The organism is Streptomyces sp. NPDC048338, from assembly GCF_043201055.1.
Taxonomy (GTDB): Bacteria; Actinomycetota; Actinomycetes; order Streptomycetales; family Streptomycetaceae; genus Streptomyces.
Map to the genome: position 1 here is coordinate 1 of NZ_JBICYQ010000004.1, position 55680 is coordinate 55680.

The window sequence follows — 55680 nt, forward strand, 5'->3', positions numbered from 1 at the left end:
TCGGCATGGCTCCGCCATGCCTCTCTCCTCCGCCTTGGATCCGAAGCCCCAGGACACCGCTCACTCGTCCGGCCTGATCGACAAGACACCCCCTACGCCCCGGAGGCCAGGTCGCCCGCCGGGCCGTTGACCGGTTGCGGTGCGCCGGTGAGGTCGAGGACGAAGAGCGGGATCCCGAGCTCGTCGGCGCGGGAGCGTGCCTCCGGGGTGTAGCCGGCGAGCGAGAAGAAGACGCTCACGGCCGAGGCGCTGAGACCGTTCAGCCACAGGCACTCCACGGCGCGGAGCGCGGCCGGCCGGGTGCTCGGATCGACCTGGGCCACCAGGCCGGGTGCCCGCAGGTCGACGCCGTCGGCGACCCGTTCCTCGGGCTGGACGACGTCGCGGAAGCCGAGCCAGCGCAGGTACCCGGCGGACGCGGCGACCGCGTCCCGGGCCGTGCGGATGGTCATGGGCCGGAACGGCGACCGGGGCGGCGGCGAAACCGGTGCGGTCGGAGGCGACGGGATGTGCGCCGGGTAGCGCTCGGCGAAGGGGCGCTGACCGCCGCCGGCCGCGCGGGCCGCGGCACGGTGTCCCGCCCCGTGAGCGGTGTGCGCCTCGGCGTCGCCCCGCGTCCCGTCGTCGTCAGGACCGGTCGGCGGCTCCGGAGCCGGTGCGTCGGCCCGCTCCGGGCCCCGCTCCGGATCGGGGCCCCCGGGCGGGTCCGCGGCACGGGGTGGTGAGGCGTACGGGTCCGGGGCGGTGCCGGCGACCGGCTCGGCGGACGTCGGCAGGGCGTCCGCATCCGTCCCGGGCGCCTCCTCCCGGCCGGCGGCGGCCACGACCGGCCCCGGCTCCACCCACGGGTGGCTCCCCGGGCCCTCGTCGCCGTCCCCGGCGGTGTGCGCGTCCTGGCCGGTGTGGGCGCCCCCGTCCGTGTCGGTGACGCCGGGACGGACCACGTGTCCGCCGGAGCCGGGGCCCGCCTCCGTGCCGAGTCCGGCGGGCCGTCCCGCGGTGCCTGCCGCCCCCGTGGCCCGCACCGGCACCCGCAGGACCGTGCCGCAGACGCATCCCAGTTCCGGGTGCGGCCACTCGTCCTGGCGGCCGCAGGCGGCGCAGGGCACCACGACCCACTCGTCCGACCAGTTGCGGTGCGTGATCGCCACACCGGTCTCGCCCGCGACCAGCGAGGGCGTGACCGGGGCGCCGCAGGCGCACGGGAAGGCGGGCGCGGCGAACGCGTGCGTCCGCAGACACCGCGGGCAGCGCACCGGTACCGACTCACCCACTTCGAACCCCCTGTCGTTCGACTCCATCGTCCACCAATCCGCCACCGGCGGGGACGGAGTTCGGCCAACGTCCCTCCTCACTCCCTTGACGGTCCTTGTCGCCCCGACTTACATTGCTTCCACATAGCAGAACATTACTTCCGCAATACGGAATCGAAGCCACGAGACGGTGGCCCACCCGACTCCGCCTGGCTGAAGCAGGAGCCCTCCCATGCCCCGTATGACCGCCGCCGCAGCGGCCGTTGAGATCCTCAAGCGCGAAGGCGTCACCAACGCGTTCGGCGTGCCCGGCGCGGCCATCAACCCCTTCTACCGAGAGCTCAAGAACGTCGGCGGCATCAGCCACACGCTCGCCCGACACGTCGAGGGCGCCTCGCACATGGCCGAGGGGTACACCCGTGCCAAGGCGGGCAACATCGGTGTCTGCATCGGCACCTCCGGGCCGGCCGGCACCGACATGATCACCGGCCTGTACTCGGCGATCGCGGACTCGATCCCGATCCTGTGCATCACCGGCCAGGCCCCGGTCTCGAAGCTCCACAAGGAGGACTTCCAGGCCGTCGACATCGCCACCATCGCCAAGCCGGTCACCAAGGCCGCCACGACGGTCCTGGAGGCCGCCCAGGTCCCGGGCGTCTTCCAGCAGGCCTTCCACCTGATGCGCTCCGGCCGTCCCGGCCCGGTCCTCATCGACCTCCCGATCGACGTCCAGCTGACCGAGATCGAGTTCGACCCGGAGACCTACGAGCCGCTGCCGGTCTACAAGCCGCGGGCCACCCGGGCCCAGGCCGAGAAGGCGATCCGCTTCCTGCTGGAGTCCGAGCGCCCGCTGATCGTCGCCGGCGGCGGCATCATCAACGCCGACGCCTCCGACCTGCTGGTCGAGTTCGCCGAGCTGACCGGAATCCCGGTCATCTCCACCCTCATGGGCTGGGGCGTCATCCCGGACGACCACGAGCTGGCCGCCGGCATGGTCGGCGTCCAGACCGCGCACCGCTACGGCAACGCGACCTTCCTGGAGTCGGACTTCGTCCTCGGCATCGGCAACCGCTGGGCCAACCGCCACACCGGTTACAACATGGACGCGTACACCAAGGGCCGGAAGTTCGTCCACGTCGACGTCGAGCCCACGCAGATCGGCAAGATCTTCGCCCCGGACTTCGGCATCGCCTCCGACGCCAAGGCCGCCCTCGAGCTCTTCGTCGAGATCGCCGAGGAGCTCAAGGCCGCGGGCACGCTGCCGGACTTCTCCGCCTGGGCCGCCTCCGCGCAGGAGCGCAAGGCCACCCTCCAGCGCCGGACGCACTTCGACGCCATCCCGATGAAGCCGCAGCGCGTCTACGAGGAGATGAACCGGGCCTTCGGTCCCGAGACCCGCTACGTCACCACCATCGGCCTGTCCCAGATCGCCGCGGCGCAGTTCCTGCACGTCTACAAGCCGCGCCACTGGATCAACTGCGGCCAGGCCGGCCCGCTCGGCTGGACCATCCCGGCCGCGATCGGCGCCGCCACGGCCGACCCGGAGACCCCGGTCGTCGCACTCTCCGGCGACTACGACTTCCAGTTCATGATCGAGGAGCTGGCCGTCGCCGCCCAGCACAAGGTCCCCTACGTCCACGTCCTCGTGAACAACGCCTACCTGGGCCTGATCCGTCAGGCGCAGGGCGGCCTGGGCATCAACTTCGAGGTCAACCTCGAGTTCGAGAACATCAACACCCCGGAGATCGGCGTCTACGGCGTCGACCACGTCAAGGTCGCCGAGGGCCTGGGCGTCAAGGCCATCCGCGTCACCGACCCGGACCGGCTGGGCGAGGCGCTGGAGCAGGCCAAGAAGCTGGCCCAGGAGTTCCGGGTCCCGGTCGTCGTCGAGGCGATCCTGGAGCGCATCACCAACATCGCGATGAGCAAGACGGTCGACATGAGCGACGTCACCGAGTTCGAGGAGCTCGCCACGGAGCCCGGCCACGCGCCGACGGCGATCAGGCCCCTCAAGGTCTGACCCGCCGACCCGTGACACCCGGCCCGCGCGGTCCGGACGTCACGGCGAAGGACCGGCCCCCGCCCGCAGAGCACCCGGGCGGGGGCCGTCCTGCGCCCGCACCAGGGCGCGCCCCGCCTCGGTCCAGTCGTAGAGGACGGATCGGCCCGCCCGCCGCCGTCGCACCAGCCGTGCGTCGAGCAGCACCTTCAGATGCCGTCCCACCGAACCCAGCCCCTGACCCGTCAGCGCCACCAACTGGCTGGTGGAGGTGGGGGTTCCGAGCCGTACGAGCACGCCGGCGCGTGCCGTCCCGAGCAGCGCGCCGAGCGCCTGCGGGACGACCGGTCCCTCGGTGTCCGCGAGAGCGCCCGTGCACGGGTACACGATCGCGTAGCGCTCGGTGCCCTCCCAGGAGACCCATCCGTGCCCCGGCGTCACCGGAACGAGCAGCAGCCGCGCCCCGTCGATCGACCGCGGCGGATAGTCACGGGCGTTGACCTGGAGGCGTCCGTCACCGAGCCAGCGCGTCCGGCCGGGGGCGAGCTCGTCGAGCGCCGCCGCCCAGCCGCCCCGGCTCAGGCGCGCCGTGCGCGCCACCACGTCCGCCTCCATGACCTGCCGGCGCCGCCGCCAGGTCGGCCGCACCGTCTCCTGCCACACCCAGCGGAGCACCGCGGCCAGCCGCTCCGGCAGGTCGGGCGCCGAGCGCAGCGGCTCGGGCACCGGCCTGCCCAGGGAGACCGCGAGCTGCTCGACGGCGGCGGCCGGCGGCGTCGAACGGACCGCCTCCAGCTCCTGCTCGAAGGACGGCGCATCGCCCTCGCCGCGCGGCGTGGGGGTGAGGAAGTCGGCGTTCCAGGTCGGTCCGAGCGCGGCCCGGACGAGCCGGGCGTCGACCGGGTCGGCCGCCAACCGCGCACGGTACGGGCCGAGGTGCGCGGCCAGCCATTCCCGCTCGCCCGGGTGCGCCGCCGACGCGTGCTCCAGCGTCTTGAGCGCGGCGACGGTCTCGGCCAGCGGCGAGATCACGAACCTGCCGCCCGCGAGCGAGTCCGCGTCGATCCGCCACCAGCCCATGTCTCTTTCGCCTCCCCGCGAAACGATATCCACCCGGGCGGGCCTCTCGGAGACTCCGGCGCATGCGCAGTTACCGCGAGCTGTTCCGCACGCCCGAGTTCACCCCGCTCTTCCTCACCGCCTCCGTCCAGGTGGCCGCCCAGACGGTCGGCGGGCTGGGGCTCGCCACCCTCGTCTTCCGGTCGACGGGGTCCCCTTTCCTGTCCTCACTGGCCCTGTTCGGCCCCGCGCTCGCCCAGCTGGCCGGCGCCGCGACCCTGCTGTCGGCGGCCGACCGGCTACCGCCCCGCACCGCCCTCGCCGGTTCGGCGCTCCTCTTCGCGCTCGCCACCCTGCTCCAGGCCGTGCCCGGCCTGCCACTGGGGGCGGCCTTCGGGATCCTGCTCCTGCAGGGCCTGGTCGGCTCGGTGGCCGGCGGCGTCCGCTACGGCCTGCTCGACGAGATCCTCGACCGCGAGGGGTACGTGCTCGGCCGTTCCGTCCTCAACATGGCGGTCGGACTCTGCCAGATCGGCGGCTTCGCCTGCGGCGGCCTGCTGATCGCGCTGCTCTCCCCGCGCGGCACCCTCCTGGTGAGCGCGGCGCTCCACCTCGCCGCGGTCCTCACCGCCCGGCTGGGACTCGCCCGGCGGGCCCCGCGCGCGGCCGGCCGCGCCTCGGTCGCCGAGACGTGGCGGACCAACGCGCGCCTGTGGTCCCCGCGTCCACGCCGGCACGTGTACCTCGCCCTGTGGATCCCCAACGGGCTGATCGTCGGCTGCGAGTCGCTCTTCGTCCCGTACGCCCCCGAGCGGGCCGGCCTGCTCTTCGCCTGCGGCGCGCTCGGGATGCTCGCCGGGGACACCGCCGTCGGCCGTCTCGCGCCGGCGGCCCGGCGCGGCCGGCTGGCCCATCCGCTGCAGCTGCTGCTGGCGGCTCCGTTCCTGCTCTTCGCCGCCGACCCCGGCCTGCCGGTTGCCGTCGCGGCGGTGACGGTCTCCGCCGTCGGATACAGCGCCTCCCTGCTCTTCCAGGAGCGGCTGATGGCCCTGGCCCCGGACGAACCGGCCGGTCACACGCTGGGGTTGCACGCCTCGGGCATGCTCGCCTTCCAGGGACTGAGCGCGGCGCTGGCCGGCGCCGTCGCCGAGTTCACCGGGCCGGGACCGGCGATGGCGGTGCTCGCCGCGGGTTCGCTCACGGCCAGTGCCGCACTCGCCCTCACCGGGCGGCCGACGAGCGGACCGCGACCGGCTTCCCGGACGGCCCCGCGGCGCACCGCCCGAGCGTCTCGGCGCAGCACGAGAAGAGCGCGGAACCAGGGACCGTAAACCTGGTTCCGCGCTCTCGTCTGAGGTCCGCCCGACGGTGCGAGGCTGGCGCGACAGGACGTTCGCGCCGCCGGGCGGAGTTTCGAGGGTTTTCCCCTGAGGGGGCGTTGGGACCGCGGCGGTGGGCGACGGACGGGCCGGGCGTGTCCCCTTCCTTCAGGTCAGGAAGGGGAGCCGGTCGTCCTTACCACCGCACTGGCTCGCTCGCCGCCGCGGTCCTCACGCTTGTCCGTACCGCCTGCCACCCCTCATCCGGGCCGGCGGTCCGGACGGCGCACGGCACCTGACCTCCCGTCATGTGCCGTACGCGGTCTGGTTGCCGATGAGATCAGTCCTCGCGCAGGGCGCGGACCGCCTCCTCGACGCGCTTGCCGTAGTCCGCGTCCGCGGCGGCGAAGTGCGCGATGTTCCGCTCGATCACGTCCTCGCGGGAGACCTGGGACAGGCCGCCGGCGATGTTGGCGATCAGACGGCCCTTCTCGTCCTCCGACATCAGGCGGTAGAGCTCACCGGCCTGGAAGAAGTGGTCGTCCTTGACGTGCTCGGGCGCGGCGTGGGTGCCGGTCCAGCCGTGGACGGCGAGCGGCGCGGAGAGCGCCTCGTCCGTCTGGGCCGGGCCCCGGTACGAGTTGGGCTCGTAGTTCTTGTCGTGGCGCGAGCCCTGGCGGGTGGCCATGAGGCCGTCGCGGCCGTAGTTCTCGGCGACGGTCGCCTTCGGGGCGTTCACCGGCAGCTGGGTGTGGTTGACGCCGAGGCGGTAGCGGTGGGCGTCCGCGTAGGCGAAGAGGCGGCCCTGGAGCATCTTGTCCGGCGAGGGGCCGATGCCCGGGACGAAGTTGTTCGGGGAGAACGCGGCCTGCTCGACCTCGGCGAAGACGTTGTCCGGGTTCCGGTCGAGGACCAGGCGGCCGACCCGCTGGAGCGGGTAGTCGGCGTGCGGCCACACCTTGGTGAGGTCGAACGGGTTGAAGCGGTAGTCCGCGGCCTCGGCGGCCGGCATGACCTGGACGTACAGGGTCCACGACGGGTTCACACCGCGCTCGATGGCCTGGAGCAGGTCGGTCTGGTGCGAGTTGGCGTCCTGGCCGACGAGCTCGGCGGCCTGGTCGGCGGACAGGGAGCGGATGCCCTGGTTCGTCTTGAAGTGGTACTTGACGAAGAAGGCCTCGCCCGCCTCGTTGGTCCACTGGTAGGTGTGCGAGCCGTAGCCGTTCATGTGACGGTACGAGGCGGGGATGCCGCGGTCGCCCATCAGCCAGGTGATCTGGTGCGTCGCCTCGGGGGCGTGCGCCCAGAAGTCCCAGACGTTGTCCGGCTCCTGCTTGCCCGTGAAGGGGTCGCGCTTCTGCGAGTGGATGAAGTCGGGGAACTTGATCGGGTCCTTGATGAAGAACACCGGGGTGTTGTTGCCGACGAGGTCGTAGTTGCCCTCCTCGGTGTAGAACTTCAGCGCGAAACCGCGCGGGTCGCGGACGGCGTCCGCGCCGCCGAGCGAGTCGGCCACGGTCGAGAAGCGGATGAACGTCTCGGTCCGCTTGCCGACCGCGGAGAGGAAGTCGGCCTTCGTGAAGCCGGTGACGTCGTCGGTCACCTCGAAGTAGCCGTACGCGCCGGAGCCGCGGGCGTGGACCACGCGCTCCGGGATGCGCTCACGGTTGAAGCGCGCCAGCTTCTCCAGCAGGTGCTGGTCCTGAAGCAGGAGGGGGCCACCGACGCCGGCGGTGGCGGAGTTCTGGTTGTCGGCGACAGGGGCGCCGGACTCGGTCGTGAGCACGCGCTTCGACATCGTGACCTTCCGTACGGGAGCTGCACTGCTGGGGGTGCTCTGGAGCGTAGGTACGCCCCCGAGCAACGTCAACAGTTTGTTGAAATTGAGGTGTGGTGTTCCGGACGGCGGCGACGCCTGGGCGCGACAGGACAGGTGTCAGCGCCGCCGCCGTCCGGAGATCTGGGTCAGACCTGCCGGCCGGAGAGGCGCTCGACGGCGCGCAGCAGGGCCGAGTGGTCCAGGCCGCCGTCGCCCTGCGCACGCAGGGAGGAGACGAGCTGGGCGACGACGGCACCGACCGGGAGGGCCGCGCCGACGTTGCGGGCGGCGTCGGTGACGATGCCCATGTCCTTGTGGTGGAGGTCGATCCGGAAGCCGGGCTTGAAGTCCCGGTTCAGGAAGTTGTCCTTCTTGCGGGTCAGCACCGTGGAGCCGGCCAGGCCGCCGTTGAGGACGTCCAGGGCGGCCCGGAGGTTCACGCCGGACTTCTCGAGGAAGACGACGGCCTCGGCGCACGCCTGGATGTTGACCGCCACGATCAGCTGGTTGGCGGCCTTCACCGTCTGGCCGGAGCCGTGCGGACCGCACAGGACGATGGTCTTGCCCAGCGCCTCGAGGATCGGCAGGGCCGCGTCGAAGTCGGCCTGCTCGCCGCCCACCATGATCGACAGGACGGCCTCGATGGCGCCGGCCTCGCCGCCGGACACCGGGGCGTCCAGGACGCGCAGGCCCTTCTCGGCGGCGCGCTTCGCCAGGTCCACCGAGGTCTGCGGGGTGATCGACGACATGTCGACGATCAGCGCGCCGGACTTCGCGTTCTCCAGGATGCCCTCGGGGCCGTAGGAGATCGCCTCGACCTGCGGAGAGGCGGGCACCATCGTGACGATGACGTCGGCGTCGGCGACGGCCTCGGCGATCGACGCGGCGGCCGTGCCGCCCGCCGCCGTGAGGCGGTCCAGCTTGTCCTGCTCCAGCGTGAAGCCGGTGACGGAGTAGCCCGCCTTGATCAGGTTCTCGGACATGGGGGAGCCCATGATGCCGAGGCCGATCCACGCGATCGCAGGGCGGGTGGGGAGGGAGGAATCGGCAAGGTTGCTCATGAGGTGCCTCTCGAAAACAGGTGGTACGGGGAGGGTCAGCGGGCCGCGCGGGCCTCGGCGGGGAGCCAGGCGAAGGAGGCGGCGGCGTCGGCGGCCTTGTACTCCAGGCCGACCCAGCCGTCGTAGCCGGCCTTCCTCAGCTCGTCGAGGAGCTGCTCCAGCGGCAGGTCGCCGGTGCCCGGCGCGCCGCGGCCCGGGTTGTCCGCGATCTGGACGTGGCCGGTCCGGTCGGCGTACCGCGCGATGACCTCGCCGACGTCCTCGCCGTTCATCGACAGGTGGTAGATGTCGAGGAGGAACTTGGCGTTGCCCAGCCCCGTGGCCGCGTTGACCTTGTCGACGACCTCGATCGCGGAGGGGGCGCTCACCAGCGGGTAGAGCGGCGACTCCGGCTTGTTGAGGGTCTCGATCAGCAGGATCGCGCCGATCCGGTCCGCCGCGCGGGCGGCCAGGACCAGGTTCTCCAGGGCGAGGGTGTCCTGGATCTGCGGGTCGACGCCCTCCACGCGGTTGCCGTAGAGCGCGTTGAGCGCCCTGCAGCCGACCGAGGCGGCGAAGTCGGCCGCCACCTCGATGTTGGCGCGGAAGCGGTCGGACTCCTCGCCGGGCACGGAGAGCGCGCCGCGGTCCGGTCCGGGCAGCTGCCCGGCGTAGAAGTTCAGGCCCACCAGCTGGGTGCCGGCGTCGTCCAGAGCCTTCTTGAGAGCGTCGAGCTCACTCTGGTCGGGGGTGGCGGTGTCGATCCAGGGCCACCACAGCTCGACCGCGGTGAAGCCCGCCGCGGCGGCGGCCGCGGGGCGCTCCAGGAGCGGGAGTTCCGTGAAGAGGATCGACAGGTTCACATCGAAGCGCTGGTCCGTGTATCCCATGAGGGGCGGCGCTCCTTCCGTATTGCGGAAGTAAGTTTCTGTCTGACGGAATGCTGCAAGTCGAGCCGCCCACTTGTCAAGGGGGCCCGGCAGGTCAGGGGCTGCCGTCGGCCGGTTCCCGGCCAGTAGCGTGGGGGCATGGTGCGTTTGAGAGTGGAGTTCACGACCGAGCCGTTCGACCTGGACGAGGCGCCGGCGCACGCGGTCGTGGCTCGTGAGGTCATCCAGGCGGCCGAGCTGGACGCCGTGGACGTCGGCCCGTTCGGCAACACGGCGGAGGGCGGTGCGGACGAGGTGCTGACCGCCGTCGACGCGCTGCTGCGCAGATCCCTGGCGGCGGGTGCCACCCGTGTCTCGCTCCAGGTCAACGTGATCGGAGAGGGTGGGAAGTGACCGAGCTCCCCCTGGACCACCCCCTGGTCGCCGCGGTGAAGCCGCTGGTCGACGCGATGGGTGCGGAGATACTGGGACCCGAGCAGGCCGGGACCGACGACGTGGTCCTCGCCTGGGAGGGCGAGGACGTCATCGCCGTACGGCTGCCCCAGCTGTCCGAATCCCTGGACCACATCCTGGCCGCGATGGAGCGGCGGCACGGGATGCCGTTGTCGGAGCTGGACCGCAAGACCAAGCAGGAGGCGGTGCGGATGCTGGAGGCACGCGGTGCCTTCTCGGTGCGGCACGGAGTGGAGACGGTGGCCGGGGCGCTGGGTGTCAGCCGCTTCACCGTGTACAACTACCTGAACAGGGAGACCGCCCTGAACAGGGAAAAGGCTGCCGGGAACGGCTAGTTGATCATGATGGGCCACAAGCCGTCGTCCGGATGTCGGGACGACGGCTTTTGTGTGGCCGACTTTTCAACAAAGTGTTGACGTTGTGTTGCGGAGGGCGTTAGCTATCCGCAGCCCGTCCGACGCACAGCGAAAAACAGCCACGGAGGCTTCCCGTGACTTCAGGTACGACACCGGGCCTCACCCGGTTCAACACCTCGGCGGACGGCGACGCCGTCGCCGCACTCCACGAGGTGTGCTCCAGTTCGGCGTGGGGGAGCAAGCTGCTCGCCCAGCGCCCGTACGCCACCGCCGACGACCTCTTCCTCGCCAGTGACGCCGCCACGGCCGAGCTGACCGCCGAGGACCTGGCCGAGGCGATGGCGGGCCACCCGCCGATCGGTCGTCCGAAGGCAGGGGACCCGACCTCCTCCCGCGAGCAGAGCGGGATGGCCGGCGCCTCCGAGGCACTCAAGGCCGAGATGCTCGAACTGAACCTGGCCTACCAGGAGAAGTTCGGGCACGTCTTCCTGATCTGCGCCACCGGCAGGACCGGGGAGCAGATGCGCGACGCGGTCCGGGAACGGATCGGGAACTCGCCCGAACGGGAGCGGGAGATCGTCCGCACCGAACTGGGCAGGATCAACCGCATCCGCCTGACCCGACTCGTAGAGGAAGAGAGCCCCGCATGAGCACCGACACCACCGCATCGGTGTCCACCCACATCCTGGACACCAGCGTCGGCCGCCCGGCCGAGGGCGTGGCCGTCACGCTCGCGGCCCGCGGCGGATCCGACGCCGCCTGGGTCGCGCTCGGCGGCTCGGCCACCGACGCGGACGGGCGTTGCAAGGACCTGCCGGCGCTGCCGGAGGGAACGACCCACGTACGTCTCGACTTCGAGACCGAGACGTACTTCTCCAAGAAGCAAGCCGAGGCGCAGCAGGACGCCCCCCGCGTAAGGGACAGCGGTGCGTTCTTCCCGGAGGTGGCGATCACGTTCGCCGTCACGCCGGGCGAGCACTACCACGTACCGCTGCTGCTCAACCCGTTCGGCTACTCCGTTTACCGAGGGAGCTAGCAGACATGCCCACGATTCTCGGCCAGAACCAGTACGGCAAAGCAGAGAACCGCGTCGTCAAGATCACGCGGGACGGCGACACCCACCACATCAAGGACCTGAACGTCTCCGTCGCCCTCTCCGGCGACCTCGACGACGTCCACCTCTCGGGCTCCAACGCCCACTGCCTTCCCACCGACACCACCAAGAACACCGTATTCGCCTTCGCCAAGGAGTACGGGATCGAGTCGGCCGAGCAGTTCGGCATCCACCTGGCCCGGCACTTCGTGTCCAGCCAGGAGCCCATCCACCGGGCCCGGATCCGGATCGAGGAGTACTCCTGGGAGCGCATCGCCTCCTCGGACTCCAACTCCCGGTTCATCGGCTCGGACGAGGTCAACCACTCCTTCGCCCGCAAGGGCCAGGAGACCCGCGTCACCCAGATCACCTATGACGGCGAGAAGTGGGAGGTCATCTCCGGCCTCAAGGACCTCGTCGTGATGAACTCCACCAACTCGGAGTTCTGGGGCTACATCAAGGACAAGTACACGACGCTGCAGGAGGCGTACGACCGCATCCTGGCCACCCAGGTCTCCGGCCGGTGGCGGTTCAACTGGACCGACGACGAGCAGCGGATGCCCAACTGGGAGAAGTCCTACGCCGAGACGAAGAAGCACATGCTGCAGGCCTTCGCCGAGACGTACTCCCTCTCGCTGCAGCAGACGCTCTACCAGATGGCCTCGCGGATCATCAACCACCGTTCGGAGATCGACGAGGTCCGCTTCTCGCTCCCGAACAAGCACCACTTCCTCGTCGACCTGGAGCCCTTCGGGCTCAAGAACGACAACGAGGTGTACTACGCCGCCGACCGCATGTACGGCCTCATCGAGGCCACGGTGCTGCGTGACGGAGCCACGGCGCACATCCCGGTCGACATGACCAACCTCTAAGCGGCCCTGTGTGGCCGCCCCCGCCCGCCCGCAGTCGGGCGGGGGCCGCCACCAGACCGGAGGGAACCTCCATGGCACAGCCTGCATCGGGGCCGGCATCAGCCGAAGGCCCGTGTTCCACCCCGCAGGGGTCCTCGGTCCACCCCGTGGACGAGAAGCTCCCCGCCGCGCGGCTCGTACCCGCCGCGCTCCAGCACATCGCCGCCATGTACGCGGGAGTCGTCACCCCTCCGCTCATCATCGGCCAGGCGGTGGGCCTCGACGCCGCCGGAATGACCCGGCTCATCGCCGCGAGCCTGCTCATCGCCGGCTGCGCCACCATCCTGCAGACCATCGGCGCGGGTCGCTTCGCCGGCAACCGGCTGCCCTTCGTCAACGCCGCCTCCTCCGCCGGCATCGCCCCCATGCTGGCGATCGCCGAGACCAGCGCCCCCGGGCACCGACTCCCCGCCATCTACGGCGCGGTGATGGTCGCCGGTGTCTTCTGCCTCGCCGTCGGCCCCTTCTTCGGCCGACTGCTCCGGTTCTTCCCCCCGCTCGTCACCGGCGTCGTGATCACCCTCATCGGGGTCACCCTGATGCCCGTGCCGGTGAGCTGGGCCCAGGGCGGCGACAGCGGCGCCGCCGACTTCGGCGCCATGCGGCACCTGGCTCTCGCGGCCTTCACGCTCGTGGTCATCCTGCTCTTCCAGCGCTTCGGCAAGGGCTTCGTCAAACAGATCGCCCTGCTGCTCGGCCTGTTCCTCGGCACCCTCGCCGCCGTCCCCTTCGGCATGGCCGACTTCGGCACGCTCAGCGAGGCACCGGTGGCCGCGCTGCCCACGCCGTTCGCCTTCGGCGCGCCGGAGTTCCAGCCCGCCGCCATCCTGTCCCTGTGCATCGTGATGCTGGTCCTGATGACCGAGTCCAGCGCCGGCATGCTCGCCCTCGGCGAGATCTGCGACCGCCGCAGCGACGGACGGACCATCACCCGCGGCCTGCGCACCGACGGCATCGCCACCCTCCTCGGCCCCGTCTTCGGCGGCTTCCCGACCTCGGCCTTCGCCCAGAACGTCGGCGTCGTCTCGCTGACCCGGGTCCGCTCCCGCTACGTCGTCGCCGCCGCCGGCGGCGCGCTCCTCGTCCTCGGCGCCTTCCCCGTCCTCGGAGCGGTCGTCTCGACCGTCCCCATGCCGGTCCTCGGCGGCGCCGGCATCGTCCTCTTCGGCTCGATCGCGGTCAGCGGCATCCGCACGCTGTCCGAGGCGGGCCTCGACGACAGCTCCAACATCATCCTGGTGGCCGTCGCGCTCGGCGCGGGCATCATCCCGCTCGCCGCACCCACCTTCTACGCCGACTTCCCGGCCTGGGCGCAGACCGTGCTCGGCTCAGGAATCAGCGCGGGCGCGCTCGTCGCCGTCCTGCTCAACCTGTTCTTCCACCACCTCGGCACCCGGAGCCGCCACACGGCCCCGGCACTCAAATCCTCCTAGGGTCCTGCCGTGCCCACACCACTTAAGAGGAATGAAGGAACCACCGCCATGGCAGCACCTTCGGCACCCCAGCGCATCGTCATCGAGAACTGTGCGATCGCCACCGTGGACGCCGACGACACCGAGTACGCCTCCGGGCACCTCGTCGTCGCAGGCAACCGGATCGAGTCCATCGGCGCCGGCAAGGCGCCGGCGGGTCTGGAGAACGTGGTCCGCCGGATCGACGCCACCGGTCACCTGGTGACGCCCGGTCTGGTCAACACCCACCACCACTTCTACCAGTGGATCACCCGGGGCCTGGCCACCGACCACAACCTCTTCAACTGGCTGGTCGCCCTCTACCCGACCTGGGCCCGCATCGACGAGGCCATGGTCCGCGTCGCCGCCCAGGGCTCGCTGGCGATGATGGCCCGCGGCGGCGTCACCACCGCCATGGACCACCACTACGTCTACCCGAAGGGCTCCGGTGACCTGTCCGGCGCCATCATCGGGGCCGCCTCCGACATGGGCGTGCGCTTCACCCTCGCCCGCGGCTCGATGGACCGCAGCGAGAAGGACGGCGGCCTGCCGCCGGACTTCGCCGTCGAGACCACCGAGGGCGCGCTCGCCGCGACCGAGGAGACGGTGCGGAAGTACCACGACGCCTCGTTCGACGCGATGACCCAGGTCGCCGTCGCCCCCTGCTCCCCCTTCTCCATCTCCACCGAGCTCCTGCGGGAGGGCGCGGCGCTCGGCCGTCGCCTCGGCGTACGGATGCACACGCACGGCTCGGAGACCGTGGAGGAGGAGAAGTTCTGCCACGAGCTCTTCGGCATGGGACCCACCGACTACTTCGAGTCGACCGGCTTCCTCGGTGAGGACGTGTGGATGGCGCACTGCGTCCACATGAACGACTCCGACATCGCCGCCTTCGCCCGGACGAAGACCGGTGTGGCGCACTGCCCCTCCTCCAACGCGCGCCTCGCCGCCGGCATCGCCCGGGTCCCCGACATGCTGAAGGCGGGCGTCCCGGTCGGCCTCGGTGTCGACGGCACGGCCTCCAACGAGTCGGGCGAACTGCACACCGAACTGCGCAACGCGCTCCTCATCAACCGCCTCGGCGCGCACCGTGAGGCCGCGCTGAACGCCCGTCAGGCCCTGCGCCTCGGAACGTACGGCGGCGCCCAGGTCCTCGGCCGGGCCGACTCGATCGGCTCGCTGGAGGCCGGCAAGCTCGCCGACCTCGTCCTCTGGAAGATCGACGGTCTCGGCCACTCCTCGATCGCCGACCCGGTCACCGCGATCGTGTTCGGAGCGGCGGCCCCGGTGACGGCCTCGTTCGTCAACGGCAGGCAGATCGTCGAGAACAACCGTCTCCTCTTCGCGGACGAAGAGGCGATCGCGCGCGACGCGCGCGCGGAGGCGCAGCGCCTGGCCCGTATCGCGGCCCAGGGCTGACCCTCCCCATGGAGTCCGACCGAGGGGGACGGCCCTCGGTCGGGTCGCCGCGGACCCGAGCGGGGTTCGCGGCAGCCGGACGGGGGGTGCCGTGCACGACGTACGGCACCCCCCGGAAGGTGAGAAGAGGTTCCTCCTCCCGGAACACCCGGCCCGGCGCCCCCACGCCGAGCCACCGCACCCCCCTCCGCACATCCTCATGAGCCGCACACCGTGAGCCGCACGAACTGCACCCCTTTGCACCACCTCCCTGACATCCGCGTCACCGCCGACGCGTAACCGACCGGAGGAACCGCCGTGGCCGCCAAGCCCAGGTTTCGCAATGATGCCCACGATGCAAGCGCCGCCGACTCCGAGGACCGGAAGCATCCGGTCGACGAGACGCTGCCGCCCCTGAAGATGTTCACCAGCGGCCTCCAGCACGTGGCCGCCATGTACGCGGGCGTGGTGGCCCCGCCCCTGATCGTCGGAGCCGCCGTCGGGCTCTCCGGCACCGAACTGACCTTCCTCACCGGAGCCAGCCTCTTCACCGCCGGACTCGCCACCTTCCTCCAGACGCTCGGCGTCTGGAAGATCGGCGCCCGGCTGCCGTTCGTCAACGGCGTCACCTTCGCCGGCGTCGCGCCGATGCTCGCCATCGTCGACACCACCGACGACAAGGCCGACGCGCTGCCGATCATCTTCGGCGCGATCATCGTCGCGGGCGTCCTCGGATTCGTCGCCGCCCCGTACTTCTCCAAACTGGTCCGCTTCTTCCCGCCCGTCGTCACCGGCACCGTGATCACCCTCATCGGCGTCTCGCTGCTGCCGGTCGCCTTCGGCTGGGCCCAGGGGCCCGACCCTTCGGCCGAGGACTACGGTTCCACCACCTTCCTGACCCTCGCCGCGATCACCCTCGTGGTGGTCCTGGTCCTGCGGCGCTTCACCCGCGGCTTCCTCAAGCAGGTGGCCGTCCTCGTCGGCCTGGTCATCGGCACGCTCATAGCCATCCCGTTCGGCGTCACGGACTTCAGTCCGGTCACCGAGGCGTCCGTCGTCGGGTTCCCGAGCCCGTTCCACTTCGGCGCACCGCAGTTCGCGGTGGCCGCGATCGTCTCGATGTGCGTGGTCATGCTGGTCTCGATGACCGAGTCGACCGCCGACATGCTGGCCCTCGGCGAGATCGTCGAGCGGCCGGCCGACGAGAAGACCATCGCGGCCGGACTGCGCGCCGACACCCTCGGCTCGGCCCTCAGCCCGTTCTTCAACGGCTTCATGTGCAGCGCCTTCGCCCAGAACATCGGGCTGGTCGCGATGACGAGGATCCGCAGCCGCTTCGTGGTCGCCTGCGGTGGCGGCTTCCTGGTCCTGATGGGCCTGTCGCCCGTGGCCGCCTCGCTGATCTCCGTCGTGCCGCGGCCGGTGCTGGGCGGCGCGGGCGTCGTCCTCTTCGGCTCCGTCGCCGCCAGCGGCATCCAGACCCTCGTCAAGGCGGGTCTGGAGAAGGACAACAACGTGCTGATCGTGGCGGTCTCGCTGGCCGTCGGCATCATCCCGATCACGGAGCCGGAGTTCTACCACGCCTTCCCGGAGACCGCGAAGATCATCCTGGACTCGGGCATCTCGACCGGCTGTGTCGCGGCGGTCCTGCTGAACCTGGTCTTCAACCACCTCGGCAGGGGCCGGGACGAGGACACGGTCACCGCGCCGATGGAGCCGGGCGAGGAGATCTCCGGCGCCCGCACCGCGAAGGCGGCGCACGTGCACTGAACGACGCACCGCCCCTGACACGGCCCACCCCGGTCCCCGCGCCCGCCGCGGGGACCGGTGGCGTGCGCGGGGAAGGAGCGGGCAGTCGAGGAGTGGTGACGGAGGGCCGGCGTCCGAGGAATGCGGGGTGGCAGAGGTGGCAGGGACTGTCGAGGAGCGCGGGTGGGGTGGGAAGGGCCGCGCGCCGGCCACCGTGGGCACCGGCGCCGCGGCGCCCACCGGGACCGTGCCCGTGCGGGAGATGGTCCCCGCCGTGCCCGGGCGGCTCCGCGCATCCGCCGGGCGCGACGGCCGCGGGGCGCCGGCGGTCGTGCTGATCAACCCCAACACCGCGGTGGACACGACCGCGACGATGGCCGCGATCGCCCGCAGGACCCTGGGGCCGGGCGTGGGAGTCCGCGGTGTCACCGTGGCACGGGGGCCGCGCATGCTCACCGATCCGGCCGCCCTGCGGGCCGCCGCCGCGGAGGTCGCCACTGCGGGTCGCCGGGCCCTGGCCGAGGGCCGGTGCCGTGCGCTGCTGGTGGCCGCCTTCGGCGATCCGGGCGTGGCGGAACTGCGGAGCCTGGCCCTGCACGCCGCGGGAGGGCCCGTGCCGGTCGTCGGCATCGGCGAGGCCGCGCTCCTGGAAGCCGCCGCGTCCGGGCGGCCGTTCGGCATCGCCACCACCACGCCCCTGCTCGCCGGTCCCGTCGTCGAGCGGGTCGCCGCACTCGGGCTCGCGGACCGGTTCACCGGTCTGCGCCTGACCGAGGGAGACCCCGAACAGCTCGCCGCCCGGCCGGAGTCGCTGCACGAGGCCCTGGCCGGAGCGGTCCGTGCCTGCGTCGCACTGGACGGGGCCCGGGCCGTCGTCATCGGCGGCGGCCCGCTCGGCGAGGCCGCGGAGGTCCTGCGGGCCCGGTTCGAGACGCCGGTGATCGCCCCGATCCCGGCCGCCTGCCGCAGGATCGCGCGGCTCCTGGGGCAGGACCCCGGTGCCCGCAGATGATCATCGATGTCTAGGCTGGCCGGATGACGACCGACTGGGCCGCCGAGTACCGGCGCCTGCTGCAGGGGCACCGGTACGACGCGGGGGGCCGGACCACGGAGCGGTACCGGGAGGAGCCCCCGCCGCCGCTGACCCCCGCGGAGGTGTGCGAGGCGGAGGAGGAGCTGGGGATCACGTTCCCCGAGGACTACCGGGACCACCTGCTCCGGCGCAGCGCCGGCGGCCGGATCAACCGCCTCCGCCGCGACGCGGCGGGCTGGGGCTGGCACGGGGACTCCGACACCAACTACGGCCTGCTCTCCGCGGACTTCCCCCACCCCGACTCCTACCGTGCCTACGAGGACGGCCTCGACGACCGTGAGCCGCTGGAGGAGCAGTTCGCGGACCAGGAGGCCTTCCGGCGGGCGTGGCAGGACTGGGACGACGAGTACGGGGTGCACCAGGAACGCAAGACGGCGGGGGCCGTGTACATCCAGGAGCACGGCTGCGGCTTCAGTACCCTGCTCGTCGTCACCGGCCCGCACCGGGGCACGATGTGGTTCGACGGCCGGGCCACCTGCGACCTGATCCTCCCGCTGCTCCTGAACGGCGAGCCGGTGTCGTTCGCGGAGTGGATCGACCGGCCTTCCATGACCCCCTGGTGAGCCGGGCGGGGCGGTGCACCTCCCCGCCCCGACCGTCAGGACGCCGGAGGCCGCCAGTCCGGCCGACGGCCGCTCAGGCCGATGACCCGGTCGAGCAGGGGCGCGTCGTCCGGGACGGGGACGATCGGGCCGAAGAAGCCGTCGTCGCCCTGCGCGTCCTCGGCCGGTGTCAGGAGCGCCTGCGACGAGGCGAGTTCCGCCTCCTCGACCGCGTAGTCCTGGCCCGTGGCCCGCGCCAGGTCCCAGCCGTGGATCACCAGCTCGTTCAGCGCCACCATGCCCATGACGGCGGCCGGCAGCTCGACCCCACCCGCCTGCGTGTCCCCCTCCCAGGCGCCCGGTTCGCGCCAGGCCGCCGCCAGGTCGTCCAGTGCCTTCGGCAGATCCGTGCGCCAGTCGGCGCCCAGCACCGGCCGTTCCGTGCCGGGCGGGGTGCCGGTCGTCGGGCCGAAGTCCTTGCGGGCGGCGTCGCGGAAGGCCACGCTCAGCCCGGCGACGTGCGCCAGCACCTCCCGTACCGCGTACTCCGGACACGGGGTCGGATCCCCGAGCCGCTCGTCGCCGATGCCCGCCGCGAGCCGCGCCATCCGCCCGGCGGCCGTCCCCAGATCGATGTGTGTCGCATTCTCCATACGGGGCAGACCGTCCGGGCGCCCGGAACTCATCGGTCGACGGCGCCCCTCCTCGGTCACGGGTCGCCCGGGTCACCGCTCCGCCCCGATCCGCCGCAGGCACTCCGCCGCCAGCGCCGGGTACGCCTCGGCGATCGCCTCGTACAGGCGCGTGCGCAGGAGTCCCTCGGCCTCCGCGCGTCCCGTCACCCCGTACAGCCCGTCGAGCAGCGTCTCGTACCGGGACAGCGCGTGCCGGAGGTAGTTCACCTGCCACCGGACCAGTGCCCCTGGCCCGGTGGCCCCTCCGCCGGGGCTCCGGGCACCCAGCAGCCGGCGATGCCGCACCGCCCGCCGCTCCAGCTCCGCCGCGGGCAGCCGGGGCACCTGGATCGGCTGCGCCCGGATCGCCGCGAGCACGGCGAGCCGCCGGCTCTCGGCGCCCGCCGTCGCCGCCGACGACCGGCGCCCCGAGTCCGCGGCGCACCGGGCGAACTCCGGTGTCCGCTCCACGGCCTCCACCCGCGACACGCGGTAGAGCCGGACGGGCGCGAGCGACCAGCGGCGCGGGTCACGGCCCTGGACGTCGGCCTCACCCAGCAGATCCCGCACCATCGCGTCGGTCCAGCCGCGCTCCCGCAGCCCGTCGAGCGTCACGTACGCCGTGCAGTCCGTCATGATTCCCCCTGAAGTCGATTACGGAGAGTGACGATCTCAGTGAAGCGCACCCCACTGACAACGACCCCGACCCGCCCCCTTGCCCTACCGTGCGGCGGGGTGCCATAAAGGTCTGGACCATGTCGACGGACGGAGGCATTCCCGTGCAACGCCCGCTCGCCGCAACCCTGTTGACCCTCGCCCTGCTGCCCCTCGCGGCCTGCTCCACCGGGCCCGACGCGGACACCCGGGCCCCCGGCGCTCCCATCGGCGTCACGGCGGCCTCCGGCAGCGCGACCACCGTCCACGTCATGTGGAGCGCCGCGACCGACGACCGCGCCGTGACCGGCTACGAGGTCTACGAGCAGGGCCGCAAGGTGAAGGACCTGCCGGCCACGACGCTCATGACGGACGTCGTGAACCTGGCGCCCGCCACCCCCTACTCCTTCACGGTCCGCGCCCGCGACGCCGCCGGGAACCGGTCGCCACACAGCGTGAGGGTCCCGGCGACCACCCTCGCCGCGAGCGCGCGGGACCGCACGCCCCCGACCGCGCCGGCATCCCTGCGCGGCGCCGCCGACGGCAGCCGCGCCGCCACCCTGACCTGGACCCCGGCCCGCGACGACACGAGGGTGACGGCCTACGACGTCTACCAGGCGGACACCCGCGTCCACACCGTCCCGGGCACCGTCACCACCACCCGCGTCACTTCGCTCCGCCCCGGCACGATCTACTCCTTCACGGTCCGCGCCCGCGACGCCGCCGAGAACTCCTCGCAGGACAGCGACACCCTCGACGTGACCACCGCCGCCGCTCCCGGCGCGCCCCCGAACACCGCCCCCACCGGCCTGACGGCGACGGCCGGGCGCGGCGAGATCACCCTGACCTGGACCCCGCCGCGGACCGACGCCCCGATCGAACAGCACCAGCTGTACCTGAACGGCAGATTCGCCACGACCGTCGTCTGGGGAGCGGAGCCCCCACCGGGCCGCGCCACCTACACCTTCACGGTCCAGGACCCGCCGGGCACCCGCTACAGCGTCACCCTGCGCGCCAGGCTCCCGGACGGCACCTGGGGCGACTTCTCGGCGCAGCGGACGGTGGTGGTCGAAGCGCGCTGACACCCCGTGCGCGCCTGTCGCGGAACGACGTCCTCCGCCCTCCCGAACTACCCTGGAGGCGTGGCTGCCACCGTGCTCTCCAACACCGGGCTCGACACGTTCCTCGACGGCGCCCCCGAGCGCCACGACCCCTCCTACGTGCGGGCCGCCGACGCCGTGCTCGGGCTCCTGGCGCTGCGCGGGGCCGAACGGCGGGCGGGCCTGCCCGAGCCGACCGTGGAGCTGGTGCGGCATCTGCTCGTCGAGGACGCGCCGACCTTCGTCTACGCGACGCCCGAGGAACTGGCGGCCTACCCCGCCGTCCTCGCCGCGCTCACCGCGCGGATCCGGGAGGCCGGGCGCCTCAACGGGAAGCGGCAGGCCCGGATCCTGACCGCGATCGAGGAGACCCTGCCGGACTTCGAACGGGCGATGAACGACCCCGGCAACCTCACCTGGCAGCGCTGGTACACCTCACTGCTGCGGGCCGACGGCGCCGACCCCGGCGACCCCGCCGCCGTCCTCGGCTGGCTCGCCGCCCACGAGGGCGTCACGACCCCCGACGGACTGCGCCGCGCCGACCTGATGAACCGGAGCGAACTCGCCGACGTCGTCCTCGCCGAGGCCCTGACCGGCGCGTACGTACGGGACGCCGAGGCGCCCTCCCCCGCGGGGCCGCTGCTCTCCGACGCGGACGTCGCCCACGGCGTCGGCCGAGTGGCGGGCCGGCTGGTCGACCGCTGGACCGCCGAGGGCCTGGCCGAGGCGCTCTCGGGGCCGTACGCCCATCTGGCCCCCGGGCCGGAGGCGTTCCCCCATCTGGTCCTGGCCGACACCCTTCTGGACGAACACCTCGACTACTACGGCGACTCCACCGTGCCCCTCCCGCCACCACCCGCGGAGCCGCACGATCCGCAGCGCTCCGTGGAGGCGGCCGCCGACCTGCTGGCCGCGGCCGTCGACGAGATGAAGGCCGAGACGGGCGGGCTCTACGACGGCGAGGCCGCCCACCTGCTGTACGCGCTCTACCAGCGCGGCTCCAGCGCCGAGTCGGTGGCCCGCAGGGCCGCCGAGTTCGAGGACTGGCCGGTCGATCCAGGCCTGGAGGACGCGCCCGTACCCGTACCGGCCACCGCGCAGGCCCCCGGCAACTACCGGCTGCCCTCCACCGAGGAGCTGACCCGGCTCGTCGGGCGGACCGTCACCGACGACGACCGGGCACGGCTGGAGCCGTCCGCCCGGACCATGGCCGACACCGTCGACCGGCTCACCGGGACCGGCATGGTCTTCCGCGCGGGCGACGCCTTCGGCCTCACGCCGCAGGGCGTCGAGGTCCTCCACTACCTGCTGAGGGTCCGGCACGTGGCGGCCCCCGACGCCGCCGAGGCCGCCGCCTGGGACGCCCCGACGGTGGTCGCCGCGGCCGAGGGCTGGTCCGGACCCGCGGCCGCGCGCGTCCTCGCCGACTGGCTCCGCGCCCGGGGTGACGGCGCCGACGCCTGGTCGGCGCTGCTCGCCGCCCTCGGCACCGTCAACGCGGGAACCCACGAGGCCGCCGACACCCGTGCGCTGCTGGGTCTCCTGGACTGCGCCGCGGCCCCTCTGGATGCCTTGCGCGGCGCCGTCGCCGACCCGGTCGTCGGCGCGTCCGCGGCCGATGTCCTGCGGGCCCGGGGCGAGGCCGTGGACGAGACCCTCGTGCCGTTGTCCGCCTACGCCCTCGCCGTACTGGACGAGCTGACCCGGGCGCCGGGCCGGGCCTCCTTCGACGTGGCGGCCGAAGGGTGGCCCGGCGGCGCGACCGCCCTGATCAAGGAGATGGTGGCGGCCGATCCGCACCAGGCCGAACGCACCCTGGTGCGCCTGGGGGTGGCCCGCCCGCAGGCGCGCACGGAGCGACGGGCGCGACGCCGGGGAAGGCGCCGCGCCCGCTGAACCCCGTGGGGGGGGTCGGGACAGGGTCAGGAGAGCGCCGAGAGGTAGATCCCGGACGTGCCCGCCCCCGCCGTGTTGCGGCAGCTGTGGTTGCCGGTCGGCCGCGCCTGGATCAGGGCCAGGCAGCGGCCGAGGGCGAGCTGGCCGTAGTAGTTGGGGTGCACGGACTCCTGGACCGGCCCCTGGGTCCCGTTGCTGTCGATCCAGCGGGCCCACTCGCTGGTCGTGATCGAGGCCGGCACCGTGGCACTCACCTGCTTCGACGCCTTGGCGCAGACCTCGCGGCCCTGGAGCAGGTCGCGCAGGTCCATGAACTGGGTGCCCTTGGCGGCGGCGACGGCCTTCAGCCGGTCGGAGACCTGCGGGACGAGCGAGTCCCGCGCCCAGTCCGAGTCGAGGTTCCAGAACGGGCACCCACCCGTGTTGACGCGGCTCCAGCCGCTCTCCGTGTAGCGGTTCTCGGCGGCGCGGGGGATGGGAGAGGGGTAGGACTGGAGCACGATCCGGTAGTCGGAGGCCGCGTAGCCGGCGCCCGACATCACGGCGCGGATCTCGTCGACCGACTTGGCGACGTTCGCCATCGCGCCGTCGATCTTCGCGTCGACCTCGGCCTGCTGGTCGTCGTGGCAGTAGGAGTACCAGACGATGTAGTCGGTGGCGCAGGCGCGGATGATGTCCGAGAAGCCCAGGTCGTTGCCGCCGACCGACAGCACGATCATCCGGACGTCGTTCGCGGCGGCGACCGCCGCGAGCTGGTCGGCCTGCGGCGCCTCGCCCTTGTACGCCTGTCCGCCCTGCGAGGACCGGAACACGTTCTGCGTCGTGGCGCCGGAGCAGGCGAGGTTGACGAGCGTGGCGGCGATCGCGCCGGCGCTGCGCACCTCGGCGGAGTCGGAGCGGTGGCAGCCGTTGGCCGCCGTGGCGCCGTACACGCGGGCGGGGTCGTACGTACTGCCCGTCCACGCCCGGTCGGTGCCGTTGCGGCTGCCGGTGTTGGTGAGGCTGTTGCCCTGCCAGCGTCCGGCCTCGCCGGAGATGTAGCTGTCGCCCATGGTCACGACGGCGGTGGGGCCGGACCCGGGACTCGCGGCGGCGGGGGCGGCGCCGGCGGCCAGCCCGCCGAGGGCGAGGGGCAGCGCGAGCGCGGCGGCGGCGAGTCTGTGGAGTGCGCGGTGGGGGGTGGTGCGCATGGCGGAGTTCTCCTGCGTCGGTGCAGAGGAGCGGGGGACAGCCGCCGGCCGGTGGCATGGCGGAATCTCGCATGCCGTGGCTTGTTACCGCTAGGTAGCTGCGCGTCTCGGTTACGTCACATGCCCTGTGAAACGCACCGGAGCGAAAAGGGCTCCGCCCCCGGTGCCGTGCGTCACCGGGGGCGGAGCCTGCGTGCGGGGCCGGCGTACGGGGGAGCCGTACGGAGCCGGGGGTACGTGTGCCGGGCGGCTGCTGTGCGGGTCAGCCGACCAGCTGGTCGTACGCGGGGAGGGTCAGGAAGTCGGCGTAGTCGGCGTCCAGCGAGACGTGCAGCAGGAGGTCGTGGGCCTGCTGCCACTTGCCGGCCGCGAAGGCCTCCTCGCCGATCTCCTCGCGGATCGCGGCCAGTTCCTCGGCGGCCACCTCGCGCGCCAGTTCCGGCGTGGCCTTCACCGTCTCGCCGTCGTGCTCGAACTCGACACCCGCGTTGATCCACTGCCAGATCTGCGAGCGCGAGATCTCGGCGGTCGCCGCGTCCTCCATCAGGTTGAAGATCGCGACGGCGCCGAGGCCGCGCAGCCATGCCTCGATGTACCGGGTGCCGACCTGGACGGCGTTGCGCAGACCCTCGTAGGTCGGCCGCGCGTCCAGGGAGGCGATGTCGATCAGCTCCGGGCCCTCGACGTGCACGTCCTCGCGCAGCCGGTCCTTCTGGTTCGGCCTGTCGCCGAGCACCGCGTCGAAGGAGGCCATCGCGATCGGGACCAGGTCCGGGTGGGCGACCCAGGAGCCGTCGAAGCCGTCGCCCGCCTCGCGGTCCTTGTCCGCCTTGACCTTCTCGAAGGCGACCTTGTTGACCTCGGCGTCGCGCCGCGACGGGATGAAGGCAGCCATGCCGCCGATCGCGTGCGCGCCCCGCTTGTGGCAGGTGCGCACGAGCAGTTCGGTGTACGCGCGCATGAACGGGGCCGTCATCGTGACCAGGTTGCGGTCCGGCAGCACGAACCTGGCGCCGCCGTCACGGAAGTTCTTGACGATGGAGAAGAGGTAGTCCCAGCGGCCCGCGTTCAGGCCGGCCGCGTGGTCGCGGAGCTCGTAGAGGATCTCCTCCATCTCGTACGCCGCCGTGATCGTCTCGATCAGGACGGTGGCGCGCACGGTGCCCTGCGGGAGGCCGACGTAGTCCTGCGCGTACACGAAGATGTCGTTCCAGAGGCGCGCCTCCAGGTGCGACTCCGTCTTCGGGAGGTAGAAGTACGGGCCCTTGCCGAGCTCGACGAGGCGCTTGGCGTTGTGGAAGAAGTACAGGCCGAAGTCGACCAGGGCGCCGGGGACCGGGCGGCCCTCGAAGGTCAGGTGCCGCTCCTCCAGGTGCCAGCCGCGGGGGCGCATGACGACCGTCGCCAGCTCCTCGGCCGGCTTGAGGGCGTAGGACTTGCCCGACCTCGGGTCGGTGAAGTCGATCTTCCGGGTGTAGGCGTCGATCAGGTTGACCTGCCCCAGGACCACGTTCTCCCAGGTCGGCGCCGAGGCGTCCTCGAAGTCGGCGAGCCAGACCTTCGCGCCCGAGTTCAGCGCGTTGATCGTCATCTTCCGGTCGGTCGGGCCGGTGATCTCGACGCGGCGGTCGTTCAGGGCCGCCGGGGCCGGCGCGACCTTCCAGGAGTCGTCGGCACGGACGGCCGCGGTCTCCGGGAGGAAGTCGAGGGTGGACGTACGGGCGATCTCGGCGCGGCGCTCCGCCCGGCGGGCGAGGAGCTCGTCCCGGCGCGGCGTGAACCGCCGGTGCAGCTCCGCCACGAAGGCGAGGGCCGCGTCGGTCAGCACCTCCTCCTGCCGGGGCAGGGGCTCGGCTTCGACGACGGCCAGGGGGGACGGCGCTGGTGCGGACATGAACTGTCACTTCCTTCAGCGGGCTTCACGGGCGGTGCCTTGCGGCCGCCGGGCGTCACGGAAGTGGCACTGCGTGCCACGGTGCCGGGATACGGCCGCGAGCGCCGTCAGAGGTATCAGGCGCTTCTGAACAGTGGATACTAGTTTCCTCATGGTGGAAGTTCAATGGTTTGTTGATGTCGAGATACTCCGGATCGACAGACCGTGGCGCTCGGTGCCAGGTCTCTCACTCAAGGTGCGCCAGATCGGCCTCCGTGTCGATGTCGTAGGGCTCGGCCACATCCGAACAGTCCACCAGCGTGATCGCATCCCGATGGGCCTTCAGGTAGTCGCGTGCCCCCTGGTCGCCGACCGCACCCCCCGCGACGGCCGCCCAGCGGTCCGCGCCGAAGAGCACCGGATGGCCGCGCCTGCCGTCGTACGAGGCCGCCGCCAGGGAATCGCGGGAGCGGTACGCCGACCGGACCCGCGTCATCGCCGGGGCCCCGATCCCCGGCTGGTCCACCAGGCTCACCAGGGCCGCGTCCACCGGCAGCGCCTCGGCGGCCAGCGAGCCGAGGCCGACGCGCAGCGACGAGCCCATGCCCTCGGCCCAGTCAGGGTTGTCCACCAGGACGCAGCCGGGCAGTACCGCACGCTCCCGTACGAGCTCGGCGGAGGCCCCGAGAACCACGTGGACGACCTCGCAGCCGCCCTCGCGCAGCGCGCGCACCGCGTGCTCGACCAGCGGCCGGCCGCGGTGGGGGAGCAGGGCCTTGGGGCGCCCGCCGAGGCGGCGCCCGCCGCCCGCGGCGAGGAGGAGACCGGCCACCAGAGGCCGGGTGTGCTGTGCATCCGTCATGAGGGATGCATACCGCATGACGGCCCGGGACACGGATGCCTGAAATTGCGTCCGCGGAGTGGCGCGGCGGGCGCGCGATGGCGTTAACTGACCCGCGACCCCCGGCGCCTGACCACCGTTCGAAGGGTCCGGTTCGGAGTGGGCGTTCGGCGCGGCGTGTCGTGCGAGGGGGAGAACTTTGTTGCGAAGTGTTGGGCAGAGGCGTGTGACAACCGGCAGCGGCGAGGACCCGAGAGTGGCGGAGCTGCGCGCCGCCGTCTCCCGGCTGCGCCGTGAACTCGCGGGCCACCGGGCCGAGTTCGCCGACCGTGGCATCGCCGAGGACGAGCTCGCGTCACTGGACGCGATGGCCGTGAGCGGCGTGCCGGAGATCCGGCGGCTGCGCCGGTCCCTGCTGCTGATCGCCGGTGCGGTCGGCTCCGTCAGTGCCCTGGCGAACGGCCTCGCGGGCGTCCGCAACGCCGTGGAACTGTTCGGCGAGCCGCCGCAGGGCGCCTGAGGCGGGCCGGGACGCGGGGCGGCGCCGAGGCGCGCGGGCCGGCGGGGGCGCCCCGCACACGGCTACCGCCGGATCAGCCGCCGTGCCGTCGCCGCCGCCACCGCGGCCGTGCGCGAGTCGACCCCCAGCTTGGCGAAGACGTGCACCAGATGGGACTTCACCGTCGCCTGGCTCAGGAAGAGCCGCTTGCTGATCTGCTGGTTCGACAGGCCCTCGCCCACCAGCTGCAGCACCTCCAGCTCGCGCTTCGTCAGCGCCTCCGCAGGCGTCCGCATCCGGTCCATCAGCCGGTGGGCCACCGCCGGGGCCAGCGCCGACTGGCCGGCGGCCGCCGTGCGGACGGCGGCGGCCAGCTCCTCGGGCGGCGCGTCCTTGAGCAGATAGCCCGAGGCGCCCGCCTCGACCGCCGCCAGGATGTCGGCGTCCGTGTCGTACGTGGTCAGGACCAGCACGCGCGGCCCGCCCCGGACGGCCGTGATCGCCGCGGTCGCCTCCGAGCCGTGCATACCCGCCCCGAACTGCAGGTCCATCAGCACCACGTCCACGCCGCCCGCCGCCGCCAGCTCCACCGCGCGCTCGGCCGTCGCCGCCTCGCCGACCACGGCGAAGTCGGGCTCCGTGTCCAGGACCGCGCGGAGCCCCGCCCGGACCACCGGATGGTCGTCGGCCAGAAGAAGACGGATCGTCATGACGGCGCTCCAGCGGGAAGAGGGAGGGACACGGCGACCGCCGTGCCCTGACCGGGGGCCGACTCCACGGTGAACGTACCGCCCAGCGACTGGGCCCGGGACCGCATCGCCGGCAGCCCGAAGCCGCCCTCCGCCGAGGGGGAGAGCCGGGCGGGATCGAAGCCCCGGCCGTCGTCCACCACGTCCAGCGTCACCGAGGCGTCCATGAAGGAGAGCGTGATCTCCGCCCGCGAGGCGTCCGCGTGCCGCACCGTGTTCGCCAGCGCCGACTGCGCGATCCGCAGCAGGGCCACCTCGTACGGGGTCGGCAGCTCGACCGGCGTGCCGCTCACCGTGAACCGGGCCCGCAGCGGGCGCCCCGGCCCCGGCTCCTCCGCAGGGCCGGGACCGGGCGTGGAACCCGGTCCCCGACCTGTCGCGGACCCCTGCCCCCGAGCCGTGGTGGACGCCGGCCCGGGCCCCTCCTCGGACAGCCGTTCCGGGCCCGGCTCGCACAGGCGCTCCAGCGCCGCCGCGAGCGAGCCGTGTTCCAGGCCGGGCGGTGCCAGCGCCCGGACGAACCGGCGCGCCTCGGCCAGGTTGTCCTGCGCGGCCCGCCGCGCCCGTTCGACGTGGCCGGCCGCCGGGGAGTCCGGCGGCAGCGTCCGCTGCGCGGCCCGCAGCAGCAGCTGGATCGAGGACAGCCCCTGCGCCAGCGTGTCGTGGATCTCGCGGGCCAGGCGCTCCCGCTCCGCCAGCGTGCCGGCGTGCCGCTCGGCCGCCGCCAGCTCCGCCCGGGTCGACAGGAGCTCCTCGATCAGCCGCCGCCTCCGCTCGCTCTCGCGGTAGAGCGCCTGGTAGCCGAGCACCGTGGCCACCGCCACGGCCGCGCCCAGCAGCGGACCGATGAACACCCCCGGGTTGAGGGCGTCGCCGTGGCGTACGTACGAGAGGATCGCCGCGCAGGCGGTGAGCGCCACCGCCGGCAGCGACCAGCGCACGGGCAGCAGGTGCAGCTGGAGGAAGTACAGCGGGAACGCCACCCAGAGGCCCTCCGGCGTCAGCCACAGCAGCACGAGCCACGAGGCGCACAGCGCCGCCAGCCACAGCCCCGCCGCGCGCCGGGAGGTGCGTACCGACGGCAGCAGCGAACCGGCGGCGTAGACCGCGCCGGTGACCGCGGCCGCCGCCACCCCGGCGGCGGAGTCCGCCCGGACCGCCGCGAGGACCAGCAGGCCCGCCATCAGCAGATGGAGGCACAGGCGCACCACACGCAGGGCAGGGGTGAGGGAACGGGGATCCATGATCTGTCCAGCGTAGGCCGGGGCCGACAATCCGGACTCAACCGAAAGTTTGATTGCGGAGCCATCCGTGGCGCGATGCCCGGCCCGTGCCCCGGCCAGCAGTCTTGGTCCCATGTTCGTGGCATGGAAAGACCTGAGATTCGCCAAGGGGCGATTCACCCTGATGGGCACGGTGATCGTGCTGATCACCCTGCTCGTCGGCCTGCTGTCCGGGCTGACCGCCGGACTCGCCCGCGAGAACGTCTCGGCGATCACGGGACTGCCCGCCGACCGGCTGGCCTTCGCCGCGCCGCCCGCGGACCGGCCGGTCTCCTTCACCGACTCGACGGTGACGGAGACGCAGTGGCGCCGGTGGGCGGAGCGGCCCGGGGTGACGAGCGCCGAGCCGCTCGGGATCCGGACGCTGGGCGGCGTCGCGGGGGACCGGACGGCCTCCGTCTCGGCCTTCGGCACGGAGCCGGGATCCGGTCTCGCGCCCGAGAGCGGACGGCTCGGGCCGGGCCGGGTCGTGCTGTCGCGGTCCGCGGCCGAGGAGCTGGGGACCGCGGTGGGCGACACCGTACGCCTCGGACCGCTGGAGGCCGTCGTCGCCGCGGTCGCGGGCGACGCCTCGTACAGCCACACACCCGTCGTGTGGACCTCGCTCGACGACTGGCAGAAGCTCAGCCACAGCGGAACCACGCCCGACGAGCAGGCCACCGTCATCGCCCTGAGGACCGGCGACGGCGCCGATCTCGCGGCCGGCGACCGGGCCCTGGGCACGGAGGCGAGGAGCATCGACGAGGCGCTCACCGCCATAGGGTCCTACCAGGCCGAGAACGGCTCCCTGCAGCTGATGCGGGGCTTCCTCTTCGCCATCTCCGCGCTCGTCATAGGAGCCTTCTTCACGGTCTGGACGATCCAGCGCAGCGGCGACGTGGCCGTCCTCAAGGCGCTGGGCGCCTCCACGCCGTACCTGCTGAGGGACGCCCTCGGGCAGGCTGTGCTGATGCTCGGCGCCGGCACGCTGCTGGGCACCGGACTCGCGGTCTCCATCGGCGCGCTCGTCAGCGGCGGCGACGTGCCCTTCGTCCTGGAACCGGCGACCGTGCTCGGCCCGGCCGCCGTGATGATCCTCCTCGGCGTGCTCGGCGCCGGACTCTCCATCCGGCGCATCACCGCCGTCGACCCTCTGACCGCACTCGGGAGCGCCCGATGAGCCTGATCCTCGACGATGTCACGCTGACCTACCCCGACGGGGACGGGCGGCTCACCGCCCTCGACGCGATCGGCCTGGAGGTGCCCGCCGGCAGCCTCACGGCGGTCGTGGGGCCCTCGGGATCGGGCAAGTCCAGCCTGCTCGCGGTCGCGGCGACGCTGGTGACCCCGGACCGGGGACGGGTGGTCGTGGCCGGCACGGACACGGGTCCGCTGGACGCGGCGGCCAAGGCGGCGCTGCGGCGGGAGCGGATCGGGATCGTCTTCCAGCAGCCCAACCTGCTCCCGTCCCTGACGGCCGCCGAGCAGTTGCAGGTGATGGCGCACCTCTCGGGAGGCCGGCCGAAGGCGGTGCGCGCGCGGGCGGCGGACCTGCTCGACGCCGTCGGCCTCGCGGACCTCGCCGGCCGCCGTCCGCACCAGCTCTCCGGCGGCCAGCGCCAGCGCGTCAACATCGCCCGGGCCCTGATGAACGAGCCCGCCGTGCTGCTCGTGGACGAGCCGACCAGCGCGCTGGACCACGAGCGGGGCGCGGCGGTGGTGGACCTGCTCGCGACGCTGACCGCGGACCGCGGCACGGCGACGGTGCTGGTGACCCACGACCGCACACATCTGGAGCGGGCGGACGCGACGGTCCTCGTGCGGGACGGCCGGCTGGTGGAGCCCGTGACGGCCCCGGGCGGAGCGGCGGCCTGACGGCTCTGCGGAGGGGCGGTGGCGCGCGAACCACGGACGGGGCTCCCGGCGTGAGCGGCGTTCTCCCCGCCTGGCCACCGGACATGACAGGGGCACCCCGGGTCTTCAGGCCCGGGGTGCCCCTGTCGTCGTGCTCCGTGACTACGCCTGTCCGTTGCCCGCCGTGCTCGCGAGGGCCGCCGACAGTTCCCGGGCGACCTCCTGGAGGATCGGGACGATCTTCTCCGTCGCCGCCTCCGTCACGCGGCCCGCCGGGCCGGAGATCGAGATCGCCGCCGCGGTGGGGGAGTCGGGTACCGACACCGCGAGGCAGCGGACCCCTATCTCCTGCTCGTTGTCGTCGACCGCGTACCCCGCGTCGCGCACCACCGCGAGCGCCTCCAGGAAACCCTCGGGCGTGGTGATGGTCTTCTCGGTCGCGGCCGGCATGCCCGTCCGGGCGAGCAGCGCGCGGACCTCGTCCGCCGGGGTGTGGGCGAGCAGCGCCTTGCCCACGCCCGTCGAGTGCGGCAGGACGCGCCGGCCGACCTCGGTGAACATGCGCATCGAGTGCTTCGACGGCACCTGGGCGACGTAGACGATCTCGTCCCCGTCGAGCAGGGCCATGTTCGCGGTCTCGCCGGTCTCCTCGACCAGGCGCGCCAGATAGGGCCGGGCCCAGGTGCCGAGCAGCCGGGAGGCCGACTCCCCGAGCCGGATCAGCCGGGGGCCGAGCGCGTACCGGCGGTTCGCCTGCTGGCGTACGTATCCGCAGGCCACGAGGGTGCGCATCAGCCGGTGGATGGTGGGCAGCGGGAGCCCGCTGCTGGCGGAGAGCTCGCTCAGTCCGACCTCGCCGCCGGCGTCGGCCATCCGCTCCAGGAGGTCGAAGGCGCGCTCAAGGGACTGGACGCCGCCGCTCGCGGCAGCGGGCTTCGAGGCGTCGGTGGAGCTGGCGCTGGACGTCGGCACGTCGAGGTCCTTTCGGGGCGGGCGGGCAGGTCAGCAGCCTACCGGGCGACCCCGTCGTCCACACGGCCCCGGTCCCGCCGTCCGGGCCGGGTCCGGGTGTACGACGGGGTCATTTGTCCGGTGTCGACGGCTGCCCGGAGGGGTCCCCGACCTCCCCGCATGTGCGGAGCTACGTTCTACTGTACGAAATTCCGATTCCACTTCATGGAAACATCCAAGAGTGCCCGGTCGCGCCGGGACGGGGCGGCGTCATCCTGGAAGTGTGCCCTTGACGGCATGTCGTCCTGAGTTCAGACTCCTTCAACAGTTCGTTGAATTTTTTGCTGGGTGGAAGAAGAAGGGGTACGGGTGGACGTCAACCTGGTACTGCGCTCGACACGCGTCATCACCCCCGAGGGGACACGCCCCGCGTCGATCGCCGTCTCCGGCGGGACCATCGCCGCGGTGCTGCCGTACGACGCCGAGGTACCGGCCGGTGCCCGGCTGGAGGACGTCGGCGACGACGTCGTGCTCCCCGGGCTCGTCGACACCCACGTGCACGTGAACGACCCGGGCCGCACCGAGTGGGAGGGGTTCTGGACCGCCACCCGCGCCGCCGCGGCGGGCGGCATCACCACCCTGCTCGACATGCCGCTCAACTCCCTGCCGCCGACGACGACCGTCGAGCACCTGCGGATCAAGCAGGAGGTCGCCCGGGCGAAGGCGCACATCGACGTCGGCTTCTGGGGCGGCGCCCTGCCCGACAACGTCAAGGACCTGCGCCTGCTGCACGACGCCGGCGTCTTCGGCTTCAAGTGCTTCCTGTCGCCGTCCGGCGTGGACGAGTTCCCCGAGCTCGACCAGGAGCAGCTGGCGAACTCCCTCGCCGAGATCGCCGGCTTCGACGGGCTGATGATCGTGCACGCGGAGGACCCGCACCACCTCGCCGCCGCCCCGCAGAAGAGCGGCGGCAGGTACGCCGACTTCCTCGCGTCCCGCCCCCGGGACGCCGAGAACACCGCGATCGGGAACCTGATCGACCAGGCCCGCCGTCTCGACGCCCGCGTCCACGTCCTGCACCTGTCCTCCTCGGACGCCCTGCCGCTGATCGCGGCGGCCAAGGCCGAGGGGCTCGCCGTGACGGTCGAGTCCTGCCCGCACTTCCTCACCCTCACGGCGGAGGAGGTGCCGGACGGCGCGACCGAGTTCAAGTGCTGCCCGCCGATCCGGGAGGCGTCCAACCAGGACGCCCTGTGGCAGGGCCTGGCGGACGGGACGATCGACTGCATCGTCTCCGACCACTCGCCCTCCACCGCCGACCTGAAGACCCCCGACTTCGCGTCCGCCTGGGGCGGCATCTCCTCCCTGCAGCTCGGCCTGCCGGCGATCTGGACCGAGGCCCGGCGCCGCGGCCACGACCTGACCGACGTCGTCCGCTGGATGTCCCAAGGCCCGGCCCGGCTCGCCGGCCTGGACCGCAAGGGCGCCATCGAGGCCGGCCGCGACGCCGACTTCGCGGTCCTCGACCCCGAGGCCACCTTCACCGTCGACCCCGCCGAGCTGGAGCACCGCAACCGGGTCACCGCCTACGCCGGCCGGACCCTGCACGGCGTCGTGCGGTCCACCTGGCTGCGCGGCGAGCGCATCGCCGTCGACGGCACCCTCGCCGAGCCCTCCGGCCGCCTCCTCGAAAGGAACAACTGACCCGTGACCGGCATACCCTCCTTCACCGGCGACGCCAGCCCCTACGGCGGCGGCGACCCGTACGCGGACTACCGCACCGCCGACTTCCCCTTCACGCAGTACGCCGACCTCGCCGACCGGCGGCTCGGCGCCGGAGTGATCGCCGCGAACGACGAGTTCTTCGCCGAGCGCGAGAACATGCTCAAGCCGGAGGCCGCCGAGTTCGACCCCGAGCACTTCGGGCACAAGGGCAAGATCATGGACGGCTGGGAGACCCGCCGCCGCCGCGGCGTGTCCGCCCAGGAGCCGCACCCCACCGCCGAGGACCACGACTGGGCGCTGGTACGTCTCGGCGCCCCCGGCGTCGTCCGCGGCATCGTCGTCGACACCGCCCACTTCCGCGGCAACTACCCGCAGGCCGTGTCGGTCGAGGCGGCCTCGGTCGCGGGCTCGCCCTCCCCCGAGGAGCTGCTGGCCGACGACGTGAAGTGGACGACGCTCGTCCCGCGCACCGCGATCGGCGGCCACGCGGCCAACGGCTTCGCCGTCGCCGTCGAGCAGCGCTTCACCCACCTGCGGGTCAACCAGCACCCCGACGGCGGCATCGCGCGGTTGCGGGTGTACGGCGAGGTGGCTCCCGACCCGCGCTGGCTCGGCGTCCTCGGCACCTTCGACCTCGCGGCGCTGGAGAACGGCGGCCAGGTCGAGGACGCCTCGGACCGCTTCTACTCGCCGGCGACCAACACCATCCAGCCCGGCCGGTCCCGCAAGATGGACGACGGCTGGGAGACCCGCCGCCGCCGGGACAAGGGCAACGACTGGATCCGCTACAGCCTGGTGGCCGAGTCGGAGATCCGCGCGGTCGAGATCGACACGGCCTACCTCAAGGGCAACAGCGCGGGCTGGGCGGCGCTGTCCGTCGCGGCCGAGGGCTCCGAGGACTGGGCCGAGATCCTGCCCCGGACCCGGCTCCAGCCCGACACCAACCACCGGTTCGTCCTGGACACCCCGGCCGTCGGCTCCCGCGTCCGGATCGACATCTACCCCGACGGCGGCATCTCCCGCCTCCGCCTCTTCGGCTCCCTCACCGAAGCGGGCACGGCGCGGCTGACGGCCCGCCACCAGGAACTGGGCGGGTAACGACACCCCGCCCGGCCCGCGAAGGCGCACCGGCCCGACAGCCCCGGTGCGCCTTCGCGCCTTTCACCCTTCTCCCGCGGGCCCCCGCGGTCCACCCCCTCCGCGCCGGCTCCCGGACGCCCGGCTACGCGGCGTGTCCGCCGTCGACCGAGAACTCGGCGCCCGTCACGTACACCGCCCCCGGCCCCGCCAGGAACGCCACCATCGCGGCGACCTCGTCCGGGACACCGAAGCGGCCCAGCGCCGTCAGCGCCGTCTGCGCCTGTGCGTACGGGCCGTCCGCCGGGTTCATGTCGGTGTCGACCGGGCCCGGATGGACCAGGTTCGCCGTGATGCCGCGCTCGCCCAGGTCCCGTGCCAGCCCCTTCGTCAGGCCGACGAGCGCGGACTTGCTGGTCGCGTAGAGGGTTCCGCCGGGTCCCGGCACCCGTGCCGCCATGCACGTGCCGATCGTGATGATCCGGCCGCCGCGTCCCATCCGTGCCGCCGCCGCCTGCGCCGCCAGGAAGGCGGCCCGCACGTTGACCGCGAGCACCCGGTCCACGTCCGCCAGGGACAGGCTCTCCAGGGGGCCGAGGACACCGATACCGGCGTTGTTGACCAGCACGTCGAGCCGGCCGAGCGCGTCGGCGGCCCACTCCACCGCGCCCGCGGCGTCCCCGGCGTCGGCCGCGTCGGCCCGCAGGGCCAGCGCCGTGCGTCCGGTCGCCTCGATCGCGGCCGCGACCTCCCGCGCGCGCTCCTCGCCCCGGACGTAGGTGAAGGCGACGTCGGCCCCCTCACGGGCCAGCCGCAGAGCCGTCGCGGCCCCTATGCCGCGGCTGCCGCCCGTCACCAGGACCGTCTTGCCGTACATCGTGGACATGTCGAACCTCCAGGGAACGCGAAAGTGGTTTCGCGTTCAATGAAAGGTGGCGGGAGGCCCCCGCACCGGCGGGAAACGGACGCGGTGGTCGGCGGCGCGGGCGCCGGCCGGACGGCGCTGCTCCGGCGTCACCGATGAGTTCCGCAGGGCGGTGGAGTCGAAGCAGGTGAGACACGATGGACCGGGGGACCCCCGGTCGAACCGAAAGGGCCCGTCATGACCGCCACGCTCAGCCTCACCCAGTTCCTCTCGCTCGACGGCGTCTACCAGGCCCCGGGAGGCCCGCAGGAGGACCCCAGCGGCGGCTTCGACCAGGGCGGCTGGTCCGTGCCGTACGGCGACGAGGACTTCGGCCGGTTCATGGCCGGGGTCTTCGAGCGGCCCACCGCCTTCCTGCTGGGCCGCCGCACCTACGAGATCTTCGCGGGCTACTGGCCGAAGCAGACCGACCCCGCCGACCCGGTCGCCGGCAAGCTCAACGCCCTCCCCAAGTACGTCGCCTCGACCACCCTCGACACGGCCGACTGGGCCGGCACCACCGTCCTCGGCGGCGACGCGGCGAAGGAGGTCGCCGCACTCAAGGAGCGCACCGAGGGCGAGATCCAGATGCACGGCAGCGGCGGGCTCGCCCGCTCCCTGATGGCGCACGACCTGATCGACACGCTCCATCTGCTGGTCTTCCCCGTCGTGCTCGGCAACGGGCGCCGCCTCTTCGCCGACGGCGCGCGGCCGACCGCCTTCCGGCACGAGGACGCCAGGACCACGGGCTCGGGCGTCGCCATCCACACCTACGCACGGGCCGGGCGGCCCGAGTACGGCAGCTACTGAACCCGCGGCCCGCTCCGGGGCCGCGGTCCGCGGGCCGTCCGTCCCGCGGAAAGGTGTAGCCCTCATCCGTCGTGCCGGGTACGGTGATCGTCCGCGTGCGAGCCGTCGACGTCTCCACTCCGTCAGACACGTTGGAGCAGGCCCGCCATGTCCTCGATCGCCGCTTCCGTCCCGCTCGGCGCCCCGCGCCGGGCCTGGCTGACCGACCTCCCGGTCCTCCTCGTCGCCGTCGTCTGGGGCACCAGCTATCTCGCGGCCAAGGGCATCACCACCACCCACACCGTCATCGCGGTCCTGGTCCTGCGGTTCGCCGTCGTCCTGCCGGTCCTCGTCGCCGCCGGGTGGCGCCGGCTCCGGGCGCTGAACGCCGCCCAGTGGCGCGGCGCGGGCCTCCTCGGCCTGATCCTCAGCGGGATCTTCCTGCTGGAGACGTACGGCGTCGTCCACACCTCCGCCACCAACGCGGGCCTGATCATCAGCCTCACCATGATCTTCACCCCGCTCGCCGAGGCCGCCGTCACCCGCAGGCGGCCGCCGCGCGCCTTCCTCGCCGCGGCCGCGCTCTCGGTCGGGGGCGTCGTGCTGCTGACCCAGGGCGGCGGCTTCACCACCCCGTCGCCCGGTGACCTGCTCATGCTGCTGGCGGCCCTCGCCCGGACCGTCCACGTCCTGGCCATGTCCCGGATCAAGGCGGTGCGCAGCGCCGACTCCCTCTCCCTGACCACCGTCCAACTCGGCTCCGCCGTGGCCGTCTTCGCCCTCCTCGCGGCGGTCCCCGGGACCGGCGCCGCACCGTGGTCGGTCGCGGCCGGGTTCGGGCCCCGGGAATGGGCCGGGCTGGTCTTCCTCTCCGTCTTCTGCACCCTCTTCGCGTTCTTCGTGCAGATGTGGGCCGTGCGCCGTACCTCCCCGTCCCGGGTCAGCCTCCTGCTGGGCACGGAACCGCTGTGGGCCGCCGCCGCGGGCATCGCGCTCGCGGGCGACCGGCTCGGCGTCCCCGGTGTCGCGGGGGCCGTCCTCGTGCTCGCCGGGACGAGTTGGGGCCGCCGCGCCGCCGACGAGGGTGGCCGGTAGGTTCTTGGCCCATGCGTTCACTCCCGTACGACATAGAGTTCCGCGCCCGCGCACGCCGCACCCAGGGCTGGGGGCTCGGCCTTCTCGCGCTCGCCGGCCTGCTCTGGATCTGGCTCGCCGTGCTGCTGTTCGCGCCGTACGAGGCGGGCGAGTACCGCACCAAGGAGTGCCTGTCCCGCTGGAGTTCGGAGAACCTGCACAGCGACGGAAGCGCCTGTGTCGAGGAGCGCGACTGGCCCGAACTGCTCGCCGTGCTCGGCGCGTCCGTGCCCCTCGCCGTCGTCGGTTCCGTCCTCTACACCAGCGGCTCGGTCTCCCACCGCATGGCCGAGCACCTTGCGGAGGTCACCCGCCTCAACGAGGCCTCCGCCTGAGGGTGTCCGGGCGACCGCGACCTTCGAGGATCACGCCAGGCCCCCGCCCGCGGTCGACGACAGCAGGAAGTCGGCGAAGTGCTCGGTCAGCGGCTCGCCCGTCAGCGGTTCCAGGAACAGGAACTGCCCCTGGGGGTTCACCTCCAGCCACACCGGCTCGTCGTCCGGTGTCAGCTTCAGGTCCACGATCCCCATCGGCAGCCCCAGGCGCCGCAGCACCTCGGCCACCCGGGCTCGGAGCTCGGCGGGTACGGGCCACGGACGGATCGGCACCTCCAGGTCGGGGCGCCAGTCCAGGTCCTCCGTCTCGATGAGGGCCGCGTACATCCGCTCGCCGAAGGAGTTGAGGCGGATGTGCCGGCAGCCCTCGATGTACTCCTGGTACACGGCGGGGCAGACCTCGAACGAGGGGGCCGGGATCGATCCGGGATCGTCCAGCATCCGGGTCCACAGGGACGGCCCCCGGGCGCCGACCACGGGCTTGACGATCGTCCGGCCCGTCTCGCGCACGAAGTCGACCACCTCCGCGCGCGACTGCGAGATCAGGGTCCGCGGCACGCGGAACCCGCAGTCCCGGGCCACCGCCAACTGGAAGATCTTGTCGGCGGCCCGGTCGGTGGCGTCCGCCGGTGAGATCCAGCTGCCGCGGAAGGACGCGGCGAGGATGCCGCCGAGCGCGCCGCGGCAGTCGTTGTCCACGAGGCTGCGCTCGTGCGCGCTGCCCGCCCCCGCCGAAACGGCCTGATCGGCCCGGGGGCGCCGCCACCACAGGACGTCCGCCTCCTCCACGGCCACCTCGACACCCTCGGAGGTCAGGACGGTGGCCGGCCGGCCCGAACCGGCCGGCCCGTCCCGGTGCGAGCGCCAGGACAGCGTCCGCCGTCCTCCGATGGCGTCGCTCTCCACGATGTGCAACTCCCGCCCGCGACCGCGCACGGCGTGCTGCACGGCGAGGGCGTGGAGGTCCTCGCGGACGGAGACGGTCAGGATCACGCGACGCCGCAGTCGTCGCTGTGGCTCGCCTCGCCGTACGAGCATCCGGTCTCGGCGGCCACGCCCGCGAGATTGTCGGCGACGATCTCCAGGCCGGTGGTCTGACGGACCGCCTGCTCCCAGGCGCGCAGCTGTTCGGGTGTCTTCAGGACCACGTAGCGGTCGGGCTGCGAATGGAAGACCACCGGGGGTGCCATCTTCACGACGTCCTCGTCGTACCCGTCCAGCGAGTCACCGAGCTTGAAGTCAGGCATGACGCCCACCTCGGATCGGTAGGGGATTCTTCGCTCCTCCTCCACGATTCCACTCCGGGCGGCCCGGTGCATGTCGGACCGGCGCAGCCCTTCGGCGGGTACGTGAGCGACAGGTGGGCGCGCGCGGCCGGCTGACGAGGCGTCGGACCGGCCGCGCGGGTGGCGGCAGGGGGCGCACGGGGGCGCACTTCTTCAGGCGTCGGCGCACGAATGAGCGACCCTCACCCTTCCCTGCGCCCTGCGTCGGGGCATGCCCCGCGGCCGTCACGCCAGGGCGACCACCGCCCGGTGCGTGGCCGCCAGCGTTCCCGGGGTGACACGCAGGCGGAGCGCGGAACCCGTGCCGAGCACCTGGACCGACGGATCGGCCGACCTCACCGAGGACACCGGACGGTTCCAGGTGAGGTCGATGGCCGCGCCGTCACGCAGCGGACCGGAGACACAGACCGTGGCCGTGCCACCGGACTCCCGGATCAGCACCGAGGCGGGAGCGGAGGCCGTGACGTCGCCCACCGTGCCGGCCAGCCAGAGGTTGATCCCGGTGAAGCCCAGGGAGGGGACCCGGACCCCCTGCTGCTCGTCGGTGTTGGCGAGGACGGTGAGCCAGCCGGTGTCGGCGGCGCGGGCTTCCGTCCGGGCCTGCCCGGCGCCCGGCATCAGGACGTAGGCGTACGTGGCCCACGTCGGATCGGTGCCGTGGTCGAACCAGAGCGTGAGGTACCGCCGCGTCACCGGGTCCTGCACCGAGCCCTGGTTGATGTCCGACCAGCGTCCCGTCCGGGCCTCGCGCAGCGCCTTCAGGGGACCGGCGCCGCCGGGGAAGACGTAGCCGGCGTGCCCGGCGACATGGGCCCAGCGGGCGCCGGTGAGGGCGGCGGACCAGCCGAGCGCGGTCGACCGGGCCGTACCGTCGACGGTGAGGGCGTGGACGCCGTTCGCTCCGAGGTTGCGGTTCTCGACGACCGACTCGACGCCCGCGCCGTCCCGGCCGTGGATGCCCGCCCCGAGGCACACCACGGAGTCGTCCAGGAAGAACCAGGACTTCTTCGCCAGCAGGGTGGAGGACAGTCCCTTGAGGTGCTGGCCGACCGCCGCGTACGTCCCGTCGGTCGTCCCGCCGACCCAGCGCACGTCCGGCCGTGCCGCGCCCCAGGTGCCGCCCTCGCCGTCGGCGAGCGGCTTGCGGGACGCCGTGGTGCCAGGCAGTCGGTAGGGGTCGACCGTCGGCCAGAAGTCGTCGGTGTACTGCCCGTTGGCGTAGGTGTCGCCCCACCAGTACAGCATTCCGGAGCCGCTGTGCCAGGCGCGCAGGTTCTCGCCGTTGCCGTTCTCGTAGTACGTGATGCGGTGCGACGCCATGGACAGCCCGGCCGCCCAGCCCGGCCGCCGGTGCACGGCGCGGTCCATGCCGGGGAAGAGCCGGTGGCCGGTCGGTTCGGGGCTCGCCGTCGCGGTTCCGTCGCCGACGCTCTTGAGCCGGGTGAGCGCGGCGACGCCGAGCGCCGGGCTGTCCAGCGGCGGGCTGAAGTAGTCGCGGGTGATCCAGCCCTTGACCATGGCCTCCCAGCGGGACCGCTCGGCGGCGGAGGCGCTGCGCGCCAGCAGTGCGACACCGGCGATGATCCCGTGACCCCGCAGATGGTCGTCCTGCCGTACTCCGCTCGTGTCCGTCGCCCGCACGCCCCGGCTGACCGCCCGGCCCGACACGGCGTCCATGGCCAGGCCGTTGAAGAGGAACGGCGCGTACGCCTTCTCGACGGAGTCGAACACCACCTGCCGCCCGCCGTCCGTCACCTCCCACGCCGAACCCTTGAGCAGGGCGAACAGCAGGGACAGGCCGCCGAGCATGACGGCGCCGTAGGAGCCGGCGTAGGGGACGTGGGTGTGCTGGACGAAGCTGCCGTCGGCGTAGAGGCCGTCGCCGGACGTGACGTGGGGGAAGACGGGCGAGAGGGCGTCGCGGGCGAGGGCCAGCTTGGCGGCGGACCTGCCGAGGACACCGCGCAGGGCGAGCACGCGGCACAGGTCGACCCGGTTGGCGCCGGTGGAGGTACCGCTGTAGTGCGCGACGGCGGTGTCCGGCACGAAGCGGTCGACGGCGGCGCAGTGCCGCTCGATCCGGGTCGCGCCGAGGAAGTCGTACAGCAGGACGTCGATGTCGAGCAGCGCCTGCGGGATGCCGATCTGCCAGTCGTACCAGTTGCCGTAGCGGGTCCGGTTCGCGTGGTACGCCTGGTCATGCAGATGGTCGAGGCCGGCGAGGACGTCGTCCCGCACCCCGGTGTCGCCGGTGAGGCCGGTCCCGGGCTGCGCGTACGCCTCGGCGAGGGTGCGCAGCCGCTGGTAACTGGTGCCCAGGTTCCCGGAGTACGTGTACGACTCGGCGTCCGTGTCCGGTTCGGGGTCCGCGTACGGGAGGTCGGGCCAGAGGGAGCCGGCGGCGGGGGCCATCGAGGTGCGCAGATCGCGTGCCGTGTCGCCGAGTTGCGCGAGTTTCGACGCGAAGGGCTCGGCGGTCGGGGCGAACCCCGTGCCGAGGAGCAGCTCGCGCCAGGTGAGGCGCAGCGCGTCGTAGGCGTCGGCGGCGTACGCGGGCGCCGCGGCGCCGGGGAGTGCGAGCGGCGCGAGGGCCGCGACGCCGAGGGCCGCCCGCAGCAGGGCGCGTCGGGACAGCAGCGAGGCGGGAACGGAGGGGTGCATGGGGGGAGGGACCTCCGGGAGGGGGCGGCGGGGAGGGGCCGGCAGGCGGTCCGGGTACGGCGGGTCCGCGTGCGGTGGGTCCGGGCACGGCGGGAGGACTCAGGCTTCGGGCCGGTGCCGAGGGGTGGTCACGTCGGGATCGCCGCGGTCGGGACGGGCGGGACCGGTCCGGCCGGTGGCCCGATCCCGGTGGTGCCGGGGAGCGCGCGTGGCGGAGCGGACCTCCTGAGGACCGGGCGCCCGGGAGGCCGCGCCGGGGCCGGCATGCCGGGGGAGAGAAGCGATTGCTCCCCCTGTGACGTCGGACGTCGTGTCCGTCCCGGGGGAGCGCCCGGCGAGGCGCGCCCGCGGCCGACGCCCGTGCGGGCGAGGGGTGCGGGGTGGTGCGAGAGGTGGGGGCACAGGCCAAGGGTGCCCGTGTCGGGGCGGTCAGGCCGGGTTGCGGCCACCGCGGCGGCGGTTCGTGTCGCGCGCCGCGCGGACCGCTCCGGGGGGCCGCCGACGGCCGCGCGGCGGCCCCGCCGGTCAGGTGCCGGGCTGAGGCCGGACGGTGAGGATCTGTTCGGCGTGGCCCACCGGGCCGCTGACGTCGTGCAGGACGCTGCTGGTCAGCCCCTGGCCGGACGGGCCGAAGGCGACCGTGGTGTCGAGCCCGGTCCACGGGCCCCGGGGCTGACGGTGCAGATGGATCGTCAGGTCCAGGTTCGGGAACATCCACGCGGTGGGGTCCTGCTGGACGGCGATGCCGTTGGCCGTGTCCACCAGCGCGACGTACGAGGCGAGCGGGCTCGCGGTCTCGCCGGCGACCAGGTCGACGAGCGACGAGATCCAGGCGGCCGTACGGCCCCGGCGCGTCGGGGGTGTGCGCCGGACGTCGATGGAGGAGACGTAGCCGCCGTCCCACGCGCTGTTCATCGCCCACGACGGCAGGGACTCCGGGTCGGGCAGGGGCTCGTGCGGGCTGTCGGCCACGGCCGAGGTGTCCTGGGAGGCCAGGAGCCAGGCCCGGGCGCGGACCACCGGGCGGTCGTCGATGCGTACGACGGCCTCGAGGAGCTCGATGGTCCGGCCCGGCCGCACGGTCTCCACCGTGATCTCGCATTCGGCCAGGGCGATCCGGCCCAGGATGTCGTAGCTGATCCGGGCCAGGACCAGCCCCTGGTCGGGCCGGCCGGCGAGGTGACGGTCGATCGCGTGGACGACGAGTCCCGCGAGCGGGCTGAAGTGCTGTTCCCCGGCGCTCCAGGCGCCCCCCGCGTGGGACGTCGGCTTGTAGCGGTGCTCGTCCGTGCGCACGTAGTAGCTCTCGCGGACGCCGGTGTCTGTGGTCACGGGGTGGATCTCCTCGGGTGGAACGGGTGCCGCGGCACGGGACGCGCCCCGCGGGACCCGTGCCCGTGATCACGATCGTAGAAGGCCCCCATGGGCGGTCGCCGTGATCCGCGGCACACCCGCCCGGGGGACCGTCGCCTCACGCCTTCACCCGGTCCGAGACGATCATGACCACCACTCCCAGCACCGCGATCACCAGGTTCGCGTACAGCTCGCGGCCCTCCAGGAACCGGACGCCCTCCGTCAGGAACCGGGTGAAGCCCAGCAGCCGGAACCAGCCGTCCGTCAGCTCGCGGACCACCCCGCACACGCCGACCACCATGGTCAGGAAGCCGAAGCACTCCAGGAATCTCTTCATGACCCGAGCATGATCCCCGCGCCGGGGCGCCCGCGTCGGCCGACCGGACCCGCCGCCGCGACCAAAGTCTCCTGCCCGGCGACTTTGGTCGCGACTCCCGCCACCTGACCGTTCCCGCGCCTCCCACCTGCGTACTTTGGTCGGTATGACACGTACGGACCGCCGCGCCCGGCTGCTTCCCTCGGCGATGGCCGACACTCCGGCCGACAGCCCGCCGGGGCGCCGGCCGCGCCGCACCGTACGTGACTGGGGCGTCGACACCCTGCTCTTCCTCCTGGCGGCGTTCTTCGGCCTGATCGCCGGCGAGACCACCGAACAGCTCAACAGCGAGGTCGTCGCCTTCGCGGACCAGCTCGTCGGCGCCGCCGCCTGCTGCGCCCTCTGGCTGCGGCGCCGATGGCCGGTCGGCGTCGCGGTCGTCGTCACCGTGGTCAGCACGTTCGCGCCGGTCGCCGGGGGTGCCGCCCTCGCCGCGCTCTTCGGCGTGGCCGTCCACCGCCCCTTCCGGCCGACCGCGGCCCTCGGCGCCCTGGCCGTGGTCTCCTCCACCGCCCAGGTCTTCCTGCGCCCGGACCCTTCCCTCCACCCCCTGGCCGCCGTCGTGATCGGCGTCGTGGTCACCCTGCTGGTCGTCGCCTGGGGCATGCTCGTACGCTCCCGCCGCCAGCTCGTCGAGGCGCTGCGCGAACGCGCCCGGCGGGCCGAGGCCGAGGCCGAACTGCGCGCCGCACAGGCGCAGCGGCTGGCCCGCGAGGCGATCGCCCGCGAGATGCACGACGTCCTCGCCCACCGGCTCACGCTGCTCAGCGTGCACGCCGGAGCCCTGGAGTTCCGGCCCGACGCCCCGCCCGCCCAGGTCGCCCGCGCCGCCGGTGTCATCCGGGACAGCGCGCACGAGGCGCTCCAGGACCTGCGCGAGATCATCGGCGTCCTGCGCGCGCCCGGCGACGAGGCGGGCGGCGAGCGGCCCCAGCCCACCCTCGCCACCCTCGACTCCCTGGTCGCCGAGTCGCGCGAGGCCGGGATGAAGGTCGTCCTCGACACCACCCTCGACGACCCGGTCGGCGTCCCCGCCGCCACCGGCCGCACCGTCTACCGCATCGCCCAGGAGGGCCTGACCAACGCCCGCAAGCACGCCCCCGGCACCGAGGTCACCCTCACCGTGCGCGGCCGCCCCGGCGACGGGCTGACCGTCGAGGTCCGCAACCCGGCCCCCACCGGACCCGTCCCGCACGTCCCCGGCTCGGGCCAGGGCCTCATCGGCCTCACCGAACGCGCCACCCTCGCCGGCGGCCGGATGGACCACGGCCCCACCCCCGGCGGCGGATTCGCCCTGCGCGCCTGGCTACCGTGGCCCTCATGACCATCCGGCTGCTCATCGTCGACGACGATCCCCTGGTCCGCGCGGGACTCACCCTCATGCTCGGCGGCGCCGAGGACATCGAGATCGTCGGCGAGGGGGCCGACGGCCAGGAGGTCCCCGAACTCGTCGCCCGGCTCGGCCCCGACGTGGTCCTGATGGACATCCGGATGCCGCGGGTCGACGGCCTCACCGCCACCGAACGGCTCCGCGCCCTCCCCGGCGCGCCGGAGATCATCGTCCTCACCACCTTCCACGCCGACGAGCAGGTGCTGCGCGCCCTGCGCGCGGGCGCGGCCGGCTTCGTCCTCAAGGACACGCCGCCCGCGGAGATCGTCGCCTCCGTCCGCCGCGTGGCCGCCGGCGAACCCGTCCTCTCCCCGGCCGTCACCCGCCAGTTGATGACCCATGTCGCCGGTCACCAGGAGCGGCCCCGGCGGGCCGGCGCCGCCGCCCGGCTCGCCGCCCTCGCCGAGCGGGAGCGGGAGGTGGCCGTCGCCGTCGGACGCGGCCGCTCCAACGCCGAGATCGCGGCCACCCTGTACATGGGCGTCCCGACGGTCAAGACGCACGTCTCGCGCATTCTGGCCAAACTCGGCCTCAACAACCGTGTCCAGATCGCCCTCCTGGTCCACGACGCGGGCCTGCTGGAGGACGAGGGCAGTCCGTAGGGTGCGGACATGACCGTCATCGATCTGGGCGAGCTGGGGCCGGACTTCACCGCGAACCCCTATCCGTTCTACGCCGAGCTCCGGGAGGCCGGACCCGTCCACGCGGTGCGCACCGCGTACGGGATGGACGCCTGGCTGGTGGTCGGGCACGAGGAGGCCCGTGCCGCCCTGACCGACCCGCGACTGTCCAAGTCGGCGTCCGTCGTCGACCTCGTCCCCCTGGAGGAGGAGGCCGTCGGCCTCCATCTGCTCGCCGTGGATCCGCCCGACCACACCCGGCTGCGCAAGCTCGCGGCGGGGGCGTTCACCGGCCGCCGGGTGGAGAACCTGCGGCCGCGCGTCCAGCGGCTCGCCGACGAGCTGGTCGACGCGATGCTGCCGGCCGGCCGGGCCGACCTGGTCGACTCCTTCGCCTTCCAGCTGCCCATCATCGTCATCTGCGAACTCCTCGGCGTGCCCGCCGAGGACCGCGACACCTTCCGCCGCTGGTCGAACGAGCTGGTGACGCCGAGCGGGGAGATCTCGGAACAGGAGGCCGTCGAGGGCTTCGCCGCCTACCTCGACGAACTCATCGAGGACCGGCGGGCCTCGCGCCCCACCGACGACCTGCTCTCCGCGCTGCTCGCGCACAGCGCCGAGGACGGCGACCGGCTGTCACGGAGCGAACTGCGCGCCTTCGTCTACCTGCTGCTCATCGCGGGTCACGAGACCACGGTCAATCTGATCACCAACACCGTGCGGGCGCTGCTCACGCATCCCGACCAACTCGCGGCCCTGCGCGCCGACTTCGGTCTTATCGACGGAGCGGTGGAGGAGGGGCTGCGGTACGAGGGGCCGGTGGAGAACGCGACCCTGCGCTTCAGCCGGGAGCCGGTCGCCTTCGGTGACGTCGTCGTCCCGGCGCGCAGTACCGTGCTCGTCTGCCTCGCGTCGGGCGACCGCGACCCGGACCGCTTCCCCGACCCCGACCGCTTCGACATCCGCCGCGATCCGCGGGGCCATCTCGCGTTCGGGCACGGCATCCACTTCTGCCTGGGCGCCCCGCTCGCCCGCCTGGAGGCCAGGATCGCGATCCGGACGCTCCTGGAACGCCTCCCGGGGCTGGAACTCGACCCCGGGGCGGGCCCGTTGGAGTGGCTTCCCGGCGGACTCATGCACGGGGTGCGGCATCTGCCCGTGCGATGGTGAGGGCATGACCGAACTCGACACCGCCCTCGCCCGCAAGGTCCTGGAGGCCCAGCCGTTCAGCCGGCTCCTCGGGGCCCGGATCACCGCCTTCGGCGAGGGCGGGGCCACCCTGGAGCTCGACCTGCGCGAGGACCTGCTCCAGCAGAACGGCTTCGTGCACGGCGGGGTGCTCTCGTACGCCGCCGACAACGCGCTGACCTTCGCCGCCGGGACGGCGCTGGGGGCGGCGGTGCTGACCGCCGGCTTCTCCATCCAGTACGTCCGCCCCGCCCTCGGCGTCACGCTGGTCGCCCGCGCGGCGGTGGTCCACGCGGGACGGCGGCAGGCGGTCGTGCGGTGCGACCTGCTGACCGTGGACGCGGCGGGGGAGGAGACCCTCTGCGCGGTGGCCCAGGGGACGGTGCTCGCGGCCGGCGGCTGAGCCCGGGGCCGGTCCCGTGCCCGTCCCGGCCGGCGTCGGGCCGCACCGCCGCGAGCGGCCGGTGCGCCGCCCATCCGCCGCCTCGCGCCCGGCCTCAGTCACCGGCCGAGGGGATCTCGGCCAGGGCCACCGGGCGGCGCTCGCGGCGCGAGCGCTCGCACGCCTCCGCGACGCGCAGCGCCTCCAGCGCCTCGCGGCCGTCGCACGGATTCGCCCCCTCGCCCCGTACCAGCCGTACGAAGGCGCCGAGTTCGGCCTCGTACGCGGGGGCGAAGCGCTCCAGGAACCCGGTCCACGGCTTGCCGGGGGAGGGCGGGCCCAGCGGTTCGACCGAGGTGAGCGGGGTGCGGTCGTCCCAGCCGACGGCGATCTGGTCCCGCTCCCCGGCCAGTTCCATCCGTACGTCGTAGCCCGCGCCGTTGCAGCGGGTCGCCGTCGCCGTCGCGAGCGTGCCGTCGTCGAGGGTGAGCAGGGCCGCGGCCGTGTCGACGTCGCCGACCTCGCGGAACATCGCGGGTCCGGCGTCCGAGCCGTTCGCGTACACCTCGACGACCTCGCGCCCGGTGACCCAGCGCAGTATGTCGAAGTCGTGCACCAGACAGTCCCGGAACAGGCCGCCGGAGAGCGGCAGATACCCGGCCGGCGGCGGCGCCGGGTCCGAGGAGGCGGTGCGGACGGTGTGCAGCCGGCCGAGCCCGCCCGCGGCCACGGCCTCGCGCGCGGCCCGGTAGCCGGCGTCGAAGCGGCGCATGAACCCCAGTTGCAGTTCGGTGCCGGCGGACTCGACGGCCCGCAGCGCGGCCAGGGTGCCGGGCACGTCGAGCGCGATCGGCTTCTCGCAGAAGGCGGGGAGCCCGGCCCCGGCGGCGCGGCCGATGAGTTCGGCGTGGGCGGCGGTGGCGGAGGCGATGACCACGGCGTCGAGGGCGTGGCCGAGGAGGGCGTCGACGGTGGGGGCGGCCTCGGCACCGAGCGCCCCGGCGACCCGGGCGGCCCGGGTGGCGTCGGCGTCCGCCAGGACCAGCGACTCGACCTCCGGGTGGCGGGCGAGCACACCCGCGTGGAAGGCCCCGATACGTCCCGTTCCGATCAGTCCGATGCGCATGGCCCCAAGGTGGTGCCGAGGGGGCATCCTGTCAAGGATTTGTCAGGACAACCGGACTGCACCACTTCCTGTCGTGCGCCCCTGCGGCTACGCTCCCCTCCGTGTCCAAGCCGCCGTCCGCCGTTCTGCCGCCGCTCTCCGTGGACCGCACCAGCCCGGTCCCCCTCTACTTCCAGCTCGCCCGGCAGCTGGAAGCGGCGATCGGGAACGGGGCGCTCACGCCCGGGAGCCTCCTCGGCAACGAGATCGGCCTCGCCACCCGCCTCGGCCTGTCCCGGCCCACCGTCCGCCAGGCCATCCAGTCGCTCGTCGACAAGGGGCTCCTGGTGCGCCGCCGGGGCGTCGGCACCCAGGTCGTGCACCGCCACGTGCGGCGCCCGCTGGAGCTGAGCAGTCTCTACGACGACCTGGAGGCGGCGGGCGGCCTGCCCGCCACCGTCGTCCTGGCCAACCGCCTCGAACCGGCCGACGCCCGGGTCGCCGCCGCCCTCGGCGTGCCGGAGGGCAGCGACGTCCACTGCCTGGAGCGGCTGCGGACCACGCACGGCGAACCGGTGGCCCGGCTGCGCAACCACCTGCCCGCCGGCCTGCTCGACCTGGACACCGCACGCCTGGAGGACACCGGTCTCTACCGCCTCCTGCGGGGCGCCGGGGTCACCCTGCACAGCGCCGGCCAGACGGTCGGCGCCCGCGCGGCCTCGGCTGCCGAGGCCGACCTGCTCGCCGAACGGGAGGGGGCCCCGCTCCTGACGATGGAACGCACCACCTTCGACGACACCGGACGCGCCGTCGAGTTCGGCTCGCACCTGTACCGGGCGTCGCGGTACTCCTTCGACTTCCAGCTGCTGGTGCGCCCCTGACCTGAGGATTCCCTGACCCGCTGACGATCCGCGCGACCCCCATGACCGATACTGCAATGCACGCAGAAGGACACAAAGGAGGGCACGGCCTCGTGACCAGGGTTCGGACAGGAGGGGTACGCGCGGCGGTCGGCGCCGTGCTCGCGATGGCGCTCACCGCCACGCTGGCGGGGTGCAGCAGCACCGGCGGAAAGCGGGCGGAGGACGCCCGCAAGGCGGCCGCCGCTCAAGGCAGGGCCGCCGTGAACACCCCGCGGTGGACCTTCGCCATGGTGACCCACTCGGGAGACGGCGACACCTTCTGGGACATCGTCCAGAACGGCGCCAAGCAGGCGGCCGTCAAGGACAACATCAACTTCCTCTACGCCCACAGCGACGAGGCCCAGCAGCAGGCGCAGCTCGTCGACTCCTACATCGCCAAGGGCGTCGACGGACTGATCGTCACCCTCGCCAAGCCCGACGCGATGAAGACCGCCGTCGAGAAGGCCGTGAAGGCCGGCATCCCGGTGATCACCGTCAACTCCGGCGCCGACCGCTCGAAGGCGTACGGGGCGCTCACCCACATCGGCCAGGACGAGACCGTGGCGGGCGAGGCCGTCGGCGAGGAGCTCGACAAGCGGGGCCGCAAGAAGGCCCTGTGCGTGCTCCACGAGCAGGGCAACGTCGGCCACGAGCAGCGCTGCGCCGGGGCGAAGAAGACCTTCGGCGGCGAGCTGCAGAACCTGTACGTCGACGGCACCAACATGCCCGACGTCCAGGCGTCCATCCTCGCCAAGCTCCAGGCCGACCCGTCCGTCGACGCCGTCGTCACCCTCGGCGCGCCCTTCGCGGACGCGGCCGTCCAGGCGAAGAAGACCGCCGGCAGCAAGGCCGAGGTCGACACCTTCGACCTCAACGCCAAGGTCGCCGGGGCGCTCAGCGCCGGCACCCTCGGTTTCGCCGTCGACCAGCAGCCCTACCTCCAGGGCTACGAGGCCGTCGACCTGCTGTGGCTGTACAAGTACAACGCCGACGTCCTCGGCGGCGGGCAGCCGGTCCTCACCGGACCGCAGATCATCACCAAGGACCAGGCCGCCGTGCTCCAGGAGTACACCGAGCGGGGCACCCGATGAGCGCCGCCGCCCCACCGGAGATCGACCACGTCGACGAGCGGCTGCTGCGCACCTCCCGGTGGGCGAAGCTGCTGGCCCGCCCCGAGCTGGGCTCGGTCGTCGGCGCGATCGCCGTCTTCCTCTTCTTCTCGGTCGTCGCCGACGGCTTCCTGCGCGCCTCCAGCCTCGGCACCGTCTTCTACGCGGCCTCCACCATCGGCATCATGGCCGTGCCGGTCGCCCTGCTGATGATCGGCGGCGAGTTCGACCTGTCGGCCGGCGTCCTGGTGACGACCTCGGCGCTCGTCTCGGCGATGTTCAGCTACCAGATGACCGCGAACGTCTGGGTCGGCGTCGGTGTCTCCCTGCTGGTCACCCTGGCCGTGGGTGCCTTCAACGGCTTCATGCTGACGCGCACGAGGCTGCCCAGCTTCATCATCACGCTCGGCACCTTCCTGATGCTGACCGGCCTCAACCTCGGCTTCACCAAGCTGATCAGCGGGACGGTCTCCACCAAGTCGATCGCCGACATGGAGGGCTTCCCCTCCGCCCGGAAGCTGTTCGCGTCCCAGTGGACCGTCGGCGGCGTCGAGCTCAAGGTCACCATCCTGTGGTGGCTCGCCCTGGTGGCCCTGGCCACCTGGATCCTGCTGCGCACCCGCTTCGGCAACTGGATCTTCGCGGTCGGCGGCGGCGCCGACGCGGCGAGGGCCGTCGGCGTCCCCGTCTTCCGCACGAAGATCGGCCTCTATCTGGGCGTGGCCTTCTGCGCCTGGGTCTCCGGCCAGCACCTGCTCTTCTCGTTCGACGTCGTCCAGTCCGGCGAGGGCGTCGGCAACGAGCTGATCTACATCATCGCGGCCGTGATCGGCGGCTGCCTGATCACCGGCGGCTACGGCTCCGCCATCGGCTCCGCGGTCGGCGCCTTCATCTTCGGCATGACCAGCAAGGGCATCGTCTACGCCGAGTGGAACCCGGACTGGTTCAAGTTCTTCCTGGGAGCGATGCTGCTCCTGGCGACGCTGCTGAACGCCTGGATCCGCAGGCGCGTGGAGGCCGTGAAATGACCACCGAGCCGATGACGACGCCGTCGACCCCGCTGGTGGAGCTGGACGCCGTCAGCAAGTACTACGGCAACATCCGGGCCCTGGAAGGCGTCTCGCTGGAGGTCCACGCCGGCGAGATCACCTGTGTGCTCGGCGACAACGGCGCCGGCAAGTCGACCCTCATCAAGATCGTCGCCGGGCTGCACCGGCACGACGCCGGCACCTTCCGCATCGAGGGCGAGGAGGTCGCGCTCGCCAACCCGCGCGAGGCCCTCGACCGCGGCATCGCCACCGTCTACCAGGACCTGGCGGTCGTCCCGCTGATGCCCGTCTGGCGGAACTTCTTCCTCGGCTCCGAGCCGACCAAGGGCGTGGGCCCGTTCAAGCGGCTCGACGTCGACCTGATGCGCGAGACCACCCGTGCCGAGCTGCTGCGCATGGGGATCGACCTGCGTGACGTCGACCAGCCGATCGGCACCCTCTCGGGCGGAGAGCGCCAGTGCGTGGCCATCGCCCGCGCCGTCCACTTCGGCGCCAAGGTCCTCGTGCTCGACGAGCCGACCGCCGCGCTCGGCGTGAAGCAGTCCGGGGTGGTGCTGAAGTACGTGGCTGCCGCACGTGACCAGGGTCTCGGAGTGGTGCTGATCACCCACAACCCGCACCACGCCTACCTCGTCGGCGATCGTTTCGTCCTGCTCAAGCGGGGCGTCATGGCCGGCAGCCACACCAAGAGCTCGGTGACCCTCGACGAGCTGACCCGCCAGATGGCGGGCGGCAGCGAGCTGGACGACCTCCGCCACGAGCTGGAGCGCCACTGAGGTCCGTGGACGCCCCCCTGGGGGCGTGGCCGGGTCCGGGGCGGGGACGCCCGGGGCCCGGCGCGGGCGCGGGAGGGACGGCGCGGACGTCGTGACCCGCCCCCCGCCGGCGCACCTGGCAGAATCGAGGCGATGAGTACCTACCGCGACCTCACTCACCGCGGCTCCGCCCGGGCCACCGTGCTGCGGACCGTCGGCACGAGAGAGCGCCGCTCCCACCTCACCGCTCCCCGGGTGCCCACCGTCGGCATCGACATCGGCGGCACGAAGGTCATGGCCGGGGTCGTCGACGCGGACGGCACCATCCTGGAGAAGGTCCGCACCGAGACCCCCGACAAGTCCAAGAGCCCCAAGGTCGTCGAGGACACCATCGTCGAACTGGTGCTGGACCTGTCCGACCGCCACGACGTGCACGCCGTCGGCATCGGCGCGGCCGGCTGGGTCGACGCCGAGCGGGCCACCGTGCTCTTCGCCCCGCACCTGGCCTGGCGCAACGAGCCGCTGCGCGACTCGCTGCAGTCCCGCCTCGCCGTCCCCGTGATGGTCGACAACGACGCCAACACGGCCGCCTGGGCGGAGTGGCGCTTCGGCGCGGGCCGCGGCGAGGACCACCTGGTCATGATCACGCTCGGCACCGGGATCGGCGGCGCGATCCTGGAGGACGGCCAGGTCAAGCGGGGCAAGTACGGCGTGGCCGGCGAGTTCGGGCACATGCAGGTGGTGCCCGGCGGCCACCGCTGCCCCTGCGGCAACCGCGGCTGCTGGGAGCAGTACAGCTCCGGCAACGCCCTCGTCCGCGAGGCACGCGAGCTGGCCGCCGCCGACTCCCCGGTCGCCTACAACATCATCGACCGCGTCAAGGGCCAGGTCCCGGAGATCACCGGCCCGCTCATCACCGAGCTGGCCCGCGAGGGCGACGCCATGTGCGTCGAGCTGCTCCAGGACATCGGCCAGTGGCTCGGCGTCGGCATCGCCAACCTCGCCGCCGCCCTCGACCCCTCCTGCTTCGTCATCGGCGGCGGTGTGAGTGCCGCCGACGACCTGCTGATCGGCCCCGCCCGGGACGCCTTCCGGCGTCACCTCACCGGCCGCGGCTACCGCCCCGAGGCCCGGATCGCCAAGGCGCAGCTCGGCCCCGAGGCCGGTATGGTCGGCGCCGCCGACCTGGCCCGGCTCGTGGCCCGCCGCTTCCGCCGGGCGAACCGCCGCCGCCTCGAACGCTACGAACGGTACGAGCGCTACGCCCAGGCCCTGCGGGGCGGCGTCGAGGGCCGTACCTCCCGCACCACCCCCCAGGACCCGAATTCATGACCGTGCCCACCCAGTCCGTCTCGCCCGACCGACGGGACAAGCTCCCGGAGGGCCGGCGCCACATGATCAAGCGTCGCTTCCTGACGGCGCTGACCATCGTGCTGCTCGTCGGTATCCCGGCCGGCTACCTGGTGATCTCCGCCGGGCAGAGCCGCGACAGCGGCCGCGACAAGGAGCGCGAGTCCTCCGGCAGCGGCCTCCAGGACAACTGGCCCTCCCAGATGAAGCGCCGGATCTTCGAGGTCCCGATCCCCAGCCGGTCCACGGACGTCGCCTACTACGAGACCAGCAACTGGAAGACGAGCCGGCTCTACGTCCAGTTCACGACGAGCGCCGGCAAGCTCGACTCCTTCCTGGAGGACGTCGGCACCAGCCGCTCCCGGCTGGAGCCGGGCAAGGTCACCGTCAGCGAACGCGACGCCGACATCGTGGGCTGGGAGTTCCCGCCGGGCCGGGACTGGTCGGCCACCTCCATCGGCCGGGACAAGCCCCGGCCCGGCCACGACATCACCGTCGACCTCACCGACCCGGCCGCGCCCCGGGTGTACGTGGTCTCCACGACCACCCCCTGAGGGGCGTACGGAGCGTCGAAGCCCCGCCGGGATCCGGCGGGGCTTCCGCATGTGCGACGGCATGCGACGGCAGGCGCCCGGCGCCCGGCCGCCGCGACTCCGGCGCCCCACCGGGCCCCGCGGGTCACCCGTCGCCGTAGTCCTCGACGAGCTCGGCGATGGGCGCGAGCAGCGCCTCGGTCCGCAGGCGGTCCTCGCACCGGCCCCGCAGGGCCTCGTGGACCGCCCGGAGCCGGGCCAAGGCGGCCGGCTCCCGTTTCCGGAGCGCCCGGCGCCCCGGTGTGGTGACCAGGTCCATGCACTCCGTGAGCAGCCGCCGGGTGGCCGGGGACGGCGGTGCGGGGTCGGGGGCGGCGAACCCGGAGGTCAGGTAGCGGACCGGGTCGGTCAGGCTCCAGCCGACGACCGTGCCGGCCTGGACGAGGAGGGCCACGTCGGGGGCGATCCCGATCCGCGCGGTCAGCGGCTCGTCGAGCACGTCGAGGTCGCGCAGGCAGGTGACGACGGTGTCGCCGGGGCCGCGGCAGAGCTCCGAGGTCACCTCCAGCCGGAAGTCCCGGGCCTCGTCCGCGCGGAGACCGCCCGGCCGGACGGGGGGCCCGGCCGGGACGCGCGCGGCGTCCTCGGCCGCGGCGATCTCGTCGGCCAGCTGGAACTCGGCGCCGGCCAGTTCGCGGCGCTCCGGGTCGAACCGCAGCTCGTCGGGGGTGTCCCACAGCCACGGCCGACTGCCGAAGGTGTCCAGCAGGAACCGCTCGCGCTCCGCCACGTCCGCGTACGCCGCGACGCGCACGCGGAAGTCCCGGAAGTCGAAGCGCGGCAGGACGCGCAGCGGCTCGTCCGTGACGGTGGCCTGCCAGGTGTCGTCGAGGGTGAGTCTCACGGTGGGTGCCGCCTCACTTGATCTGCACTGCGGGAGCCATGTTGCCGTTCTTGGCGGGAATCCTGCCCTCCACCACGTCCAGGTGGGTAATCGGCCCACCGGGGTCGGTGGGCAGTCCGCCCAGGGCCGTCACCCCGGAGTCGCCCTTGAGGCCCGAGGGGCCGTAGGCGGTGATGACGTTGCCTCCGCCGGCTCCGCCTCCCTTCGCCACGACGATGTCGTCGCCCTGCCGGAAGATCAGGTTCCCGCTGCCGGCCGTCGAGTGGTAGACCGCGTCCGGCTTCTTGAGGATCTCCAGGACCCGCTCGTCGGAGAAGCCGTGCGAGGTGTCCGCGTGGTAGTTGCCGGCCTTCCGGATCCGGTCGCCCTGGGCCCTCTCGATCACCTCGTCCGCGGTGTCGATCGCCTCCTGCCGGGCCCGTGCGGCCTTCTCCTCCTTCGTGTACTTGGGCATGAGGCCCAGCGGGTCGCACCCGGAGTACGGGTTGTCCACGTAGGCGACGGGGTTCGGGGCCGGCGCGAGACCGAGGGGATCCGGGGAGGCGTACCGGCCGCTCTCCGGGTCGTAGTGCCGGAAGTGGTTGTAGTGGAGGCCGGTCTCGGGGTCGGCGTACTGGCCGGGGAAGCGCAGGGGCGTGTACGCGCTGCTCCCGCGGGCCCAGGCGGTGGAGCCCCACACGGTGGCCCGGGAACGCCACGCGATCTCGCCTGACTCGTCGATCAGCTCGGTGGGGGTGCCGACCAGGTCGGTGGCGATGGCGAAGAAGCGGCGGTCCACCTCCGCC

At 73.0% G+C, this 55680-nt stretch carries 54 protein-coding genes (1 of these 54 only partly in view); 32 read left to right on the forward strand and 22 right to left on the reverse strand.

Annotated features, from left to right (window positions below; genetic code table 11):
* Positions 1–92: 92 nt before the first annotated feature.
* Positions 93–824 (reverse strand): hypothetical protein, encoded by a 732-nt coding sequence (locus ACGFZF_RS10440; protein WP_393553709.1) that lies wholly within the window; start codon positions 822–824, stop codon positions 93–95.
* Between the two features lie 661 nt (positions 825–1485).
* Here ACGFZF_RS10440 and gcl point away from each other — a divergent pair.
* Positions 1486–3273 (forward strand): glyoxylate carboligase, encoded by a 1788-nt coding sequence (gene gcl / locus ACGFZF_RS10445; RefSeq protein WP_393552982.1) that lies wholly within the window; start codon positions 1486–1488, stop codon positions 3271–3273.
* A 39-nt stretch (positions 3274–3312) separates the two neighbouring features.
* On the opposite strand, the gene ACGFZF_RS10450 is transcribed toward gcl, so the two are convergent.
* Complete coding sequence (locus ACGFZF_RS10450; RefSeq protein WP_393552984.1) at positions 3313–4332, reverse strand: transcriptional regulator; 1020 nt, start codon at positions 4330–4332, stop codon at positions 3313–3315.
* A gap of 62 nt (positions 4333–4394) precedes the next feature.
* On the opposite strand from ACGFZF_RS10450, the gene ACGFZF_RS10455 reads away from it, so the two are divergent.
* Positions 4395–5642, forward strand: a complete 1248-nt coding sequence (locus ACGFZF_RS10455; RefSeq protein WP_393552986.1) for an MFS transporter — start codon at positions 4395–4397, stop codon at positions 5640–5642.
* A gap of 328 nt (positions 5643–5970) precedes the next feature.
* Here the strand turns inward: ACGFZF_RS10455 and ACGFZF_RS10460 are convergent, their stop codons facing one another.
* From ACGFZF_RS10460 to ACGFZF_RS10470, 3 genes are all read right to left on the reverse strand, one after another.
* A complete protein-coding gene (locus ACGFZF_RS10460; protein ID WP_393552988.1) occupies positions 5971–7428 on the reverse strand; it encodes a catalase in 1458 nt (485 codons plus the stop codon).
* A gap of 167 nt (positions 7429–7595) precedes the next feature.
* Positions 7596–8510: a 2-hydroxy-3-oxopropionate reductase gene (locus tag ACGFZF_RS10465; RefSeq protein WP_393552990.1), complete on the reverse strand. Its 915-nt coding sequence runs from the start codon at positions 8508–8510 to the stop codon at positions 7596–7598.
* A gap of 35 nt (positions 8511–8545) precedes the next feature.
* Complete coding sequence (locus ACGFZF_RS10470; protein WP_393552992.1) at positions 8546–9379, reverse strand: TIM barrel protein; 834 nt, start codon at positions 9377–9379, stop codon at positions 8546–8548.
* Between the two features lie 141 nt (positions 9380–9520).
* On the opposite strand from ACGFZF_RS10470, the gene ACGFZF_RS10475 reads away from it, so the two are divergent.
* The 10 genes from ACGFZF_RS10475 (at position 9521) to ACGFZF_RS10520 (ending at position 18446) form a co-directional block, all read left to right on the forward strand.
* The gene (locus ACGFZF_RS10475; RefSeq protein ID WP_147980675.1) at positions 9521–9772 is read left to right on the forward strand and encodes a thiamine-binding protein; all 252 of its coding nucleotides are present in this window, start codon (positions 9521–9523) and stop codon (positions 9770–9772) included.
* 56 nt (positions 9773–9828) lie between these two features.
* A complete protein-coding gene (locus tag ACGFZF_RS10480; RefSeq protein WP_261992394.1) occupies positions 9829–10167 on the forward strand; it encodes a helix-turn-helix domain-containing protein in 339 nt (112 codons plus the stop codon).
* Between the two features lie 155 nt (positions 10168–10322).
* Positions 10323–10838, forward strand: a complete 516-nt coding sequence (uraD, locus tag ACGFZF_RS10485; RefSeq protein ID WP_393552994.1) for a 2-oxo-4-hydroxy-4-carboxy-5-ureidoimidazoline decarboxylase — start codon at positions 10323–10325, stop codon at positions 10836–10838.
* A complete protein-coding gene (gene uraH / locus ACGFZF_RS10490) occupies positions 10835–11224 on the forward strand; it encodes a hydroxyisourate hydrolase (protein ID WP_393552996.1) in 390 nt (129 codons plus the stop codon). Before uraD ends, uraH begins: the two co-directional genes overlap by 4 nt.
* Positions 11225–11229: 5 nt before the next feature.
* Positions 11230–12153 carry a factor-independent urate hydroxylase gene (pucL, locus tag ACGFZF_RS10495; RefSeq protein ID WP_393552998.1) on the forward strand — a complete coding sequence of 308 codons (924 nt, stop codon included), beginning with the start codon at positions 11230–11232 and terminating at the stop codon, positions 12151–12153.
* A 71-nt stretch (positions 12154–12224) separates the two neighbouring features.
* Positions 12225–13625 (forward strand): nucleobase:cation symporter-2 family protein, encoded by a 1401-nt coding sequence (locus ACGFZF_RS10500; RefSeq protein ID WP_393553000.1) that lies wholly within the window; start codon positions 12225–12227, stop codon positions 13623–13625.
* A 48-nt stretch (positions 13626–13673) separates the two neighbouring features.
* The gene (locus ACGFZF_RS10505) at positions 13674–15062 is read left to right on the forward strand and encodes an 8-oxoguanine deaminase (protein ID WP_356775546.1); all 1389 of its coding nucleotides are present in this window, start codon (positions 13674–13676) and stop codon (positions 15060–15062) included.
* A 297-nt stretch (positions 15063–15359) separates the two neighbouring features.
* Positions 15360–16811: a nucleobase:cation symporter-2 family protein gene (locus tag ACGFZF_RS10510; protein WP_393553003.1), complete on the forward strand. Its 1452-nt coding sequence runs from the start codon at positions 15360–15362 to the stop codon at positions 16809–16811.
* A gap of 136 nt (positions 16812–16947) precedes the next feature.
* Positions 16948–17802, forward strand: coding sequence for an aspartate/glutamate racemase family protein (locus ACGFZF_RS10515; protein ID WP_393553005.1), 855 nt, complete (start codon positions 16948–16950; stop codon positions 17800–17802).
* A 23-nt stretch (positions 17803–17825) separates the two neighbouring features.
* Positions 17826–18446: an SMI1/KNR4 family protein gene (locus ACGFZF_RS10520; protein WP_393553007.1), complete on the forward strand. Its 621-nt coding sequence runs from the start codon at positions 17826–17828 to the stop codon at positions 18444–18446.
* Positions 18447–18481: 35 nt separating this feature from the next.
* Here ACGFZF_RS10520 and ACGFZF_RS10525 read toward each other — a convergent pair whose 3' ends face one another.
* Together ACGFZF_RS10525 and ACGFZF_RS10530 are read right to left on the reverse strand one after the other, a co-directional pair.
* Positions 18482–19078 (reverse strand): TIGR03086 family metal-binding protein, encoded by a 597-nt coding sequence (locus tag ACGFZF_RS10525; protein WP_393553009.1) that lies wholly within the window; start codon positions 19076–19078, stop codon positions 18482–18484.
* 72 nt (positions 19079–19150) lie between these two features.
* Positions 19151–19735 (reverse strand): hypothetical protein, encoded by a 585-nt coding sequence (locus ACGFZF_RS10530; protein WP_356607392.1) that lies wholly within the window; start codon positions 19733–19735, stop codon positions 19151–19153.
* A gap of 119 nt (positions 19736–19854) precedes the next feature.
* Between ACGFZF_RS10530 and ACGFZF_RS10535 the strand changes: the two genes are divergently transcribed.
* On the forward strand, positions 19855–20835 hold the full coding sequence (locus ACGFZF_RS10535) for a fibronectin type III domain-containing protein (RefSeq protein ID WP_393553012.1): 981 nt from the start codon (positions 19855–19857) through the stop codon (positions 20833–20835).
* A gap of 60 nt (positions 20836–20895) precedes the next feature.
* Positions 20896–22749: a hypothetical protein gene (locus ACGFZF_RS10540; RefSeq protein WP_393553013.1), complete on the forward strand. Its 1854-nt coding sequence runs from the start codon at positions 20896–20898 to the stop codon at positions 22747–22749.
* A 26-nt stretch (positions 22750–22775) separates the two neighbouring features.
* On the opposite strand, the gene ACGFZF_RS10545 is transcribed toward ACGFZF_RS10540, so the two are convergent.
* The 3 genes from ACGFZF_RS10545 to ACGFZF_RS10555 all read right to left on the reverse strand — a co-directional run bounded on the left by ACGFZF_RS10545 (position 22776) and on the right by ACGFZF_RS10555 (position 26674).
* The gene (locus ACGFZF_RS10545; protein WP_393553015.1) at positions 22776–23939 is read right to left on the reverse strand and encodes a GDSL-type esterase/lipase family protein; all 1164 of its coding nucleotides are present in this window, start codon (positions 23937–23939) and stop codon (positions 22776–22778) included.
* 262 nt (positions 23940–24201) lie between these two features.
* Positions 24202–25833 (reverse strand): malate synthase A, encoded by a 1632-nt coding sequence (gene aceB / locus ACGFZF_RS10550; RefSeq protein WP_393553017.1) that lies wholly within the window; start codon positions 25831–25833, stop codon positions 24202–24204.
* Between the two features lie 226 nt (positions 25834–26059).
* Positions 26060–26674: an NTP transferase domain-containing protein gene (locus ACGFZF_RS10555; RefSeq protein ID WP_393553019.1), complete on the reverse strand. Its 615-nt coding sequence runs from the start codon at positions 26672–26674 to the stop codon at positions 26060–26062.
* 178 nt (positions 26675–26852) lie between these two features.
* Here ACGFZF_RS10555 and ACGFZF_RS10560 point away from each other — a divergent pair, with 178 nt between their 5' ends.
* Positions 26853–27173, forward strand: a complete 321-nt coding sequence (locus ACGFZF_RS10560) for a DUF5955 family protein (RefSeq protein WP_393553021.1) — start codon at positions 26853–26855, stop codon at positions 27171–27173.
* Positions 27174–27235: 62 nt separating this feature from the next.
* Here the strand turns inward: ACGFZF_RS10560 and ACGFZF_RS10565 are convergent, their stop codons facing one another.
* Positions 27236–27862 (reverse strand): response regulator transcription factor, encoded by a 627-nt coding sequence (locus tag ACGFZF_RS10565; RefSeq protein ID WP_147981712.1) that lies wholly within the window; start codon positions 27860–27862, stop codon positions 27236–27238.
* Complete coding sequence (locus tag ACGFZF_RS10570; RefSeq protein ID WP_393553023.1) at positions 27859–29145, reverse strand: sensor histidine kinase; 1287 nt, start codon at positions 29143–29145, stop codon at positions 27859–27861. The genes ACGFZF_RS10565 and ACGFZF_RS10570 overlap by 4 nt, the downstream gene beginning before the upstream one ends.
* A gap of 112 nt (positions 29146–29257) precedes the next feature.
* Here ACGFZF_RS10570 and ACGFZF_RS10575 point away from each other — a divergent pair, with 112 nt between their 5' ends.
* Together ACGFZF_RS10575 and ACGFZF_RS10580 are read left to right on the forward strand one after the other, a co-directional pair.
* Positions 29258–30343 (forward strand): ABC transporter permease, encoded by a 1086-nt coding sequence (locus tag ACGFZF_RS10575; protein ID WP_393553025.1) that lies wholly within the window; start codon positions 29258–29260, stop codon positions 30341–30343.
* A complete protein-coding gene (locus tag ACGFZF_RS10580; protein ID WP_393553027.1) occupies positions 30340–31038 on the forward strand; it encodes an ABC transporter ATP-binding protein in 699 nt (232 codons plus the stop codon). Before ACGFZF_RS10575 ends, ACGFZF_RS10580 begins: the two co-directional genes overlap by 4 nt.
* Positions 31039–31179: 141 nt before the next feature.
* Here ACGFZF_RS10580 and ACGFZF_RS10585 read toward each other — a convergent pair whose 3' ends face one another.
* Positions 31180–31989, reverse strand: a complete 810-nt coding sequence (locus ACGFZF_RS10585) for an IclR family transcriptional regulator (RefSeq protein WP_393553029.1) — start codon at positions 31987–31989, stop codon at positions 31180–31182.
* 348 nt (positions 31990–32337) lie between these two features.
* On the opposite strand from ACGFZF_RS10585, the gene allB reads away from it, so the two are divergent.
* Complete coding sequence (gene allB / locus ACGFZF_RS10590; protein WP_393553031.1) at positions 32338–33672, forward strand: allantoinase AllB; 1335 nt, start codon at positions 32338–32340, stop codon at positions 33670–33672.
* Positions 33673–33675: 3 nt separating this feature from the next.
* A complete protein-coding gene (gene alc, locus ACGFZF_RS10595) occupies positions 33676–34791 on the forward strand; it encodes an allantoicase (RefSeq protein WP_393553033.1) in 1116 nt (371 codons plus the stop codon).
* Positions 34792–34915: 124 nt separating this feature from the next.
* Here the strand turns inward: alc and ACGFZF_RS10600 are convergent, their stop codons facing one another.
* Positions 34916–35656: an SDR family NAD(P)-dependent oxidoreductase gene (locus ACGFZF_RS10600; protein WP_393553035.1), complete on the reverse strand. Its 741-nt coding sequence runs from the start codon at positions 35654–35656 to the stop codon at positions 34916–34918.
* 216 nt (positions 35657–35872) lie between these two features.
* On the opposite strand from ACGFZF_RS10600, the gene ACGFZF_RS10605 reads away from it, so the two are divergent.
* From ACGFZF_RS10605 to ACGFZF_RS10615, 3 genes are all read left to right on the forward strand, one after another.
* Positions 35873–36484: a dihydrofolate reductase family protein gene (locus tag ACGFZF_RS10605; protein WP_393553037.1), complete on the forward strand. Its 612-nt coding sequence runs from the start codon at positions 35873–35875 to the stop codon at positions 36482–36484.
* Positions 36485–36631: 147 nt separating this feature from the next.
* Positions 36632–37558 (forward strand): DMT family transporter, encoded by a 927-nt coding sequence (locus ACGFZF_RS10610; RefSeq protein ID WP_393553039.1) that lies wholly within the window; start codon positions 36632–36634, stop codon positions 37556–37558.
* A gap of 11 nt (positions 37559–37569) precedes the next feature.
* Entirely contained in the window at positions 37570–37932 is a 363-nt protein-coding gene (locus ACGFZF_RS10615) for a hypothetical protein (protein WP_393553041.1), read from the forward strand.
* A 30-nt stretch (positions 37933–37962) separates the two neighbouring features.
* On the opposite strand, the gene ACGFZF_RS10620 is transcribed toward ACGFZF_RS10615, so the two are convergent.
* From ACGFZF_RS10620 to ACGFZF_RS10640, 5 genes are all read right to left on the reverse strand, one after another.
* Positions 37963–38925, reverse strand: coding sequence for a RimK family alpha-L-glutamate ligase (locus ACGFZF_RS10620; protein ID WP_393553043.1), 963 nt, complete (start codon positions 38923–38925; stop codon positions 37963–37965).
* Positions 38922–39179: a hypothetical protein gene (locus tag ACGFZF_RS10625; protein ID WP_147981725.1), complete on the reverse strand. Its 258-nt coding sequence runs from the start codon at positions 39177–39179 to the stop codon at positions 38922–38924. Before ACGFZF_RS10625 ends, ACGFZF_RS10620 begins: the two co-directional genes overlap by 4 nt.
* A gap of 264 nt (positions 39180–39443) precedes the next feature.
* The gene (locus ACGFZF_RS10630) at positions 39444–41879 is read right to left on the reverse strand and encodes a polysaccharide lyase 8 family protein (protein ID WP_393553045.1); all 2436 of its coding nucleotides are present in this window, start codon (positions 41877–41879) and stop codon (positions 39444–39446) included.
* A gap of 525 nt (positions 41880–42404) precedes the next feature.
* The gene (locus ACGFZF_RS10635) at positions 42405–43220 is read right to left on the reverse strand and encodes a thioesterase family protein (RefSeq protein WP_393553712.1); all 816 of its coding nucleotides are present in this window, start codon (positions 43218–43220) and stop codon (positions 42405–42407) included.
* A 130-nt stretch (positions 43221–43350) separates the two neighbouring features.
* Positions 43351–43569, reverse strand: coding sequence for a hypothetical protein (locus tag ACGFZF_RS10640; RefSeq protein WP_393553047.1), 219 nt, complete (start codon positions 43567–43569; stop codon positions 43351–43353).
* 145 nt (positions 43570–43714) lie between these two features.
* Here ACGFZF_RS10640 and ACGFZF_RS10645 point away from each other — a divergent pair, with 145 nt between their 5' ends.
* The 4 genes from ACGFZF_RS10645 to ACGFZF_RS10660 are packed head-to-tail and all read left to right on the forward strand — an operon-like array spanning position 43715 to position 47209.
* Positions 43715–44932, forward strand: coding sequence for a sensor histidine kinase (locus ACGFZF_RS10645; RefSeq protein WP_393553049.1), 1218 nt, complete (start codon positions 43715–43717; stop codon positions 44930–44932).
* Positions 44929–45600, forward strand: coding sequence for a response regulator (locus tag ACGFZF_RS10650; protein ID WP_393553050.1), 672 nt, complete (start codon positions 44929–44931; stop codon positions 45598–45600). The genes ACGFZF_RS10645 and ACGFZF_RS10650 overlap by 4 nt, the downstream gene beginning before the upstream one ends.
* A gap of 9 nt (positions 45601–45609) precedes the next feature.
* The gene (locus tag ACGFZF_RS10655) at positions 45610–46788 is read left to right on the forward strand and encodes a cytochrome P450 (RefSeq protein ID WP_393553052.1); all 1179 of its coding nucleotides are present in this window, start codon (positions 45610–45612) and stop codon (positions 46786–46788) included.
* A gap of 4 nt (positions 46789–46792) precedes the next feature.
* Positions 46793–47209, forward strand: a complete 417-nt coding sequence (locus tag ACGFZF_RS10660; protein WP_356607344.1) for a PaaI family thioesterase — start codon at positions 46793–46795, stop codon at positions 47207–47209.
* A gap of 94 nt (positions 47210–47303) precedes the next feature.
* Here the strand turns inward: ACGFZF_RS10660 and ACGFZF_RS10665 are convergent, their stop codons facing one another.
* Positions 47304–48314, reverse strand: a complete 1011-nt coding sequence (locus ACGFZF_RS10665) for a Gfo/Idh/MocA family oxidoreductase (protein ID WP_393553055.1) — start codon at positions 48312–48314, stop codon at positions 47304–47306.
* A gap of 140 nt (positions 48315–48454) precedes the next feature.
* Here ACGFZF_RS10665 and ACGFZF_RS10670 point away from each other — a divergent pair, with 140 nt between their 5' ends.
* The 6 genes from ACGFZF_RS10670 (at position 48455) to ACGFZF_RS10695 (ending at position 54012) form a co-directional block, all read left to right on the forward strand.
* Positions 48455–49174 (forward strand): GntR family transcriptional regulator, encoded by a 720-nt coding sequence (locus tag ACGFZF_RS10670; RefSeq protein WP_393553714.1) that lies wholly within the window; start codon positions 48455–48457, stop codon positions 49172–49174.
* A gap of 92 nt (positions 49175–49266) precedes the next feature.
* Positions 49267–50286, forward strand: coding sequence for a sugar ABC transporter substrate-binding protein (locus ACGFZF_RS10675; protein ID WP_393553057.1), 1020 nt, complete (start codon positions 49267–49269; stop codon positions 50284–50286).
* On the forward strand, positions 50283–51332 hold the full coding sequence (locus ACGFZF_RS10680) for an ABC transporter permease (RefSeq protein WP_393553059.1): 1050 nt from the start codon (positions 50283–50285) through the stop codon (positions 51330–51332). Before ACGFZF_RS10675 ends, ACGFZF_RS10680 begins: the two co-directional genes overlap by 4 nt.
* Before the next feature lie 11 nt (positions 51333–51343).
* The gene (locus tag ACGFZF_RS10685) at positions 51344–52129 is read left to right on the forward strand and encodes an ATP-binding cassette domain-containing protein (protein WP_393553716.1); all 786 of its coding nucleotides are present in this window, start codon (positions 51344–51346) and stop codon (positions 52127–52129) included.
* Positions 52130–52261: 132 nt separating this feature from the next.
* Positions 52262–53440 carry an ROK family glucokinase gene (locus ACGFZF_RS10690; protein ID WP_393553061.1) on the forward strand — a complete coding sequence of 393 codons (1179 nt, stop codon included), beginning with the start codon at positions 52262–52264 and terminating at the stop codon, positions 53438–53440.
* Complete coding sequence (locus ACGFZF_RS10695; RefSeq protein WP_393553063.1) at positions 53437–54012, forward strand: hypothetical protein; 576 nt, start codon at positions 53437–53439, stop codon at positions 54010–54012. The genes ACGFZF_RS10690 and ACGFZF_RS10695 overlap by 4 nt, the downstream gene beginning before the upstream one ends.
* A 124-nt stretch (positions 54013–54136) precedes the next feature.
* Here the strand turns inward: ACGFZF_RS10695 and ACGFZF_RS10700 are convergent, their stop codons facing one another.
* Positions 54137–54895, reverse strand: coding sequence for a hypothetical protein (locus ACGFZF_RS10700; protein WP_393553065.1), 759 nt, complete (start codon positions 54893–54895; stop codon positions 54137–54139).
* Positions 54896–54908: 13 nt separating this feature from the next.
* Positions 54909–55680 carry the 3' end of a putative T7SS-secreted protein gene (locus ACGFZF_RS10705; protein WP_393553067.1) on the reverse strand. The gene runs 4001 nt beyond the window's last position, so 772 of the gene's 4773 nt are visible here — the last part of the coding sequence; the start codon falls outside the window, past its right edge — the gene reads right to left on this strand; it ends in the stop codon at positions 54909–54911.

Excerpts from the sequence above, each read along its gene's own strand:
- ACGFZF_RS10500 (WP_393553000.1), top strand. The coding sequence starts at position 12,225 with ATGGCACAGCCTGCATCGGGGCCGGCATCAGCCGAAGGCCCGTGTTCC.
- ACGFZF_RS10690 (WP_393553061.1), top strand. The coding sequence starts at position 52,262 with ATGAGTACCTACCGCGACCTCACTCACCGCGGCTCCGCCCGGGCCACC.
- ACGFZF_RS10630 (WP_393553045.1), bottom strand. The coding sequence starts at position 41,879 with ATGCACCCCTCCGTTCCCGCCTCGCTGCTGTCCCGACGCGCCCTGCTG.
- ACGFZF_RS10625 (WP_147981725.1), bottom strand. The coding sequence starts at position 39,179 with ATGCCTGACTTCAAGCTCGGTGACTCGCTGGACGGGTACGACGAGGAC.
- ACGFZF_RS10615 (WP_393553041.1), top strand. The coding sequence starts at position 37,570 with ATGCGTTCACTCCCGTACGACATAGAGTTCCGCGCCCGCGCACGCCGC.
- ACGFZF_RS10665 (WP_393553055.1), bottom strand. The coding sequence starts at position 48,314 with ATGCGCATCGGACTGATCGGAACGGGACGTATCGGGGCCTTCCACGCG.
- ACGFZF_RS10460 (WP_393552988.1), bottom strand. The coding sequence starts at position 7,428 with ATGTCGAAGCGCGTGCTCACGACCGAGTCCGGCGCCCCTGTCGCCGAC.
- ACGFZF_RS10545 (WP_393553015.1), bottom strand. The coding sequence starts at position 23,939 with ATGCGCACCACCCCCCACCGCGCACTCCACAGACTCGCCGCCGCCGCG.
- ACGFZF_RS10680 (WP_393553059.1), top strand. The coding sequence starts at position 50,283 with ATGAGCGCCGCCGCCCCACCGGAGATCGACCACGTCGACGAGCGGCTG.
- ACGFZF_RS10605 (WP_393553037.1), top strand. The coding sequence starts at position 35,873 with ATGACCGCCACGCTCAGCCTCACCCAGTTCCTCTCGCTCGACGGCGTC.
- gcl (WP_393552982.1), top strand. The coding sequence starts at position 1,486 with ATGCCCCGTATGACCGCCGCCGCAGCGGCCGTTGAGATCCTCAAGCGC.
- ACGFZF_RS10505 (WP_356775546.1), top strand. The coding sequence starts at position 13,674 with ATGGCAGCACCTTCGGCACCCCAGCGCATCGTCATCGAGAACTGTGCG.
- ACGFZF_RS10610 (WP_393553039.1), top strand. The coding sequence starts at position 36,632 with ATGTCCTCGATCGCCGCTTCCGTCCCGCTCGGCGCCCCGCGCCGGGCC.
- ACGFZF_RS10580 (WP_393553027.1), top strand. The coding sequence starts at position 30,340 with ATGAGCCTGATCCTCGACGATGTCACGCTGACCTACCCCGACGGGGAC.
- ACGFZF_RS10640 (WP_393553047.1), bottom strand. The coding sequence starts at position 43,569 with ATGAAGAGATTCCTGGAGTGCTTCGGCTTCCTGACCATGGTGGTCGGC.
- ACGFZF_RS10525 (WP_393553009.1), bottom strand. The coding sequence starts at position 19,078 with ATGGAGAATGCGACACACATCGATCTGGGGACGGCCGCCGGGCGGATG.
- ACGFZF_RS10530 (WP_356607392.1), bottom strand. The coding sequence starts at position 19,735 with ATGACGGACTGCACGGCGTACGTGACGCTCGACGGGCTGCGGGAGCGC.
- ACGFZF_RS10685 (WP_393553716.1), top strand. The coding sequence starts at position 51,344 with ATGACGACGCCGTCGACCCCGCTGGTGGAGCTGGACGCCGTCAGCAAG.
- ACGFZF_RS10470 (WP_393552992.1), bottom strand. The coding sequence starts at position 9,379 with ATGGGATACACGGACCAGCGCTTCGATGTGAACCTGTCGATCCTCTTC.
- ACGFZF_RS10520 (WP_393553007.1), top strand. The coding sequence starts at position 17,826 with ATGACGACCGACTGGGCCGCCGAGTACCGGCGCCTGCTGCAGGGGCAC.
- ACGFZF_RS10650 (WP_393553050.1), top strand. The coding sequence starts at position 44,929 with ATGACCATCCGGCTGCTCATCGTCGACGACGATCCCCTGGTCCGCGCG.
- ACGFZF_RS10575 (WP_393553025.1), top strand. The coding sequence starts at position 29,258 with ATGTTCGTGGCATGGAAAGACCTGAGATTCGCCAAGGGGCGATTCACC.
- pucL (WP_393552998.1), top strand. The coding sequence starts at position 11,230 with ATGCCCACGATTCTCGGCCAGAACCAGTACGGCAAAGCAGAGAACCGC.
- ACGFZF_RS10480 (WP_261992394.1), top strand. The coding sequence starts at position 9,829 with ATGGGTGCGGAGATACTGGGACCCGAGCAGGCCGGGACCGACGACGTG.
- uraH (WP_393552996.1), top strand. The coding sequence starts at position 10,835 with ATGAGCACCGACACCACCGCATCGGTGTCCACCCACATCCTGGACACC.
- ACGFZF_RS10465 (WP_393552990.1), bottom strand. The coding sequence starts at position 8,510 with ATGAGCAACCTTGCCGATTCCTCCCTCCCCACCCGCCCTGCGATCGCG.
- ACGFZF_RS10555 (WP_393553019.1), bottom strand. The coding sequence starts at position 26,674 with ATGACGGATGCACAGCACACCCGGCCTCTGGTGGCCGGTCTCCTCCTC.
- aceB (WP_393553017.1), bottom strand. The coding sequence starts at position 25,833 with ATGTCCGCACCAGCGCCGTCCCCCCTGGCCGTCGTCGAAGCCGAGCCC.
- ACGFZF_RS10450 (WP_393552984.1), bottom strand. The coding sequence starts at position 4,332 with ATGGGCTGGTGGCGGATCGACGCGGACTCGCTCGCGGGCGGCAGGTTC.
- ACGFZF_RS10600 (WP_393553035.1), bottom strand. The coding sequence starts at position 35,656 with ATGTCCACGATGTACGGCAAGACGGTCCTGGTGACGGGCGGCAGCCGC.
- ACGFZF_RS10660 (WP_356607344.1), top strand. The coding sequence starts at position 46,793 with ATGACCGAACTCGACACCGCCCTCGCCCGCAAGGTCCTGGAGGCCCAG.
- ACGFZF_RS10570 (WP_393553023.1), bottom strand. The coding sequence starts at position 29,145 with ATGGATCCCCGTTCCCTCACCCCTGCCCTGCGTGTGGTGCGCCTGTGC.
- ACGFZF_RS10535 (WP_393553012.1), top strand. The coding sequence starts at position 19,855 with ATGTCGACGGACGGAGGCATTCCCGTGCAACGCCCGCTCGCCGCAACC.
- ACGFZF_RS10565 (WP_147981712.1), bottom strand. The coding sequence starts at position 27,862 with ATGACGATCCGTCTTCTTCTGGCCGACGACCATCCGGTGGTCCGGGCG.
- ACGFZF_RS10645 (WP_393553049.1), top strand. The coding sequence starts at position 43,715 with ATGACACGTACGGACCGCCGCGCCCGGCTGCTTCCCTCGGCGATGGCC.
- ACGFZF_RS10655 (WP_393553052.1), top strand. The coding sequence starts at position 45,610 with ATGACCGTCATCGATCTGGGCGAGCTGGGGCCGGACTTCACCGCGAAC.
- ACGFZF_RS10455 (WP_393552986.1), top strand. The coding sequence starts at position 4,395 with ATGCGCAGTTACCGCGAGCTGTTCCGCACGCCCGAGTTCACCCCGCTC.
- ACGFZF_RS10695 (WP_393553063.1), top strand. The coding sequence starts at position 53,437 with ATGACCGTGCCCACCCAGTCCGTCTCGCCCGACCGACGGGACAAGCTC.